Genomic DNA, 54,837 nt, shown 5'->3' with positions numbered 1-54,837 from the left:
CTGGAGTATCGCGGTGAGGAAGTCAGGATGGTGCTCGCAGGAGAGGGGACCGTGATCGCGGAAGTCGACGGAGAGAGTACCGAGATAGAAGTCTCCGGGACCCCGACCTCCTATGAGCTGCTCAACGTGGACGAGAGCCGAGCTGGGACGATCGAAGTCACGGTTCCCGCAGGCGTTGAAGCCTACTCATTCACGTTCGGGTGAGGGAGCCGAGTCGGGTGATGTGAAGCGGCGACGCCAGGGTCTCGTGTCGCGAAAGTACGCTTCGGGACCGTGTACGTCGGGGCAGTCGGCAACACAGCAGCCGCAGCGGGGATCTTCAGGGGTTCCCACATCGGCCTCATTCGAGCAGGTGCAATCTGGGCAGGCGCAGATCGTGCCGCGTGCGGGCATACCGTGGCGCAGTCTGTCTTCATCGGTCATATCGCTCGTGAAAGATACCGAGAATTGCACGCCGTTGATCTCAATAGTGGGCTCTTCGTCGTTTTGCATAACGGGCCAGACTATCGAATCTCATGATTTGCTGCCAGAGATGGTGCGGCGACCTGATTCGCTTCGGTGCCTGGCTTGGGCGTTGCGGGGAAGGGGCTTTGAGAAGCATTCCCGCGGCTTGCGGCGGTGATCGATCCTTTAACTGACATAATGTGCATTATCGGCGAAATAGGCGCACAGCGAGAAGCCAATACGTGTTGCGCGAGTGTGCGATCACCTGAACCCTTCTGCACAGTTGCTGCGATGGTTGTTCACGGAATCGAGCTCTCACCGGCTGGCCGGCACAGTGCCATCGAATTCGCGCGCGAAACAATTGTCTGACTCGTATCGACGGTGCGGTTCGTTTCGATCGCTCATTCGGCAGAGTGCGAACGTTGACGGTGTGCCAAGAATGTCCGTTCGATGCCAGGTTTCCGCCCTCTGTCCCCTGCGACGCACGGCTCACGAGGAGTTGACATAACGTATTCCCCGCCCTTTGGGCTTGTAGGGTGACTCGTTCCTGGGTTATCGATCGAGCGATTCGACGACGGTGACTACGCGCGGCCGGGACGCGAATGCGCCCTCGTGCGCTGCGCGTTCACGATCGTTGCGAAGCGACCACAATGGATTCGAGGTGCTTCGCTCGGGATCGGCTAGTCGCCCGCCCCGCCCGTATCGTCCGAAGCCTCGGAAGAAGCGGCGGCGTCCGCAGCCCTGTTCGCCTTGCGGCGGCCGAGCACGAAGAGCAGTATGCCAAGCACCAGTACGAGGACCGCAATGAGAATGAACACCCACGTCGCGATCTCGGTGCCGGTCACGGGAAGAAGATCCATGCCCCTAGCGTAGCCCCGTTTTCTGTATGTGGTGAAACGCACTGTGTTCGCGGTGGATCGCCGGCTTTCCGAGGCGCGAGTATCAAGGCAGGACCACAGGCGTCAGCGTTGCTGGCGTTAGAAGCCGCTGCGATCGAAAGGCATGTGCCGTGAACTCTGCGTCGGAAACAGTGTCCCGTCCCGTTGGTGCGCGTTGGGCCGCCGTCGTGACGGCCATGGTATTCCTCGTTGCGCTCAATCTGCGGCCCGCGCTCACATCCGTGGGGCCGCTGCTACCGGTTTTCGCACCGGAATTGGGGCTGAACGAGTCTGCGCAGGGAGTGCTGGGTGGACTTCCCGTACTCGCATTCGCGGCGATTTCCCCGTTCGTGTATCTCATGACGAGGCGCATCGGTATGGATCGCGCGGTCTTCGCGACCCTCATACTGTTAGCGACTGGGCTCTTGATCCGTTCGTACCTGGGGTTGTCCGGCATGTGGGCAGGGACCGTCATCATCGGTTGCGCAATCGGGATCGGCAATGTCCTGGTGCCGACGCTCGTCAAGCGCGACTACCGTACGAGAGTCTCCAAAGCGACAGGAGTGTACTCCGCGTGTATCACGGTGGCGGCGTCCGTGGCCTCTGCCGTCGCGGTACCGATGTCCGAATGGTTCGGGTGGCAAAACGCACTGGGCTTCTGGGCGATACCCGTCGTTGTCGTGGCTCTCCTCTGGCTGCCTCGCACTCGAGCCGGTGCAGGAGCGGATGATGACGGCCGGCTCGCCGTTCGGCCCCGGAGCGTGTGGAAGCAAGCCGTCGCCTGGTATGCGGCGATATTCATGGGGTTGCAGTCCACAACCTTCTACTTCATGATCACATGGCTGCCGACAGTCGAAATAGCATCCGGGGTGGGCAAGCAACAGGCGGGAATGCACCTCTTCGCCTACCAGATCGTCGGTATCGTCTCGGCATTGTCCGCACCGCTTCTCATGAGACGGCAAGAGAGCCAAGTCGAGGCAACGGTGATCACCAGTGTTCCCATGCTGCTCGGATTGCTGGGGCTCCTATTCGTCCCGCAAGCCGGCTTGATCTGGGCGATCGTCGCTGGCCTTGGCAGCGGAGGCTCGCTCGCCGTAGCGCTGTCCATCATCGGTCTGCGAGGACGCACGAATCTCGAAACCGCGAAGATGTCGGGCATGGTGCAGTGCTTCGGCTACCTTATGGCGGCACTCGGGCCGATGCTCGCGGGTTTACTCGCCGACAGAACCGGCGGATGGACCGCGGCCCTCATCGCCATGGTCGTGGTGTGTCTCCTGCAGCTCATCATCGCCGTACCGGCTGGGCGCGGACGCCGGGAAGCGTCGCACTCCTGAGATCGATACCGGCCCTACGCTCCGACCGGGAGCTTGCGGTTCCACCAGTCCATAACGTGTTCGAACCGCTCCAGCCGGTGACGCGGTTGACCCGACCGAGTCAGTTCGTGATCCTCGCCGGGGAAGACAAGCAGCTCAGCATCCACATCACCTCGCCGCAGGGCCATGTAGTAGCGCTGCGCCTGCTCGAGCGGGCACCGGAAGTCGAGCTCCGAGTGCACGACGAGCGTGGGCGTCCTCACCTGATCGACAACCGCCATCGGCGACTGCGTCAGTGTGTGCGCAGGGTCGTATCCCGTGTACTCCTCGCTGAAGAACGATCCGATGTCGCTCGTGCCGATGAAGGATGCCGGGTCGAGATATCCGCGCTCCACGATCGCAGCAGAGAAGCGATGATCGTGCGCGATCGTCCACGCGGTCAAATAGCCGCCGTACGATCCGCCCATGACGCCGAGACGGTCACCATCGAACTCCGGGTGGGCGTCCAGAGCACCGTCGACGAAGTCGAGAACATCAGTCAGATCGACCGTTCCCATGGCCTCCTTGATCGCAACCGCATGGTCCCGACCGTAGCCCGCCGATCCGCGAGGGTTGCACTGCAGCACTGCGTAGCCTGCGTCAACGGCAACTTGCGCCTCATCGAACACGTGCACGCCGTACTGCGCGAAGGGGCCTCCGTGGATGTTCAGCAGCACCGGATGCGGCCCAGGGCCTGCCGGAATCCACGCCCAGCCGTGCACCGTGCCGCCGTCTCGCGTCGGAAACTCGTGCTCTACGGGAACAACGATGCCGGCATCCTGCAGGTCGGCACCGAAATCGGTAAGCGGGCGCCAGGCGTTGTCGTCCACGGTGCCGAGTTCGGCGAATGACGTAGGGGTTTGCGCGACGGCGATCGTAAGATCCCCTGCACGAGCTGCAGCGAGGACCTCCTGATCGGAGTCGGTGAGCTGCTCTACCGACTCTCGTCCCACCGCAACCAGCTGAATTCGACCGCGGATGCGACGAAGGGCAAGCACTCCCCCTTCGGCTGCCACCAAGTGCGAACCGGGGTCGCCGAAGTCGAACGCGTTCGGCTCCGTCAATAGCGTGGGTTCGCCGTTCTCCAGCACGTAGACGGATGCGGACTGCGCCACGAAATCGCGCCCCCGCTCCCCCAGGTCACCGGCGAGCAGCCACAGTGCACCATCCGACTCGATGGCATCGGCGATCGAAAGGTTGGCAGCAGCCGAGACGATGTCCGTAGGGTCCTGCCCGGGTGCAGCAGGATCTACGAGGACGAGCGAGGATCGAAGGTCGGAGTCCCTTGTCTCATGTCTGGCGGTGATGGCGAGAATGCCCTGCTCCGACCAGTTCGCCAGCCCGAAGCTTATTTCACCTCGAGTCAGCTGCACGCTCGTATCGCGTTCAGACGGCTCGTCCTTCTTCCCGTCGGGTCGTGGCGCCGCTTCGGGGTCTGGAGCGGCGGCAAGCGAGGCGGCGATGTCGATCTCTTGCACGAAAATGTGCGCATCGGAGTCGTCGATGTAGCCGCGGCCGTTCGAAAGGTACTTGAGTGAGGTGATATGCCGCGGTGACTGCTGGTTGGGCGTGAGCCCTTCGACAGAGTCTCCTCTCCCCTGGCGCGGGGCGAGCACCTGCAGTGCGAGATGCGTACCGTCCGGCGAGAGTTTGAAGCCGGTGACTCCGTGCTTGATAAAGGTGAGCTGCACCGCTTCCCCACCATTCAGCGGGAGGGCGAACACCTGCTGCTTGTCATCGACAGACCGCAGGAACACGGCAGTATCACCGTCTTGCGTCAGCGCTGGCGAAGTGTCATGGATTCCGCGCGTCAGTCTCGTGCGCGCTCCGTCGGCCAGCGATACGCGCCAGAGCTGACCGACTTGCGCGTTCGCTTTGAGCGACGGATGGGAAGCAGCAACAAGCGCAAAACTTCCGTCATTCGCGACAGCGGGACGGGAGAGGGAGACGAGTTTTTCGATATCTTGCGCGCGCATCAGGCGTTGAACCCTGAGACGTCACCCGTGAGCCGCGTGTTGTCAGCAGGAACAGGGTCGACGGCGGCCCTGGCGACTTCCGCTGCGAACTCTGCGACGTTGAAGAGTTTGCCGGCGGACTCCCGTCGGGCTTCGATTGCTCCCGGTCGGGCACGTTCGAGCAGGGTCGCAGTGATGGTGCCCTCGATCATGTCACCGGAGACGACGACGAACTCGATTCCTCGCTCGCTCAGCTGCGGAACCATCTCGCGGAGCGCATCCTCGCCCGCTCGCTTCGAAAGCGCGACCTGTTCGTACTCCGGCATCGTCGGCGTGGTCTTGATGAAGTGCGCCTGGTGACTCGTCACGAACACGACGCGTCCTCCGGGCCGCAGCGTGCCGAGCGCTGCCGTCAGCAGCTCGACCTGGGCGTCTCTGTTCAAGCGCATGGCATAGTCCTCGCCCATGCTCGCTTCCATCCCGCCGGATGCGTTCATCACGAGGATGTCGATCCCGCCGAACGCAGACTCGGCTTCGGAAAACAGGTTCTGCACGCTCCCGGGGTCGGTTAGATCGGCCTGCACCGTGAGTGCTTCGACTCCGTGCTCACGCGCGGCGGCAGCGACTTTCTCTGCCCGTGGTGCCTTCTGCCGATAGTTGATGATGACGTTCGCGCCGGCAGCGGCAAACTCCAAAGCGGTGTCGGCCCCGATACCGCGACTGGAGCCAGTGACGAGAGCGGTTTTGCCGGCGAGAGAGCCGGCCTCCAAAACGTTGTTCACGAGCGAGTCCTTTCTGCTGCTATCGACCCTAACGGCTCGACAAGCTCAACGAGAATTCCCTGGATGCGTACGCAGGCTGTGTGCAGCACAATAGACTGGGAGAAGAAATCTAAGGAGAAGAATGGACTTCTGGTCGTGGGCGTGGGTTATCTGGCTCGTTGTTGCGCTGATTTTCTTCATTATCGAGATGCTCACCCTCGAGTTCACCTTCCTCATGCTCGGTCTCGGCTCGGTTGTCGGTCTTGTCGCCTCGCTCACCGGGTTGCCGTTCTGGGCGCAGATCATCATCGCGGGCGCCGCGGCAGTCCTCCTCCTGGTGCTTGTGAGACCCATGCTCCTCTCCCGACTGCATTCGACCGGTGACCCGGTGAAACTCAACGTCTCCGGACTCGTCGGCCTGCAGGGCGAAGTCACGAAGCCGTTCTCGCGCGGCCGCGGCCGCGTCCAGCTTTCCAACGGTGACGTCTGGACGGCCATCCTCTCCCCCTCCGTGCCGCAGCGTGACCCAGATGTAGGCGAGCGCATCGTCGTGACTTCGATTGAAGGCGCGACGGCGATCGTCATTCCGACTCAGCGATAACACCGCTGTACGACCCCAACCGAAAGGAACAAACAATGAACGATCCGGGATCCTTCTTCGGACTCGCGATTGGTGGAATCCTCCTACTGCTCTTCGTCATCTTCATTCTGGTGACGATCTTCCGATCGATTCGCATCGTGAAGCAGGGATACACGGGAATCGTCGAGCGATTCGGCCGATTCCACAAGGTCCTGGAGCCGGGCTTGAACTTCCTGGTTCCTTTCATCGACCGCGAGGCCTACTCGATCGACATGCGCGAGCAGGTTCGTTCGTTCCCGCCGCAGCCCGTCATTACGGAAGACAACCTCGTTGTCTCGATTGACACGGTCGTGTACTTCCAGGTGACCGAGCCCCGCTCGGCGACCTATGAGATCGCGAACTACCTTGCAGCCGTCGAGCAGCTCACGACGACGACGCTGCGTAACGTCGTCGGTGGCATGAACCTTGAAGAGGCACTGACCAGCCGCGACACGATCAACAGTCGACTCCGCGGTGAGCTCGACCAGGCGACCGGCAAGTGGGGTCTGCGCGTCAGCCGAGTCGAGCTGAAGGCGATCGATCCGCCCGTCTCGATCCAGGACTCGATGGAGAAGCAGATGCGCGCCGAGCGTGACCGTCGTGCTGCGATCCTGACGGCCGAGGGTTCGAAGCAGTCGCAGATTCTCGAGGCCGAAGGTCTTCGTCAGTCCGAGATCCTCCGTGCTGAGGGTGAAGCGAAGGCTCAGGTTCTTCGTGCAAAGGGTGATGCTGAAGCACAGATCCTCCTGGCAAAGGGTGAGTCCGAAGCCATCGAGCGCGTGTTCGAAGCGATTCACGCGGGTGACGCCGACAACAAGCTGCTCGCCTACCAGTACCTGCAGACGCTGCCCAAGCTCGCGGAAGGCGAGTCGAACAAGCTGTGGATCATCCCGAGCGAGCTCACCGATGCGCTGGGCGAGATCGGCAAGGGCTTCTTCGAGGGGAAGGCGCAAACGCCCTACCAGCGGACGCGCGTCGACCGTGAGAAGGACGAGGGCGACAAGTCGATTCTCGATGAGACCTTCTCCCCCGACACCGTCAAGGACGTCGACGTGCCGTCGATCGCCGAAACGCTCGCGTCCAGCGGCATCGACCCGAAGGACGCCGGTCAGGATCAGACGATCAGCAGCAGCACGTCCCTTGCCGACGAGACACCGGACGCCGGCTACGACGCTGCCGTGCAGACCGTTCGCGAGGAGCTGCCGTCGCGTGACCCGCAGGCAGCAAGCGAGCAGGTGACGGGAGAGGCGATTCCGACCGAGGAAGAACTGCAGGCCGGGCCCTACCCGGAGACTGACGCTGACGGAGAGCAGCGCTAGGTCGTTCGGACGCAGTGAGGGCCCCACGCAAAGCGTGGGGCCCTCAGCGGTACCGGATCGGGCCCGCTGCCGTAACGGCTGGGAAGGGAGACATCGTGACTCCGGGAGACTTCTTCACCCCCGACGCTCCGCGCGTGCTGGCGCACCGCGGGTTCGCGCTGGATGCACCCGAGAACACCATGCTGGCATTCGCCGCGGCCATCAACGAGGGCGCAGAGTACGTCGAAACGGACGTGCACGCGACGGCGGACGGTGTCGCGGTCGTCGCACACGACCCTACGCTCGAGCGGACCGCCGGACGTCCGGAACGGATCGATTCACTCCTCTGGCACGAACTCGAGAACATACCCCTCGGTGACGATCAGACCGTTCCGACGCTGCACGACGTGCTCGATGCCTTTCCCGATACTCGTTTCAATATCGACATGAAGAGCGATGCCGCAGTTGCGCCAACGGTCCGAGCAATATCGGCTCTTCGCGTGACGAATCGTGTCCTGCTGACGAGTTTCCGGGAAGCACGCCGGCGTCGTGCGCGACAGCTTCTGCCGGACGTCGCGACAAGTGCATCGCGAACCATCGTGCTCAGGGCGCTCGGGGCAGCGAAACTCGGTTCCAGAGCGGTGATGAGCCGTGCTCTTCGAGACGTGGATGCTTTGCAGATCCCCGAGCGCGTGCGCAGAACGAGAGTGCTCACGGGAGCCCTTCTGGAACTCGCCCACGAATGCGGTACGGAAGTGCACGTCTGGACAGTGAACGAGCGAGATGACATAGAACGACTGCTCAGAGTCGGTGTGGACGGCATCGTGACCGATCGAGTCGATGTCGCGCTGCATGCTGTCGCGGAGCGCTAGCGCAGGTCAGGCTCCCGGCTTCGGGCGCGCCCTGACACCGCGCAGGCCCCAGCGGGTGACGCGGCCGCCGGCAACGAACATGTCCTTCGCGCGCATCTTCGACTTGCCGATCGCGCGCTCGACATAGGCGATCGGCAACTCCGCGATATGCCCTCCCGCCTGCGCGATTCTGGTCACCAGTTCGATCTGGAACGCGTATGCCTCGGACTTCACCTTGTCGAAGGGGATGCGTGCGAGAATCCGGGATGAGTACACACGAACCGTGCTCGTGAGGTCCTGTACGCTCGTGCCCAGCATCCGACGAGTGTAGGTGTTGCCGAACCACGAGGTCAGCCGTCGGCGCACGGCCATGTTCTTGACGTCACCGCCGGGTACCCACCGGGAGCCGATCACGAGATCGAGGTCGCCCGTCCGTGCGGCTTCGACGAGTTCGGAAAGCGTTGCGAGATCGTATGCGCCGTCGGCATCGACGGTTACCACGTAGTTATAGCCGTGTTCGAGCGCATAGCGGAAGGATTCCATAATCGCACTGGCAAAGCCACGGGAGGTTCGGTGAACGACGGTTACACCCCGATCTTCCGCTCCGAGCTTGTCGGCGAGCTCAGCTGTTCCGTCCTGGGAATCATCATCGACCACGAGCACGTCGGAGTGCGGAAGGTGCTGGCGGACTCTCCCCACGGTCCGTGAGAGGTTGTCTACCTCGTTGAGCGTGGGAATCACTACCAGGATTTCAGGCACTTCGTTTTCCGATCTGCAGCTTTCGTACGGTCGATGTCAATACGAGGCCGAGGCCCAGCAAAGGGACGATCCAATCGATGATGCCACCAAAACGCATGGCAGGCGTAATTGTCGAGGAGGTCGGGAGGTCGTAGGACATGACTCCCGGCTCGTATTGCGGTAGTCGCTCGACCATCGTTCCGTCCGGCAGCATCATGGCACTCGTCCCGACGGTCGAGATGTTCACCGTTGATCTGCCCAATTCTTGCGCCCGTAGCTGAGCTATCGCGAGCTGTTGCACGTTCTCAGCACTTCCCTCCCCGAAGTCCGCATTGTTCGTCGGGGCGAGAACGATGCTCGCGTCGTGTTCCATGACCATTTCACGCATCAACCGGTCATCTTTTATGTCGAAGCAGATCGCCACGCCGGCGACGAAGTTGTCGAACGCGAACGCATTGGCACTGTCCGGGTCGATCGAATAGTCGCGAGGTATCAGGTGGTAGAACCCGAGCGATTCGAGGATGGGCTTGAAGAACTCACGCTCCGGCAGGTACTCGGCGAATGGTACGGGATGCCGTTTGTGATAGATCTGCGACTCACCGACCCCTGCTTCCCACACCAGCGCCGAGTTGTACATCTCGTCACTATCGCCCGTCACGGCACCGATCACGATGGGAGCATTCGTCCTTGATGAGATCTCGTCCATGATCCAACGCGACTCCGGATTCTCTTGCGGATTGACCTCCCCAGCGTTCTCGGGGAGCACGACGACGTCGTAATCGCCCTCGAGCAATTGCGAGGCATCGTGATGTTCGCGGATGATGTCGCCTGGTTCGTACTCTGCCAGCAAACCGGCTTCGCTCGCTCCCTGCACGGCTCCTACGCGAACCGTATCGTTCAGCTGCACCGGATAACCGGGTATCGCGACGAGAGCGACAATCGCTACGGCACCGACCGTGATGGAACGACGAGCTTCGCCACGTCGACGAACGATGAGCTGTACCAGCAGGGCCGCAACCGCCATGATCAGGAACGACAGCCCCGAGGCACCAACCCAAGAGACGGCGTCTCCCACGATCGTCCCGGCCTGTGTATAGGACAGTCGGCCCCAGGCGAATCCGCCCCACGGCCAACCGGAACTCAGCGTCTCTCGCGCCACCATGGTCGCCGCCACGGTGAGCGGTAAGACGACGAGCTGCCACTTCGGCGCGATCCACGCCTCGAGCTTGCTGTATGCGAGTGCGATGAGCACAGCACCTGCGCCACGCCAGAGCGCCATGAACAGACCGAGCGCGATGAGTGGTACGGGGCCGAGGTAGACGGTGATCCAGAAGATGTGGATGAACCAGAAGACGATACCGGTGACGAGGCCGATCAGGAACGCGCTGCGGAGGCGCTGACCGCGGAGAATCCACAGCTCGCCGACCGTTGCGACGAGCACGAGGGGCCACCACCCGAGCGGCTGGAACGCGGTCGTGAGCAGAGCTCCAGACATCGCGCCCACGGTAAGGGCCATCCACAGCGGCACGGGCTTGTCGCGTCGAAACGTGGGGCGTTGACGGGCGCGTGCGGCGGTCGCGCTCATGCGGCGGCCCCGAGGTCCGTTACGACTCCCCTATAGAGCGCGTCGGAAGCGTCGCGGGCCGTTCGAGCGAGCGACTGCGGCGCAACGAGCGAGAGTTGATCGAGAAGGTCAATCGTCTGCTTGACCCAACGGACGAAGTCACCCGCCGCGAGCTCAATGTCGTCTAGGACCGAGTCGAGCGGATACCCGCGCGCCCACCGATGGATGGCCTGGGCGATGCCTGTCTGCGGCTCGATGGAACCGGGAAGCCGGTGGTCCCGCTCAAGCTCGTCCAGGTGCGCCCAGAGGTCCTGTGTACGGTGCAGGGCATCCAGGAACTGACCCTTAGGAAGGTATCTTTCCGGCAGCATCCCATCATCGCGGCGTCCTTCAAATACCAGTGTCGACACGAGAGCCGCGAGGCCGGGTGCGTCGAGCCCAGCCCAGATGCCCTGACGTATCGATTCGGCGACCAGGAGATCACGTTCGCCGTAGATTCTTCGCAACCGGTCGCCGTCCCGGGTTATGCGGGTTTCGCCCTCGTGCTCTTCCACGTAGCCCAAACCGAGCAGAATCTCGCTGATGCGTTCAAAGCGCTCGGCGATCTGCCCGGTCCGCCGACGAATCTGGCGCTCGTTCTTTTCGATCTGTCTGCGCAGTTTCCAGTATCGTTCACCCCAGCGCGCGTGGCGTTCTCGCTCCGGGCAGTGGTGGCAGGGGTGAGCTTTCATCGCCCTCCGCACCTCGTGCAGTTCGCCTTGGATTCGCTGGTGCACATCGTGCGACAGCCCGCGCCTCGACCCTTGCTTCTCGAGATCGCTCAGCGCTCTGCGCAGCTCTGCGTATTCAGCGAAATCGCCGAAATCGCAGTGCATCGACTCTTCGTACGCAGCGAGAGATGCACGCTGTTCCTGTACCCCGGCAGCGAGCGACACGACCGATCTGTCGGCCTGGAACTGAGCGAAGGACGTCTCCAGAACCTCGCGTGTGCCCGCTACCCCGAGTCTGTCGATCAGATTCACGGCCATGTTGTAGGTGGGTTTGAACGCGGACTGCAGCGGGTAGGTTCTTCTCGATGCGAGTGATGCGATCTCCTCGGGAGTCGATTCGCCCGTCCAGGCAACGACCGCGTGCCCGTCCGTATCGATGCCGCGGCGACCGGCCCTTCCGGTCAGCTGCGTGTACTCCCCCGGCGTTATGCGCACTCGGGTCTGACCGTTGAACTTCTCCAACTGCTCGAGAACAACCGAACGGGCAGGCATATTGATGCCGAGCGCGAGGGTTTCCGTCGCGAATACGACCTTCACGAGTCGCCGCTGGAAGAGCACTTCAACGACTTCCTTGAATACGGGCAGTAGCCCAGCGTGATGCGCCGCAACGCCCCGCTCGAGCGATTCGCGCCACTCCCAGTACCCGAGCACCGCGAGGTCCTCGTCGGGCAGTGCCGCAGTGCGCTCATCCACGATGGCGCGAATGACAGCGCGTTCCTCAGCGGTGGTGAGGCGCACGTCGTGGTTGACGAGCTGCCGAACGGCGTCTTCGCAGCCGGCGCGAGAGAAGATGAACCAGATTGCCGGCAGCAGCCGCTCCTGCCCCAGCAGTTCGACCGTCTCCGGACGATGCACCCGCCTCGTCCGACGCGGACGCGCATCCCTTCGCCAACGCTTATTGTTGCGCCCGGAGCGTCGTCCGCGTGCCTCAGGATGGCCCTGCCCCGCGACAATATCGACGAGCTCACGACTCGGGCGGTTCTGCCGCTCCGCTTTCGAGGATTCGAAGAGTTCAACGAGCCTTCGGCCAACCAGCACGTGCGAGTCGAGCGGAACCGGACGTGTCTCAGACACGATGACACTCGTATTGCCGCGCACCGCATCCACCCAGTCGCCGAACTCTTCTGCGTTCGAGACCGTTGCCGACAGCAGCACCAGCCGTACGTGCTTCGGGAGGTGGATGATGACCTCTTCCCACACCGGCCCCCGAAATCGGTCGGCTAAGAAGTGCACTTCGTCGAGCACCACGAACTCGAGATCACCTAGGTCGCGGCCCTCGTACAGCATGTTGCGAAGGACTTCCGTCGTCATGACGACGAGCCGAGCCTCGCCGTTGATGGCGACGTCTCCCGTGAGCAGCCCGACGCTGTCGGCACCGTACCGCTGCTGCAGTTCCCGATACTTCTGATTCGAGAGCGCCTTCATGGGAGTCGTGTAGAACACTCGCCCCGAGGGAGCCTCCATCGTGTGGAACATGGCGAATTCGGCAACCGCGGTCTTACCCGCACCCGTGGGCGCCGCAACGAGGACGGATCGCTCGTCAGCGATCTCTTCGCATGCCTCACGCTGAAATGGATCCAGTGGAAAGCCGAGTGTGCGGGCGAAGGCGTCGACAGCGAGGGTCATGCGACTTCCTCCTCCTGCTTAGCGAGTCGTTTCGTACGCCGGCGGTCGTTCAGCCAGGCGATCAGTGCCGCCGCGAAGTACAGGATCAGGATGGGCACAGCGAGGATGAACATCGAGATGATTTCACCGGCCGGCGTCATCATTGCCGCGAAGATCGTGATGAGAATGACGGCCCAGCGCCAGCCTTTGAGGATGCTCTTCGCCGACAGCATGTTCGCGAAGTTCAGCATGACCAGGATGACGGGCATGAGGAACGCGCAGCCGCAGGCGAATACGAGGCGCAGGGAGAACATGAAGTACTCCTGCGCACTCAGCAGCTGGGTCATGCTCATGGGCGCGAAGCCGACGAAGATCGTGATGATCCTGGGAAGGATGATCCAACCCGTCGCGCATCCCATGAAGAACAACGGGATGCTCGCGATGATGAACCCCAGCAGATAGCGCCGTTCCCGTTTCTTCAAACCGGGAAGGAAGAACGCGAGCATCTGGTACAACCAGAACGGGCTGGACGCGACGACGCCGAGCAGCAGGCCGATCAGCATTTTCAAGTTGAACGCCTGCGTCACCATCGTGATGTTGATGTTGACTTCGTAGCCGCGCTCCTCCAGCACGTCGAGGGGACGCGCGAGGAGTTCCAGGACGAAGTCGCCGAGGAAGAACCCGCCGATAGAAAAGGCTGCGATGACGACCAGCGAGATCGTCACGCGATTGCGCAACTCTTTTAGATGCGCTGCGAAGCCCATCCGGGCTTCGGGGTTAGCGCGCTTGCGACGCGCCACGGCTACTGCTGGTCGTTCGACCGTGACTCAGTGGTGCTCGAGTTGACGTCCTCTGCTGCCTCAGAGGCATTCGGATCATCCTTCGACGACTTGACTTCCTTTTTGAGAATGTTGATCGACTGCCCCACGCCGCGTGCGAGCTGGGGTAAACGGGTAGCACCGAACACCAGCAGCACGATGATGAGAATGATCCACCAGTGCGATGCGACGTTTGCTGCGAATCCGCCCATGAGTTTTGTATCCCTTCGACTACCGTCAAGTCTAGCGCAGTGCTGCACGGGTGAGACTTCCGGGCAGCACCCCGCCCCTTGTTTGCTCTTCTGGTTTCAGTTTTGCATTTTCCATTGGGCCCTCCTTCACCTATCCGGCGTTCCCCGGCAACTGGACCTTCGTCGATGCTCCCTTTCTGGATGCCGACTTGTTGAAGATGACGATCAGCAACAGTGCGATGGCCACGATCAGGATCATGACGGTGCTTACCGCGGCGACCGCCGGAGACACCTGGTGCGTCAGCGCCGTGAAGATCCGGATTGGGAGGGTCACCACGTCTGGAGAGGAGAAGAAGAGTCCGATAAAGAATTCGTCGAACGACGCCAGAAACGACAGGATAAATGCAGCAATGAGTCCGGGTGCTGCGAGCGGCAGTGTGATCTTCGTCAGCACTCGGAACCGCGAGGCTCCCATCGTCCACGCAGCGCGTTCCAGGTTCTGGTCGACACTCCGAATTGTTGCGGACATGATGATCACGGCAGTGGAGATTGCGACGATTGCATGCCCGGCCACGATCATCATCATCTGGTCGACCGCGTAGTAGGTGTCGTAGAGCGCAACCGCGGTCACCAACTTCGGAATGATCAAGGGCAATAGCACCAGCGTGTAGAGCGCACGTTTGAAGCGGATCTTTGAACGCACCAGCACCATCGACAGCGCGAAGGCGAGAGCCACTGCGATGACTGCGGCTGCCGCAGCGACGCCGAGGCTTAACAGCAGACTGTCCATCCAGTACGGGTCTGCAGCGATGTCCGCATACCACTGCAGCGACGGATCAACGGGAGGGAATGTCGCATAGCTCGTCGAGCCCAGCGAGACGCCGGTGATGATGATCATGGGGATCGCGAGGAATACGATAACCAGAACGGAGTAGACGGCGATTGCGATACGACCGATTCGATTGCTCATGAATTGTCCTCAAATAGTTTCGTCATTCCCGTGATTCGGTCGTATAGGACATAGATGCCTGAGACCACGACACCCAGAATCACGACCACCGCGGCAGCAGTTCCGAAATCTAGCCCCATACGTACCTGACGTTCGATGATCTGGGCGACCATCGTATTGCCCTGTCCTCCCATCAGTGCCGGGGTGATATACGCGCCGACGCATTCGATGAACACGAGCAGCGCAGCGGCGATGGTCCCCGGCAGACTCAACGGCAGGTATACCTTGAAGAATGCCCTGACCTTCGATGCACCCATCGTCTCCGCAGCTCGCAACAGGTTGGTGTCGATCCCCCGCATCACCGCGAATTGGATCAGGATCGCAAGCGGCAGGAAGACATAGACGAGGCCTACCATTACGCCCAGTTCGTTGTACAACATCTGAAGAGGCTCGGGGATGATCCCAGCTGCGATCAGGAAGGAGTTCAGCGCGCCCTCGCGTCCCAGGATTACTATCCATGCGAATGTGCGGACGACGGTGTTCGTGAAGTACGGCAGGATCACAAACACCATCACGAGAGCCACACCTCTATTCGACAGTCTGCTGATGAACGCAGCGACCGGGTAGGAGAGCAGGATCGTAATAGTCGTCGAGATGAAACCGATTCTCACTGTTTCCCAAAAGATGCCGAGGTAGTAGCCGTCGGACAGGACCTGCGCGTAGTTGGTAAGGGTCCAACCGTCGACGGTTTGGAAGCTATTCAGTACGAGCGCTCCTACGGGGATGACGAAGAACGCAGCGAGATATCCCAGGCTCCCCCATAGCGAAAATCGTTGCGTCCAGCTCAGCCTGCGTTTCTTCGGGCGTACCGTAACGGCCGTCATATGCTCGACGGGAACCGTCTGAGTACTCACCATGCTCTTACCCCTCCCCGAGTAGCACTGCAGACTCCTCCGCCCATCGCAAACCGATGGTGGCGCCGATCTCCGGGAGGCTGTGCTGTTGTGTCTCGACGATGACCGAAGCACCGGTATCGAGACACTCTCCGTTCACTCGGAAACAATTCCCGTAGTAGCTGATGTGTTCGATGCGAGCTCTGACGTAGGCTCCCTCCTCACCGGCGGGCACGATCTCGGTTCGCTCCGGGCGGCACATGATTCTCACGTCATCGCCTTCACTGAAGGTACGATGGCTCGTCAGACCGGTTGCTGCTCCGGATGTGAGTTCCACCACGTAATCATCTGCGTTCTTCGATTTCACTCTGGCGCCGAATATGTTCGCGTCCCCGAGAAAGCGAGCGACGAACTCGCTGTTCGGTTCGTGGTAGATCTTCTGCGGGGGATCGATCTGTGCGATTCTGCCCGCATTCATGATGCATACCTGGTCGGACATGCTCATCGCCTCGTCACGATCGTGCGTGACGTACAGCACCGTTGCTTTGAGCTCCCGCTGTATTCGCTTGATCTCTCGTTGCATCTGTTCCCGCAGGTTCCGATCGAGAGCGCCGAGGGGTTCATCCATCAACAACAGGTCCGGTTCGTAGATTAGGGCTCTGCCGAGCGCGACCCGCTGTTGTTGGCCGCCGGAAAGCTCCTTTGGTCGACGTTCCGCGGCGTGGCCCAGACCTATGAGATCCAGCATGCTGTCGACCTTCTGCGAAAGGGCCCTACCTTTCACCTTCTTCTGCGTCTTCAACGGGAACGCAAGGTTCTCCCTGACCGATAGGTGCGGAAAGAGTGCATAGTTCTGAAAGGTGACGCCCAGGTCCCGTTGGCTGGGCGGGAGTTTCGTGACGTCCTTGCCGCTGACGCGGATGCTGCCGCTGTCCAGATCGGTCAGGCCAGCCACCGCCATCAACGCTGTCGTCTTCCCCGAGCCCGAGGGGCCGAGCAGAGTCAAGAACTCACCCTGCGCAAGCTGCAGCGAGACCTCTCTGACCCCGTCGTGCTCCGTGTACATCTTCCGGATGCTCTCGACTTCGAGAGCTGGTTGTGCGCTGCTCATATCTCACGCCCCTTTACTGCGTTGCCCAACGGCTCCAGGCTTCGTTAGCCTGCGCCTCGTTCTCTGCCCACCATTCCGAATTGAATGCGAAGCCCTCGTCTACCCAATCCGGGTTCGAGGGGAGCTTGATGGCCGTCTCCTCGTCGATGAAGTCGTAGGCGGTCTCGTTAGTTGGGCCGTATCCCGTTAGTTGTGCAAACTCGGCCTGACGTTCCGGATTGGCAGTGAAGTCAATGAATTGGTGCGCGGCCTCGACTTTCTCCGAGCCATTGGGGATCATCCAGGCGTTGGAACGGCGCATCGCCCCGTTCCACGAGATCGCCACCGGTGCCCCCTCGTCGATGAGTCCCTGAGCTCGGCCGTTCCAGATCGTTGTGAGGACGACCTCCCTCTGCGCAAGGGCCTGCGTCGACAGAGCGCCGCTTGCCCAGAAAGTCGAGATGTGGGGAGCGATTCCGTCTAGTGACTGCAGCGCACGATCGATGTCGATGGGGTACAGCTCCTTCGGGTCCGCGGCGACGCCGTCGGCGATGAGTGCGAACTCGTACTCGATCGGGGAGATGTCCGATTGCATTGAGCGGGGTCCCTGGAAGGTGTCGGCATCCCAGAAGTCCTGCCATGTCTGTGGTACAAGAGAGCCGTCGAACACGTCGGTGCGATACGCCATCACCGAGGCCCAGTAGTTCGAGTCGACGTGGAACTCGCCCCGACCGTCCTCGGGCAGATCGTTCATATCGCTGAACTGCCCCAGAAGCGAATAATCGATGGGAGCCAGGAGGCCCTCCGCTTGCATTGTGACGGCTCCAAGGGGCGCGTTCGACAGCACATCGTAGTTTCCTGGCGACTGCGCGAGCTGTCTCATCAGCGTGCCGGTGGACTCGTATGGGGTGGGCTGGACACGAATCCCCGTGGCCTCCGTGAATGGGTCGTAGAACGCCTGCTTGGCCGCGTCGCTATACTCGCCTCCGCTGTCGACGACAACGATGGAATCGGCATCGCCGTTACTGCCACGGTTGCGCGACGCCGCCGAACAGGAGGCCAGACTCGCCCCGAACAGCGGAATCGCAGCCGCTAGACCTAAACCCTTCAAGAAGGTTCTTCTTTCCATTCCACTCATGAGTAACTCCTTTAGTACTTGGTGAAAAATGTCGAAATTGAACTGTGTCTCATAGTTCTCTTGCGATCCGCGTCCCTTCCAGCATCGCGTCGTGGATGCCTCGCGGTGCCAGCGCATCACCGATGACGTGCACCTCGATGCCCCGCTGTTCGAGTTCTTCCGAGATTTCATCGCGAGGTCGGGCTCCCGCGCTGAAAGCCACCAGAGCCGCGCCGGCTAAAGATTGCTCCTGACCGGTGTACACGTGGGTCAGGTGCACGGTGACAGAGGCTCCTGCGTGGATTGCTTCCACGCGCAAATCGGTGAGAATTTCGACGCCAAGCCCGTGCAGCCCCTCATACGCCGGTTCGCGCGTGGATTTCTCCTCCGTCTCGGCGAGAAAGTGGTCAGGGGTAACGATCGTCACGCTGTGCCCGGCGGCTGCCAGTGCGTGAGCCCCAAGGCTTCCCTCGACATTGCCCATGAGATCGATGACAATGCATGAGGAGGCCGGCGGGATCGGCGGCGAGTGCTCGAGAATGGCTTCCACGGAGGTCACACGGGCGTCATCGACGCATTCCACATTTGGAAGATGGGGGCGGCTGCCTGTCGCAACGATGACGACATCCGGTTTCATCTCGATCGCGGCAGCGGCAGTGACCTCAATGCCCGTGCGGATATCGACGCCCCTGCGGCGTGCGTCGCGCACCAGCCAGTCAGTCGTTCTACCCCAACCGGGACGAAGGGGTGCATTCGCGCTCGTTGCCACGCGCCCGCCGAGCGTGCTCTTGGCTTCGGCCAGGATCACCTCGTGGCCCCGTTCCGCCGCAACCCTCGCGGCCTCCAGACCTCCGGGCCCGCCACCGACGACAAGCACTCGTCGCGATACCAGCGCGGGAGAAACCGTCGCCAGTTCCTGCTCACGACCGATGACAGGGTTGTGCGTGCAGCCGGTGTACAGTCCCATCGCCCCCCTTCCGACGCAGCCCTGCTGCATGGCAACGCACGGCTTCACCTCGCCGTCCGTCCTCCCCCACAGCTTGTTGGGCAGATGTGGATCGGCTATGAGGGCGCGTGTCATCCCGACGAGGTCGCAGACGCCGTCGGCAACCAATCGGTCACCGACCTCGGGCTCCTGGATTCGACCCGCCAGCAGAACGGGCTTGTCTGTTATCTTCTTCAGCTCGCTCGCGTAGTCCTTGTAGACCGCCTGCGGGGCATCGAAGGCAGGAATCACCTTCTGCCCGATACTCACGGGTTCTCCCGTGGCGCCGCTGACACTGAAGTAATCGAGGCACCCGAGCGCGTCCATGTAGGCAATGATCTCCTTCGTGCCATCGATTCGACGCCCGCCCGGCAGCAACTCGTCGCCGCTCACACGCAATCCGAGAACAAAGTCGTTGCCCACGGCCTCTCTGGCGGCCTCGACGACCTCGACGCCGAACCGCAAGCGATTCTCGAGAGACCCGCCGTACTCATCGCTGCGCTGATTGATCTGTGGCGACCAGAACTGGTCGATGAGATGACGGGCAAAGGCAGAGATTTCCGCTCCGTCGAATCCGGCCCGCTTCAAACGGAGTGCCGCTGCAGCGTAGCCCTTGACGATCTCCTTGATCTCGGGCTTTTTGAGCGGGCGAGGAATGTACCGATTGACGGTCTCCGGCACGGATGACGCGGAGACCATTGGCTGTTCGGTGACCGTGCTGTTGCCTCGACGGCCGCGGTGAGTCAGCTGCGTCATCACCTTTGCCCCGTGACGGTGCATCTCTGTGGCAAACGCTTCGAATGTGGGCAATGAGGAATCATCCCAGTTCTTGAGATTCCCCCAGTCTTGGTAGGGGGATGTGGGATGCACGGACATGCTCCCGAAGCATTGCAAGAGGCCGACCCCGCCTTGTGCCTTTTCGCTGTAGTAGCGGATGTAGTCTTCGGTGATGTAACCGTCGCGCGGATAGTGCGTATTGTGAGGCGTCGAAACAATACGATTCCTCAGTGTCATATTCCCTAGTCGAAAGGGGCTGAGCAGATTGGCATATGCATCCATGGCTTACCTCGTCTGTTCGAAGGCTCGTTCGCACGCATCGGCGAACTCGCGCATGGAGATGAATCTCATCGAGGGCTCGACATCCGATGGCGGCGGCGGCGTCGCTCCCCAGCCTGGTCTGTCGTGTCGACGATCAATCCACGCGGAGGTGATTCCCGCACGCTGCGCGGGGACGTGGTCGTGAAAGAGGCTCTGAGCGACGTGGAGAAGGTTCTCCTGTGCGATACCCTGCGTGGCTATCTCGTTCAATAGCGAATCGAAGTTGGCAGGTTCGGGCTTATACGACCCGATCCTCTCCGCAGTCAAGGTCGCGTCGAAGTCGACGCCCAGCTTCTTGTTCGCTTCACTGAACGATGCATCGTCGATATTGGACAGCACGATCAGCTTGTAATGCTGAGCAAGGTCTCTGAGTGCCGCGGCCGTGTCCTCGAACGCCGGCCAGTGCGGCACCGAGCTGCTCATCGCTTCGCGATCCCGGGAGGTGACCAAGACCCCGAGCTCGTCTCCGAGAGCAGTGAACGCCTCCTCAGTCGCTCTCGGATAGAGGAGCGTGGGGTTCTCGCGGAGCACACGGGCTTCATGCCCCGCATAGATCACCAAGAGCTCTTCCTCGTTCCTCTCGAGGTTCCTGGCGCGTGCCCATGGCACCAGCACACTGGCGATCCCGGCCTCCCAATCGATCAGTGTGCCGTAGACATCGAAGCTCAGAGCTTCATAGCCCGTGAGGTTCATACATTGACTCCTTCATCTGTAGTTTCGGTGTGAACTCTCCCCGTTGCGAACTCGCGTTGGACACGAGATCGCAGATCAGGATCGAGTAGCAGTTCAATTGCCGTCTGCGCTTGGGCTATTGCACCCCGTATGCACATCTCGCCCGCAGCCTCGCCAACAGCGGCTTCGCGGAACAACTCAGAGTGCAACGGGGTTCCTTCGTCGCAGATCTGTAGAAACGGGTGGATCGAGGGCAAGGCCTGACTGACGTTCCCCATGTCGGTGCTGCCGACGCGAGTGGGATCCGGTTCGGGAAACTCGATGCCGAGTCGCTCGGCGTTCCGACGGAACACGGCGGCCATCGTCCGGTTGTCCTGCATCGTTCGAGACATACCGATGCTCTTGACTTCTGATTGACAGGCGTGCGCCAGAGCGGCCGCCTCGACGATTTCCCTGAACCGTCGCCGCATGTGCTCGAGCTCTGTATCGCTTTCTGCCCGCAGCATGAACAGTGCCGATGTGAATGCCGGAACGATGTTGGGAGCCTCTCCCCCTTCGGTGATGATTCCATGGACTCGTGCCGAGTCCTTCATCTGCTGACGCCACAGACCGATCGATGCCAGGAGTTGCACCATCGCGTCGAGCGCGTTCCTGCCATCCCAGGGCGACGTGGCCGCGTGGGCTGCTTCTCCGTGGAAAGAAACCTCGAGGTCTTCGAGCGCGAGAGCAGGTACCGTCAGCTGATTGCGATCGTAAGGGTGCACGATTACGGCCGCGTCCACGCCCTCGAAATGACCGAGCCGGATCATGTCCTCCTTCCCAGCTCCCCGTTCCTCTCCCGGGGTGCCGAGGAATCTGACCTCGCCGCCGAACGTATCCTGTACCGCAGCTAACCCGATTGCCGCGCCCACGCCTGCGGCCGCCATGAGATTGTGACCGCACCCGTGACCGAGGCCTTCCAGTGCGTCGTACTCGGACAGCACTGCGACGGTCGTATCTCTGTCGCTGTAGCCGGTGCCTCGAATATCGCCGCGGACGGCCGTCGGTAGCGACGGATCCGGATCGGACATTGCGTATCCTGCGGCCGCGACGATGTGGCGCACTGCATCGGCTGCTGTGAATTCCTCAAAGGAAACCTCCGGATTCGCGTGGATGCGTGCCGAGAGTTCGAGCAGCTCTTGTCTGCGGGAGATGATCGCCTCGGCCGCGCGTGCTTTTGCAGATTCGATGGCTGCGGAGACGCGTGAGCTCATGCGATTAGTCCTTCACAATCAGGCCACGACGAAGACGGGAAACTGACTCCGGTCCCTCGTCTCCGACGATGAACGTCTCGCTGAGCGCATACCCGTTCGGTGCTTCCCAGGCGGCGAGCATCATATGTATGGTCATACCGGGTTCGAGAACGGTGGTGTCTTCCGCCGTGACGCTGATGGTCTCGTCGATCCAACCGACACCTGGCTGCGCGATGCCGAGAGAGTATCCGATTCTCGCGCGTTTGTCGTACCCGTACGGTTTCGTTGCAGCAGCCCAAGCACCCTCGACCGTACTGACAGTCTCCCCCGCTTTCAGGAATTCAAGCACCCTGCATAGTCCGGTATTGGCGACCTCCGCGTATCGCTTGTAGGAGTCGGGTGGTGTGCCGAGATAGACTGTTCGCGAAAGACCGGCGGCATAGCTCTTGTGGACTCCGCCTAGCTCGTACATCACAGGAGTTCCATCACGATAGACGTCGTCGAACCAGCTCAGGTGCGGTGCCGCGGTGCGTGGCCCACTGCCGGTGAACGGATAGAACACGTCGCTGCTGGGAATGTTCGGCAACCCTCGGGCCAGTGCGTACTGGACCTTTGCCGCAACCTCGGCTTCGTGCACGCCCGGCTCAATCGCGTCGATCGCGACGCTCATGGCGTGATCGGAGATCTTCCCGGCGCCCCGTATCGCATCCAGTTCGAGCGGTGTCTTTACGGTACGGACCCATTCGACTAGCAATCCGATATCGACGAAGCTGGCTCCAGGCAGCGCACGGTGCATAGCGTCCATGCCTGCGGGACTCAAACCGAAGCTGTCCTGCCCGACTGCGATCCTACCGTGGTGCCAACCGCGTTGACGGATCAGCTCGCCTATAAACGTCATCGGATGGTCGTTTCCTGACACATAGCTGTCGTCATAACCGAAGACCTGCTCAGGAGTCAGATGCGTCAGCCAACTCGCGCATGACACGTCCATATCCCTGAGCACAAGCAGCAGCTCGGCGCTGTCCGCATGCAACAGAACGGCCTGCGGAACGTAGTAGGAGTGCGCGTCGTATCCCGTGAGGTAGCAGATGCTGCGAGGATCTGTGACGACCAGCAGGTCGAAGTTCTTCTCCTGCGCACTGCATGCTACGCGCTCGACGCGTTCCGCGAACTCGTGCGCTGGAAATCGAGGGACTCTGGGCCAGGTTTCCGGCGAGTATGTCTTGCTGCGACCGCCGCCCGCGGTGCCGTCAAAGGAATTATCCATTATTCCTCAACGCCTACGAGAATACGATCGATAGCTTCTTCCAGTTGCTGTCGCCCGCCTTCGACCGCAGCGTTGCGAGCCGTGAAGCCGTCGACGTCCTGCCTGAGTGTTGCTTTGCGCTTTCCAAGAGTCTCGCTGTGTGCAGCGGGAGCTGCGCCGCCGAAGAGCGTCCTGCGAGCGACGAACTCGCTCGCAGTCAGCGCCTCTCTGATAGAGACCCCGGTGAGCTCGAGCGGTTGGCCGATATACAGAACGGCGGCTTCATCTACGAGGGCAGACGTGACATCGGAGGTCCCGAGACCGCGCTCCTCACCGAGGCGAACCACGATCGCTGCGATCTGGTGGGCTGTCCGCCAGGATAGGTCGCGCTTCTGCACGATTAGGCTGGCGAGATCCGTGCTCGTCGCCCAGCCGCACTCCGCTCGCGCGAGCGCATGCTCGGTCTGCGGAACGATCTCACTCAGCATCGCGGCCGCATCGTGCAAGAGTTGTGGAATCGCGGCGAAGCTCTCCCATAGGATGCGTTCGGTCTCGTATCTTGGATTCCATTGTTGCCCACTCGCTCCACGCTCCGCGATGTACGCCGTGGTGACGTTGCCGATCGCCTTAGCCGCCTGCGACTTCATCTGTTGCGGCAGACTCGGATTCCGTTTTTGCGGCATAATGCTGCTGGTGTCGCAGAATCGGTCGGGGAACTTGATGTACTCGTACTCGGTGGATAGCCACAGCTCGAGGTCGTCCGCCAGTCTGCCGAGATCAGTCCAGAGCAGTGCAACCAATGACACCGCTTCGAGCAGCTTGTCATGGCTGAGCGTGGCATCCATCGTGTTGTCGATGGGTTCACGGAAGCCGAGGAGCTCTGCAACACGGTGGCGGTCGATGTCGAAGTCGCTTCCGGTGAATATGGCAGCGCCCGCCGGAGACGAATTGATGCGCTCATACAGCTCCTCGAACCTCGCGTAATCGCGTTCGAGTACCGACGCCCACATGGAGAACCAATGCCCCAACGTCGTGGGCTGCCCGTGTTGCAGGAAGGTCTGGCCAGCGATCACTGTCGTCGGGAACTTCTCCGCCAAGGAGATCAGGACCTCGCGAAAATCCAAGAGTGCGGGGAGGCACTTCAGAACGTGATCGCGTGAAGTGAGAAGGCGTCCAATCTGCCCGAGATCACCAGAGCTTCTTCCGGTGTTGATCCAGCCGCCCACGTCTTCGCCCAGCGTGCGAATCAGGTGCTGCTCGCCGGAGTGCTTCCCACCATCAGCTTTGATCCGGGCCTGGCCTTCATCACCTTCCGTGTCGCGTAGGGCCCGCAGAATGGCCCGGCCGGCTTCGAAAGGGATGATCCCACGTTCCGTCAGCATTACCGTGTGAGCTTTATCGAACTCGTGAATGGAGGCGATCGTGTCGTAGAGCTTGTCGGTGCGGTGGAACTGCAGTGTTTCCAGCAGCTCCTCATGCAAACGAATGCCCGCTGTCCGATAGCCCCGGTATGTTTCGGAGGGCTGTTGCAAAGTCATGTTTTACTACCTGTTCTTGATTTCGCGATGTTCTTTTTGCGCCGCAGTCAGTGCTTGACCGTGACGGACTTGACGTAGGTATAGTTCTCCAGGGCGCTGGGGCCCTTCTCTCGACCCCAGCCGCTCTTCTTCACTCCGCCGCTCGGCAGCTCGATGCCCGTGCCGACTCCCCCGTTGATCGACACACCGCCAGAATGGACTCGCTTCGCGAATTCCATCGCTCCGCTGAGGTTCTGAGTCCAGATGTATGCAGATAGCCCGTACTCCGTCGCGTTGGAGATCTGAATCGCTTCGTCGAGTGTCTCGAACACGTCGACGCAGAGCACCGGCCCAAAGATCTCCTCGCTGAACAGTCTCGAATCACGCGGCAGCCCGGTGATGATCGTTGGTTCCACGAAGTATCCGTTCTGCGCCCGCCCGCGAAGCGGGGATTCACCTCCGAGGAGGAAGGAACCACCCTCCTCTTTCGCGAGTGCAATATACGCGTTGACCTTTTCCAGTTGTCGCGCTGAAATGAGCGGACCGAGATACGGATCCTCCTGCGCCGGGCCCACAGTGAGCGCCTGAGCCCATCCCACGAGTTCTTCCAGGAATTGATCCGCGATGTCGCGGTGCAACAGCAACCTCGTGCCCGCTCCGCAGTTCTGCCCAGTGTTGTAAAACGCCATCCGACCCACACCAGCGATAGCGTCACGACCGTAGTCGTTCATGACGACCGATGGAGATTTTCCGCCGAGTTCGAGCAGTGTGGGGACGACGTTCTCGGCCGCTTTCTGCGTCACCGAGATTCCTGCCGCGACAGAACCGGTGAACGTCACTTGATGGATCATTGGGTGAGATACGAGGGCTTCGCCGATGTCTGCTCCTCCTGTGACCACATTAATGACGCCTTCGGGAACTCCGGATTCCAGAGCGAGCCTTGCGATACAAGAGGCAGTCAGGGCTGCTTCGGGTGAGGGTTTGATGACCACTGAACAGCCGGCCGCTAACGCTGGGGCCACGCCCCGGCCGATTTGCTGCATCGGGAAGTTGAACGGGATGATCTGAGCTGAGACCCCTACCGGTTCTCTGAACACCAGCCCTGTGCCGTCACTTTGCACGCGTTGCGTCGTGCCCAGGCACTTGTCTGCGAGACCGGCGTAGTACTCGAAGTACCCGGCGCAGACTTCGACGTCGACTCGGGATACGCGCAACGGCTTCCCGATGTCGATCGATTCGAGAAGAGCCAGCCGCTCCTTTTCTGCATCGGCGAGGCGATGGGCCAGCTTCGCCAGTACCCGACCGCGCTCTCGCGGAATCATGTCACTCCATACACCGCTGCGATATGCATCTGCGGCCGCACTCACTGCCTGATCGATATGGCCGATCGTCCCCAGCGGGAGATCGGTCACGACGGCTCCGTACGAGGGGTCTTCCACATCGAAGCGTTCGCAGGAGGCCCAGGAACCGGGAGCGTATGCGTCTCCGATAACCATCCCGGGAATCTCCTGTGCCTGCAGGAAGGCTCTTGTGTCCGCCACAGATTTCTTAATGGTGGTTTCAGCCGACGATGAGTCCACGCGAACACCCCTTCGTGTTTTGGTTGGGTAACGAACCCGGTCTGCGCAAGTGCGAATGCGCTGTATAACTGTATAACACTACAGTAGACCGGTCTACCTACTTTGTAAACCAAGGCGCGCCGCGAAAAACCTCTTTACGACACGAGGCAGGCTTTTAACGTCTTCCGAGAACTGACGCGGATAGTGCCAAACCGCTGCGTACCAATCAGTCTCCGAGCGCCCGCAGCATTGAGAGTGCGATGTTCCGGGAACGATAGAGCCAAGCCGTGTTTCCTTCGAGGCCGGCTCGCTCCATACCACCCTCAAGTAACAGAGAGAAATGCTGGGCGAGCTCGCCAACTCGAGCGTCACCCGTGAAATCTGAAATGTGCTGAGTCAGGATTGCCTCGACCTCTTCCTTCTGCTGCCTCACCAGACTTCTTCCCTCTGAGCCAACAGGAAGTTCTGCGGCCGCGTTCAGGAGTCCGCAGCCACGGAACCCGTTTGCGTCGGCGAGCTCCGCGTGATCGATGTAGGCGTCGAAAACAGCGACCACACGATCCTGCGACGAGTTCGCGGCGGTCGCCCGAGCCTCATACAGCCGCTTCCACTCGTCGTGGCGCCTGACGATGTAGGCAAGCATCAACTCGTGTTTCGAGGCGAAGTTGTTGTACAGGCTTTTCTTCGCCACACCGGCCTCACCGGTTATAGCGTCTATGCCCGTCGCTGTCATGCCGTTCGAATAGAACAGTTTAGAAGCGGCCTCCAGCAATTGTTCGCGAGCGGAAGCTCGACGTCCGGCCAGGGCGCTCATTTTATCTGTCCTTTCTGCATGCAGACCATCCACCTCGTAGCAGAAGTCGTGTTGTGGCGACATTTCCCCGCAATTATGGTGCAAAGCGGCGACTTTTGCACCTTTCGGCGATCGGCTATTCGAAGATTGGGTCTCCCAACCCATCGCTGCTGCGCAGTGCTGCGCGTGCCAGTCTGCCGACGGCGGCCACTGCGGAAGGCGGCGCAATCACGCGCGCCTCGCCTCCCGTTGCCATAATCGCGCGCAGAACGGGTTCGGTGTCCCACACCTCGATTGCCAGGATTCGTCCGCCGTCGTCGGCCGGCTCGCTCGCCGAGGCATAGGCCGAGAGGGACAACGCAGCAGCGGGAGTCGCGTGCACCGTCATCCCCTCGGCAGTCTCCCTGTCGCGATCGTCATGGAAGTCGATGTCGTCGGGGCGCGCCGTCAGTTCGACATCGTCCATGCGATCGATGCGGAACGTTCGCATCGCTTCTCGATCGAGGTCGTATCCAGCCGTCAGCGTGATCTCGTCGTGGATCTCTAACCTGACGGGGATGATCCTGCGCTTCTCGAAATCAGAGTTGGGTTTGCGGTACCTGAACGTGATCGCCGTGCCCTCTTGCACTGCCCTTCGAACTGCTCGAACCGCTGCATCTCCCGTGACCGCTTGGGCAGCGACCGTGAGATGTTTGGCGACCGTTGCGCTGCGTACTCGCTCTGCGAGGCCCGCAATTCGATCGCCTTCGTCATCGGCGATCAGAGCAAGGCGTTCGAGGCCGGTCACGATCGCGGCAGCCTCTCGCGGTGAGAGCTTGACGGTAGCGTCGCCGAGGGCGGGCAAATATCTGATTTCGATGCGCCCTTCATGGTCGAACGCGTCGAAGTCGAAGTCGAACATCGTCGGGTCTCCCCAACTGTTGGGGACACCCGTCAGCGACAGGAGGCGGACAGCACGACGGATCCGCTCAGGGCTCGTGTCGAAGTGCTGTGCCGCTTCATCAACGCTCACGCTTCCTGTCGCCACGAGATAGTGCACAAGCGGTGTGAGCAGCGCAAACGTCTCCTCGGGGGATCGCTGCTCAGCCATGCGTGCCCTCCCCCAGTTCAGGTCGCCCAGCGTGACGGTCGTGGGCGCGCCCAACATCGATCGCAATGGGATGATCGTCGGCGATGCGCTGCAGTCGTTCACGCACGCCGGTCGCGAGGGATGCGGGCTCAAGTACTTCGACGTCCGTCGCGTAGCCGGTGAGTTCGTCCGCCAGCAGAGCCTCGTCAGAAAAATGGATAGTGAGACGCTCACCCCGTGCAGAGGTACCGTTCCGCCGGCGCAGCCGCATGTCGGCATCCGAGCCGGGAACGACGGAGACCGTTGCTCGCTGATGGTTCCAAAGGTCCTCGAGCTCGGCCAGGGCGCGTTGCGCAATGTCTTGCGGGGCCGCTATTCCGCTCTTGGAATCCGACGTCGTGACTTTCGAGACAACCCTCCGGAGCAGGAATGTTCGTGGTTGCTGCAGGTCGAGGTCGAAGCCGTGAAACAGCCAGCGTCCAGCGAAGAAGACCACGGCCCAGGCCTCGACGTGACGAGTTCGGGGCCGAGTTGCGCCGGGGCGATGATAGTCGAACCGTGCAACGAGACCCTCTTCGCACGCCGTTCGCAGGGGCGCGAGTGCGGGATCCATCGCTCGCGTTCCGGCCGCGATCGGATCGGCGAGAGACCCGGTGAACTGGGGATCGGCTCGCAATCGCATTTTGGCCCGGCGGGCGTCATCCCCGAGCGCTGACTCCTCCCACAACTGCAGCGCGAGGGCAAGGAGTACGCGTTCCCCGGAATCGAACGCCATCGCATCGAGGGAGAGGATGGATGTCGGATCGAGTCGATAACGCGTGAACTTGTTATCGTCGAACGCCTCGAGCGTTTCGATTTGGTAACCGGCGGCGCGAAGCTCCTGTTTGTCCCGTTCGAACATCCGCTGGTGCGAAGGGTTCTCCGGGTCGCCGTAGCCAGCGATGCGCGAAAAGATCTGGGTGCGAGTCAGCCCGTCACGGGTCTCCATGAGTGCGAGCAGCAGCGTGAATACGCGCTCCTGCTGTGCGTCGCTCTTGGCCATTTCGGCTCACTTAAAGCGTGCCGAGTATGTCGACGACGAAGACGAGGGTGTCTCCCTCCCCAATGCTCGGAGGGCGAGAGTTCGGGTCGGCGTAGCCTTGCTCTTGGGGAACCGAGATGATCACCTGGCTGCCGACGTTCTGGCCCATGAGGCCGTTGTAGAAGCCGTCGATCAGTGCGCCGGGCGTGAGCTCGAAGACGGCCGGGGTGCTGCCCGTGGCGTCGGGTGCCGAATTGGGGCTCGCAGAGTTCCAGGTCGAATCGAAGACTTCACCCGATTCCCAGACCACGCCCGTGTACTGGAGCACGACATTGTCACCGGGGAGAATCTCTTCTCCGTTGCCCTGGATCGACGTGCTCACAACGAGCGATTCGGGGGCGGCCGCACCGGTGAAGGAAAGACCGGGTTGACCGTCTTCACCCACCGTAACCGCGGGCAGTTCGGGGTTCCCCGGCTGCGGAACACCGGACGCGCGACCGGGCACAACTTCGGTGACGTCGTAGACGAGCACAACCGGGTCGTTGGGTCCGGCTTCGCTGCCGCGCAGCGCCTGTCCCTCGCCGAGGGCGTCCTCGAGCGTCGAAACCGCAAGAATACGGCTGCCTTCCGCCGCGCACTGTACTGCACTCTCCAGCAGGGTTCCTTCGTCGTCCCGAGCGGAAACTCGGAGCGGCTGGCCCGAATCGAACGACGAGAAGATGGGTTCGCCGCTCTGGCCGTCGAAGACGGTGAAGTGGCTGAAGACCAGATCACCGCGAGACGCGCGCTCGCCTTCACCGGACTCCAGGAACTTGATGCCCTGCTCGTCCGTCGCAAGAGGCGCTTGGAAGTCCACGGATGTCGGCGCACCGAAGTCGCCGGTTACCTCGATCTGGTCGGTGCCGGCCGTAGGTAGGTGCGATGGTTCACAGCCGTCCGTGAGCGGGTTCTGCGGTGAGCACGCGGTGAGAGCACCGGCAACGAAGGCGATTGCCGCAGCAGCGGCGATGGGGCGAAGGCGCAACAGTTACTCCTCGATCAGTATTCAGCAGCAGTCTAGTCGTTTCCGATGGCGTCGGCCTGACGCTTGGCGTCGCGCGCGGCGCGGCGGAGCCGCTTCTCGCTCGGATCCCGATCGCCGAGTGCGCCCGGTGTCCAGAGCTCGATATCGGCATCGTCGAATTCCGCTTTATTGGCTCGCCTGCGGAAATCGGGAACTTCAATTCCGTCGGCTACCCTTCGCGCGGTCATCAGGAAGCCGGTGTGGGCCACCATTCGGTGGTCGGGGCGCACCGCGAGCCCGTCGACGTGCCACCCGCGGACGAGCGTTTCGCTCGAGGACGGCTGCGTGAAGGAACCGAACGCACGCAAGGCTTCGACGGTGCGTGAGAGCTGAGTGACGGTCGCAATGTACGCGAGGATGAGCCCGCCCGGCCGCAACGCTTTGGCCGCTGCCGGAATGCACTCCCAGGGGGCAAGCATGTCGAGCAGAACTCTGTCCGCGGTGCCGGGCTCTACGTGATCGCCGAGTTCCGTAGCGAGGTCGCCGAGGATGAGATCCCAGTTGGGCGTTTCACCGTGGAATCCGCGGACATTCGCGGCGGCGATGTCGCGGAACTCCTCTCTTCTTTCGAAAGAGGCGAGTCGACCCGTACCGGCGAGTGAACGCAGTAGGAACAGCGACAGCGCACCAGAGCCTACACCGGCTTCGATGACGGTCAGGCCCGGGTGTATATCGGCGAATCCGATGATTTGAGCGGCATCCTTGGGGTAGATGATTGCTGCACCGCGCGGCATGGACATGACGTAGTCGTGCAGGAGCGGGCGGATGACGAGGTGGTCACGGCCGCCGATGTCGACAAGGCAGCCATCCGGCTTGCCCACGAAACTCGCGTGCGCGATAGCTCCGTGTTGCGTGTGGAAGTGGTGACCTTCCTGCAGGACGATCGTGTACATCCGCTTCTTGGGGCCGGTGATCTGAATCGCATCGCCGTACTGCAGCGTCGATTCGGGGCGAAGATTTGAGGAGGTCACCGTATGCATCCTAGTGGCGCGTAGACTGGCTACGCCCCACCTAAGGAGATAGAAAGGCATCTGCGTGACTGACGGACCCATTCGTGGTCGAATCCTGCTGGTCGCTTTCGAAGGGTGGACCGATGCGGGAGACGCGGCGTCTGAGGCACTGCGTCTTGTGATCCAGGAATCGGAACTCGAGACGATCGATTCCATTTCGACGGAAGAGTTTCTCGACTTCAATTTCACTCGACCGGTCATCAGGCGCCTTCCCGACGGAACGCGAGCGATTTCCTGGCCGGAGACGCTGCTCCTCGCGCCCACGAAACCTTCGAGGGAGGCCGGACTCGCCGATGACGCGGGCTTCGACATGGCTGAGAGCGTTGAGGGAAACCTCTACGCTCTGCTCGGCGTGGAACCGAGCAGGAACTGGCACCTGTTCACGGACACGGTCATGGAGTTAGTTGCCCGCTACGACATCGAAGTCATCGTTTTCCTCGGCTCCTTGTTGGCCGATACTCCGCACACACGAGCGATTCCCGTCACCGTCACCAGCGAAGCGGAGCACGTGCGCGAACGACTGGATATCGGCCGAAGCGAATACGAAGGGCCGACCGGCATCATTTCAATGCTGGAGATCGAAGCGGAGGCGATGGGCATCCCCACGGTCCAGATCTGGGCGAGCGTGCCGCACTACGTGCAGTCAGCTCCCGTTCCCAAAGCCATCGTCGCACTGCTCGACAAACTTGGCGAAGTGATCGACTACGCACCGCCTCTCGGTGACCTACCGGAACAGGTGCGGGAGTGGGAGTCGGGCGTCAGCGAGTTCGCGAGTCAGGACGATGAGATGCGCGCCTACATCGGGATGCTCGAAGAGCGACGCGACACGGTCGACTCCCCCAAGGCCTCGGGCGAAGCCCTGGCGAAAGAATTCGAACGCTTCCTCGAGCAGCGGCGAGACAGTCGCGATGCAAGCCCCGGGGCCGGCTTCGCGAAAGACATCGGAGAGTCGGCTGAAGAAGCTCCCGACGAACGAGACGACGATGGCGAGGACGACGCGCCGCCCCCTGTGTGATCTCCCTGTGTGGAATCCCCCGCATGATCCCGGCGCAAGCGCCCATCCTTCGTGAGCCACGTGTCTCGTCCACTGCGCGCTCGGGTGTGTCGAAGAACTTGCGAAGTGTCGTGTGCACAACGCAAGTTTCTCGCCACTTTCGGGGCTGTCGGCACGAGGAGAACGACGCGAGTTCGCGCACGGGCTACGTCAAGCGGATTCCCAGCAGTGCATCGATCGCGTCGATTGCAAGCGCATCGGGCCTGTGACCTGCGACGGCCTGATCCACTGCCTGCACCGCTGCGGGTGTGTTGAGGTCGTCGGCGAGCGTCAGGCGTAGCCAGTCGAGCAGTGTGTCGCCGTCGGTGTAGGTGTCCTCCGGGTTCACCGTCGACGCCCACTCTCGCCACCTGTCGAGGCGCTGTGTCGCCTCATCAAGTGTGTCGGGCATCCATTCCCAGCTGTCCCGCCAGTGGTGACTGAGCAGCGCGAGGCGAATCGCGAGCGGATCGGCGCCCTGCCGCCGCAGCTCGGACACCTTCACGAGATTGCCGAGCGACTTCGACATCTTCGCACCGTCGTAGGCCACCTCACCAACGCAGAGGCGAGCGTCGCTGAAGTTCTGGCCGAGTGCGTGCGCGTGTTGCGCCTGCATCTCCTGGTGGGGGAACTTCAGATCCACGCCCCCCAGGGTTGCTGTGAACGGGAGACCCAGTGTGTCTCTGGCGATGACCGTGCACTCGATGTGCCAGCCGGGCCGACCCTCGCCGAGCACCGTGTCCCAGCTGGGTTCGCCATCGCGCTTGCCGCGCCACAGGAGCGGGTCGAGCGGGTCCCGTTTGCCTTCACGATCCGGGTCACCACCGCGCTCAGCGCTCTGCTCGAGCATTGCGGCCCGATCCGTCTGGCTTCTTTCACCGAGTCGTTCGGCCGCCCGCACATCGAAATAGACGTCGTCTTCGAGACGGTACGCACTGCCGTTCTCGAGGAGAGATTGCACTGCGGCTGCCGCGGGTTCGATGCGATCGGTCACCGCGACCCATTCATCGGGCGGCAGGATGTTGAGCGCGGACATGTCCTCGCGGAAGAGTTCGTGCTGCGAATCGGCGAGCTCACGCCAGTCGACGCCATCACGTGCGGCCCGCTCGAGTAGCGGATCATCGATGTCGGTCGAGTTCATTGCCGTTGAGACGGCGAGCCCCGCGTCGCGCCAGACACGGGTCAGCGTGTCTCCCGCAAGGTAGGTGAAGGCGTGCCCGATGTGGGTTGCGTCGTACGGTGTTATGCCGCAGCTGTACAGGGCTGCCCGATCGCCGTGCGAGGGAAGCTCGCCGATCGACTGGTTTCCGTCATCGAAGATTCGAGGACGTGAACCGTGGCCCGGGATATCGGGAAGGGGAACTGACGGCCAAGTTTGCACAGTGAGAGTCCTAGTTTCCTGCGAGTGGTTCGACCCAGCCGAAGCTGAGCGCTGCGATGATTACGACGCCTAGCACGATCCGCCAGATGACGAACGGTAGGAAGGAGTGGCGCTTGATCCAAGCCATGAGCTGGCGGATCGTCAGGAGCGCGATGAAGAACGACACCACCGTTGCCACCACGGTCTGCCCCATCGTGAAGACTTCCGCGCCGGGATTCTGGATCGCCTGGGCGAGTTCGTAGAAGCCGGCTCCGAATACTGCTGGAACCGCGATGAGGAACGCGAACTCGCTCGATGCGGTTCGTGTGTAGCCAAGAGATCTCGCCATGGTCGTGGTGGCCCCTGATCTGGATACGCCCGGGATCAGCGCGAGCATCTGCGCGAGACCGATCCAGATGGCGTCGATGGGCCGAAGATTCTCCATGTGCCGCGCTTTCCTGCCGAAGCGATCGGCAAGCCACAGCAGGATGCCGAAGAAGATGAGCGTGAACGCCGTGAACCACAGGCTTCGTAGTGACCCGCGGATCATGTCTTGCAGGAGGTAACCGGCGACCGCGATGGGGATCGTCGCAAGAATGACGAACCAACCCATGCGCACATCCGGATCGCCCTTGGGCACGTTCGGGCCCCACTGCGTGAACCACTTGCGGATGATGCGCACGATCACGGGCCAGAAGTAGATCAGCACGGCGAGCTCGGTGCCGATCTGCGTGATTGCAGTGAAGGTAGCGCCGGGATCCCGGCCGTCCATCAGGACGAGGCCGGTAAGGCGAATGTGTGCGCTCGAGGAAACGGGGAGGAACTCCGTGAGCCCCTGGACGATTCCGAGCAGGATCGCGTGCAGCCAGTCCACTTCGACAGCCCTCAGTACCGCAGCAGCAGGTCGGTCAGAACTGCGGTTCCGAAGTCGATCGCCTCGAGCGATACTCGCTCGTCGACACCGTGGAACATCGCGGCGAAGTCGAGATCGGGAGGGAGCTTGAGGGGTGCGAAACCGTAGCCGCGGATGCCCAGTTCACTCAGGGCCTTGTTGTCCGTGCCGCCCGAGAGCATGTACGGCAGCACGTGGGCACCTGGATCGTGTTTCAGCAACGTGTCGACCATGGTGTTGACGAGTTCACCCTCGAAGGGCTGTTCCATGCCAATGTCGCCGACCATGACTTCCAGCTCGATGTCATCGCCGATGATCTCGCGAATGCGGTCGGTCGCCTCCTGCTCCCGCCCCGGCAGCGGTCGCATGTCGATGCGCGCACTCGCGGAACTCGGAATGACGTTGTGCTTGTAACCAGCGTCGAGCATCGTGGGGTTCGCGGTGGTGCGAAGGCTCGAGAGGAGGAAGCGGGCTGCCCCTCCCGTCGAAGCGGCGAGATCCTCGACGCGCGACTCGTCGAAGTCGATGCCGCGCAGCTTCGCGACCCCCTGGAAGAGGGCGCGGGTTGTGTCGGTGAGATGAATCTCGAAGTCGTTATCGCCGATCGCGGCGACAGCCCTGGCGATCTTGGAGACGGCGTTGTCCCGCATGACCTGCGAACCGTGCGCCGCTGTGCCGGAAGCGCTCAAACGAATCCACTGCATCGCCTTCTCAGCCGTCTGCAGCATGTACGCACGTTGGCCGGCGATCTCGACCGAGTAGCCGCCGACCTCGCTGATCGCTTCCGTCGCGCCTGCGAACACTTCGGGGTGCTGACGGGTCATGAAGTGCGAACCAAATACGCCACCCGCCTCTTCGTCTGCGAAAAACACGAGGATGAGTGTGCGGCGCGGCTGGCGGCCGCTTCGAAGAATGTCGGCGACCGACTGCAGAATCATGGCGTCCATGTTCTTCATGTCGACGGCACCACGCCCCCACAGGAGTCCGTCTCGGACCTCGCCGGCGAAGGGGTCGACGCTCCATTCATCGGCGTCGGCAGGTACGACGTCGAGATGGCCGTGCACAACGAACTTCGGCAGGCTCGTGTCGGATCCTTCGACTTCAGCGACGACTGTCGTTCGCCCGGGAGCCGCCTCATAGGTGCGCGGCGCGAGGCCCAAATCGGTGAGGAAGGCGGAGACGTACTCCGCTGCCACGGACTCCCCTACCGCTTTGCCTTCACCGTAGTTCTGAGTGTCGATGCGAATGAGGTCGCGGGCGAGGTTCACCGTCGGCGACAACTGGAGATCTGACATACCTCCAAGGGTACTCCCGGATGCTGCAGTCGATGCCCACCGGAGCGTGCGCGGCGCTCGCCGATGAGCTGCTTACTTCGAAATACACAGGGGCGTGAGCGAAACAGGAATCCGGTGGTCGGTTGCGTCGATTTTTCGTGTTAGAGTTGGTTCTCGGTTCGCTAAGAATCCACACCTTGCGCGGGTGGCGGAATTGGTAGACGCGCTAGCTTGAGGTGCTAGTGCCCACATATAGGGCGTGGGGGTTCAAGTCCCCCCTCGCGCACGACAAGCCCCGGTCGAGAGACCGGGGCTTTTTCGTGCGCGATGGGAGGGGGACTTGAACCCCCACGTGAGGTCGGCGCTTTAGAGCGAACGCAAAGCGTTCGCGCGCCGACCGGCCCAAAGCGCCGGCAACGGCGCTGCAGGGGCGCGCATCAGCGCGCGTCCGAACTGCGCGTCCTAGCGCGTGAGCACCGTCACAGGCGCACGAAGTGCGCACAGTATCCCCCTGCTAGGTGGCCGATACTTTCATGACGGGCAAGGGCATGTGTCCGGGAGAGACGTTTTCCGCACCTGAATGCGTCAGAGCGCCAACTCAGCCTCGCCTGCGCCGACCGGCCAAGCCGCCCAACGAGGCGGCGCAGGGGCGCGCATCAGCGGGCGGCCGAGTCCTGATGCCCGAGACGGGCATCAGCGCTGGCGTCGCGGCGGCGACCGGAAACGGTCGCCGCTCTAGAGCTCCAGCGCGCCCCGCGTCCTAGCGCCAACTCAACCTTGCCCGCGCCGACCGGCCCAAAGCGCCGGATCACGATCCTGTGGACCGTCATTCGGATGCGGCAACCTGTTAAGGATGGAGCTGTTCTTGGCGAGATTGGTGCCAACTGGGCGCCCATTCATGCTGTCAGCCTTGGACGGGAACGGCTCTTTCCGGGCGAGTGTCTGCGGGAGCCGTCTGATCCACATCCGTCCAGACCTCCGTCATCGTATGGATCAGACCGTCCTGCACCGTGACGAATGTCGCGCATTCGAAGTGGTTGAGCTCCTGTTCGGCGTCGAATCCTGTCACGTGTGCCCGGCAGGCGGCAGAGTCTTCGTTGCCGGTGATCTCCTCCACTCGGAGCCTGTCGAAACCCGGATACTCGGCGTTGAGCCGAACCCATGCCTCTCGATCGAGCACTTCGCCGGTGTGAACGTACGTGCACCGAAAGTCGGGGTGCAGGAAGGGAGCCAATGCATCCCACTTCCGTGCATCGACGTTGTCCATGAGTTCACCGAGCATCTTCGCAGCATTCATACGTGAAGTTTGGCAGACCCTGCCTCATCCTGTGTCAGCAGGGCGCAGGTCCCGACGGCGGTTCCGTATGGTGAGAGGCATGGAGAGGCCGGTCACCGTGCGGGATGCGCTCCCAGAGGATGCTGCCGACATGGCGCGAGTGCACGTCGAGTCTTGGCGGGCGACGTATCGCGGCATCATAAGCGATGAGGTGCTCGATGCCCCTGATTTCGTATCGCGGCGAGCGACGTTCTGGCGCACGGTGCTCGAAGATCCCCGTTTTGCTTCCTACAACGCGGCGGTCGCCGTGGTCGAGGGCAGGATCGTGGGTATAGCGCTCGTCGGGGGTGCCGCAGACGACGAAGCAGAATCTCGGCTGCAGTTGTTCGTCTTGTACGTCGATGTCGACTTCCACGGCACGGGCACTGGGTCCGATCTGCTGGCCGCTGTGCTGCCGGCTGCAGCCACCGCTGTGCTGTGGGTCGCGGATCCCAACCCCCGCGCGCAGGCCTTTTACCGGAAGCAGGGTTTCAGAGCAACCGGCGAAGCGAAAGACGATGATGGCGTCCGCGAGATTCGGATGGTGCGCGAATAGCTATCGTTACGCGTACGACGCGAAAATGCGGCGGTGCAGGCCGTCGATCGTGACCTTGCCGCCGAAGGGCACGATCAGCTGTGGCCTCGTGTGCCCGAAAGGCGGGCCGGCGCACATGACCGCTTCTGAATTGTAGGCGGACAATTCCGAGAAGATCGCCTCGTACTGCTCCGTTCGCAATGCTCGTCGCTCGTCGACAGGTTCGAGTTCTCCACCCATCTCCGTCACCGGGGGCCGGGCTATAACGGCACCGGCAATCACTTCGAGAAGACCGCGCTCCCCCAACGCCCGTACCCAGCGGCGCACCGTTTCGGTTGACGGGAGCTCTTCGCTGGTTTCGAGGAGCAGGATCGCCCCGCGTAGATCTTCGTTGTTCGGGATCCTGTCGGCGAGCCCCAGCCAGTCGATGATCTCAAGGCATCCGCCCCAGGTCGTGCCGGTGACGCTGCGCTGAGGTCCGAACCAACGCCACGGTTCGGTCGGCTCTCGATGCCCGAATTCGGTCAGCGCACGAGAATCCTGCCAGTCGATGCCGTGATCCTCGGACTCGCCGGGGTCGACGAGCTCGAGCTCTCCCCCGTCTCGCAAAGCTGCCATGAGCGTGCGAATGTGCGCATCGTCGGTTCCGGGCCCCGGCCCGAAATGCACCTGAGTCGACCCGCCGTAGAAACCTGCGACGCCATGGGTCCACATCCAGTTCAGGATGTTCGTGTTGTCGGAGTACCCGAGAAACGGTTTCGGATCAGAACGCAGCAATCGGGCATCCAGGTGACGGATCAGCCGGATCTGGTCGTCGCCCCCTAGCGTTGAGACGATAGCGCGAATCGAGCGGTCTGCGAGCGCACGGTTGAAGTCCGCTGCCCGCTCCTCCGGTGTCGCCCCCAGCTGTCTCGTCGTTGGAAACTCGACGGGAACGAGCCCCGTGGTTTCGGCGAACCGTGTCATCGCCTGCTCGTGTATCGCGGGTGCGGCCGCGGGCGCTGCGAAAGACGGCGAGAGTATCGCGACTCGGTCTCCTCCGCGCAGCTTGGCGGGTTGCAACAGTGCATGCATGAATACGAACCTACAGGGGCTCCTCCCTCAGCTGTCGCCGCGTCCGAAGTCCTCACGCTTTTCGTCCATCCGCAGCGTACTTGCCGTGCGGAGCGCATCCTTCCCGAAACGCTCCAGTAGCGCATCGACCGTGCGCTCCGTCGTCGACCAGTCTGCGTCCGAAAAATCAGCATCCTCGAACAGACTCGCCTGATGCCCTGGTTCTTCGAGTGATGAAGCGGTAACGCCCAGCAGCCGGACGGGAGGCTGTGGGCCCATTGCCTCCAGCAGCGCCCACGACGTCTCCGCGATCGTGCGGGTGGTGTCGGTGCCGGTCGGTAGCGTTTTCGACCTGGTGAGGGTCGTGAAGTCGTCGTAGCGCACCTTGATCGTGATCGTCCTGGCCAGCAACTCTGCGCGTCGAACTCGTCTGCCGACTCCTTCGGCCAAGCGCAAGAGCTCACTGCGTAATTGCTCCGGCCCCGTTACGGACTGGAAGAACGTGTGATCGTGTCCTATCGATTTTTCGCGTTCTCGATGCACGACATCGCTCCGGTCGTCTCGCCCCCAGGCCAGCTGATGCAATTTCAGGCCGCTCGCCTGCCCCACCAACTGCTGCAATCGATCGAGTGGCATCTCCGCAATGTCTTGAATCGTGCGTAGTCCGTATCGACTCAGTTTGCGCTCCATGGCCGGGCCCACACCCCACAGAGCGCCGACCGGTTGGGGGTGGAGGAAACTGACGGCTTCATCGTGCGGGATGACGAGCAGCCCGTCAGGCTTCGACCGCATAGACGCGAGCTTCGCGAGAAATCGGTTGGATGCGGCGCCGATGGACGCTACGAGACCTGTCTCTTCACGGACACGCTTTCGGATGCCGACCGCAATGTCGTAGGGACGCCCCAGTAATCGCCTTGCCCCCGCGACGAAGACGAACGCTTCGTCCGTGCCGAGCTGCTCGACGTCGGGGGAAACGTCGCCGAGGATCCCCATGACCTGCTTTGAGAGGCGCTTGTAGAGCGCGAAATCGCCGTCGATGATGATCGCATTCGGGCACAGCTGCTTGGCTCGGGTCATCGGCATCGCTGAATGCACACCGTAACGGCGCGCCTCGTACGTAGCCGCAGTCACGACGGAACGAGAAGAATCGTGACCGATGACGACGGGCTTACCCAGGAGGTCGGGTCGATCGAGCAGTGAGGCGGAGGCGAAGAAGGCGTCGAGGTCGACGTGGAGAACGTTCGCCTGCGAGTCGTCGACGTCTCGTGACGAGACGAGGCGATTCGAACCGTCCTGTTTGCTCACGCTCCCAGTCTCCCAGCAACCGGTGACAGGATAGGAACATGCGGCATCCATGGACCCGGTACGTCTCGATCGGCGACTCATTCGCGGAGGGCGTCGGAGACGACGAACCATCGCTCCCGAACGGTGTTCGAGGATGGTCGGATCGAGTGGCGGAAGAGCTCGCGAGAACCGTCGACGACTTCGCGTACGCGAACCTCGCGATCCGAGGCAAGGTGCTCGAGCAGATACGCGAGGAACAAGCGGAGGCTGCGCTCGCACTGCAACCGGATCTGATCACCGTCTCCGCGGGCGGCAACAACATTCTGCGCCCCAATGCCAGCCCGGATCGTGTCGCGAAGAAGCTCGAGAGTCTCGTGCAGACACTCGGCAGAGACGGCGCGACCGTCGTCTTCTTCAATGGCCCTGACATCGGCATGACCCCCGTGATGCGTCAGATCCGGGGACGGGTCGGCATCTACAACTCCAATCTGCTCGGCGTCGCCAGCCGCAACGAAGCAGTCGTCGTCGATCTCTGGAATGCAAAGCACCTCCAGCTGCCGCAGATGTGGGCGCCGGATCGCCTCCACTTCTCCCCCATCGGACACCACGAGATCGCGCGCCTCGTGCTGGACTCGCTTGGTGTCGAGCACGCGCTCGAGCACATGGACCCCGAGCCGCTGCCGAAGAAGTCATGGCGGAGGGCCCGGACAGAAGACATCATCTGGGCCCGCGAGCACCTGGGTCCCTGGGTCGTCCGTCGAATCACCGGTCGATCATCCGGGGACAATATGCAGCCGAAGCGACCGAACCCTACTCGGATCCGAAGAGATCCAGAACCCAGTTGACCGCAAGCGAAGGTGTTCCGAGTCGCCAGAGTGCGTCGGGCGGTGGAATCAGTCCGTCGATAGCCACATCGACGCTCATCGCAGTGTCGAAACTCACGACCGTCGCGTTGCCGGGCGTGGCGGACAGCGATCCGGCCTGAACGGGGTCCAGCAGCACGGACACCGGAATATCGAGACCGGGCCACGTGATCGCGGTGAGCTCTTCCGTCGTCGACGCGGTGATCGTCCTGTCGGACCAGTCCGGTGCATACTCGCCCACGACCGTCCCGCGTGGCAGCACGACCCGCTCCTCGAAGCGATTGAAACTCTGGTCGAGCCAGGACGTAGTCGCCCTGGGGACGCTGCCCGACTGGGACACCCCGAGGACGACACCGACGACCGCCATCTCCGTGCCGTGCACTTCGCGCTCGGCAACGACCAGCAGATTATGACCAGAAGCGAAGAGCGTTCCCGTCTTTCCGCCGACCACTCCATCGTCGCCGAGCAACGGGTTCGTGTTGCGCATCGTGTCGCCTAAAACGCTCACCGACTCGACGGCCATGAGCTCTCTCATGACGGGGTGTTCGTACGCGAGCCGGCCCATCCGAGCCATGTCGGCCGCAGTCGCTCGTGAATCGGCGCTGAGCCCGGTCGAGTCGGCGATCTCGATCTCGTCCAGGTCGTTCTCCTCGAGCCAACGTTCCGCTGCTGTCACGAATTCCTCTTCACCGCCGAAGGCCCAGCGCACGAGTGAGAGCGTTGCGTTTCCGCTCGATACCGCGATCGAGCGCTCCAACAGCGTTCGTTGTGAGAGTTCCTCTCCTTCGCGGAGATCCGTGACAACGCCCAGAACCGCCGCGACATCCCAGTAGTATTCGAGGTCCTGGGCGGTCATGGTGATGGTTTCACCGTTCTCGCCTTCCTCCAGGGGAAATTCTTCAAGCACCACCAAAGCCGTGATCAGCTTGGTGATGCTCGCCATCGGCAGTAGTTCGTCGTCTCCCGCAGAGTCGACGGCTGCGTCCATGCCGACGACCGCGACGCTCGTTGCTCGTACGCCATCCGGCGTGCGCATCGGGTCGCCTTCATCGCTCACTGCCGTGAGGTCGCTGTGGGGAGCACCTGCGACGGACGGAGCCGGTGCAAGTAGGCTGAGTGCCGCGTAGCAGACCCCGAGAACGAGCACGAAGACGATTAGGCTTGCGACGCCCTTCCCTACACCGCGACGGCGAGGCTGCTCGCTTGGCTGCTCATCGCCGTCTTCGCCCGTTACTTCGGCAACCCAGTCGCCTGTCACGTCGCTCACGGTGAACCTCCTGCCTGGCCTCGCATCGAGTTTCGCACAGACCATGTGGCGACCGCCGATGCCGCGGCGACGTTGAGGGAATCGACGCCGTGCATCATGGGGATAACCACGGCCGCGTCGCACACCCGGAGCGCCGCCCTGCCGAGCCCGTGGCCTTCGCTGCCCAAGACGAGGGCGACGGGCGATGTGGGCCGGTACGCGTCCAGGTCTTGGGCTCCGTCGACAAGCGCGAGGCCCGTGATCTCGAAACCTTCTTCGTGCAGGGTGTCGCGTGCATCCGCCAGTGACGCGATACGCGTCCAGGGAACCTGCAGCACGGTCCCCATACTGACGCGAACGCTGCGTCGATAGAGCGGATCTGCGCTGGCCTCGGTCACGAGCACGGCGTCTGCTCCCAGCCCGGCAACCGATCGGAAGATCGCGCCAACGTTGGTGTGGTCGACAACGCCGTCGATGATGACCACGAGACGATGACCGCGGATCAGCGAGGCGACATCCGGCAGCCGCGGCCGATGCATCGCGGCCAACGCTCCCCTGTGCAAGTGGAAACCCGTGATGCTCTCCAGTAACGACTCGTCGCCGACGTATACGGGAATGTCGTATCCCGCGACGAGCGGTTCAACCTGCGGCAGCCACCGTTCGGAGACCAGTATGCTGCGCGGCTCGATATTCGCCGAGAGCGCGCGCTCGAGTACCGTCTGCGACTCCGCGATGAACATGCCTCGTTCCGGCTCCAGCTTCTTGCGGAGTGCCACGTCGGTCAACCGCGTGTAGTCATCGAACTCTGCGTCGTCGAGCGACGTCACGCGAAGAATCCGACTCATGCCCGCCACTCCCTGCTTGTCTGCTCCAGAAAGCCATGGAGCCTCTTGGCGGAATCGGACCATGAGAACGACCTCGCCCTTGCTCGCCCGGCCCGGGATTTCTCCTCCCATAGCTCGTGCGCTTCGAGTGCTCGGATGCGCGCCGCGAATTCCCCGGGGTCGTCTGGGTTCGCATAGAGACCAGCATCGCCCGCTACCTCATGGAAGATGTCGATGTCGCTGACGACGACCGGTACGCCGAGCGCGAGCGACTCCAGCAGCGGGATGCCGAATCCCTCTTCCCTCGAGGCGGAGACAAGAGCCGTTGAAGAGCGCAGGCAGTCGGCGTACTCTTCGTCGGTAACGCCGTTCAAGAACACGAGCCTGGCATCCGGTGCTATCGCTGCCAAGCGTTTGCGCTCGTGCTCACTCACGCGCGCGAGCACGACCAGTTCGTAGTCCGGCAGCAATGCGACGGTTCGCACGAGCGTATCCACGTTCTTGTAGGGCATGAACGAACCCATGTAGACGATCCGTTTACGCTCCGGCCGTGAATCGGAAACCGGCTCACCCAGTGGGTCGGCAGCGTTGTGGACAACGCCAACGGGTCGTACGTCCAAGCGATTCGTCCGCATGACCGACGCTGTCGCCTCCGACACGGTGACGATGCCGTCGGAACCTCGCAGCAGCATTCGCTGGGGCCAGAATGCTCGGTGGTAGAGCCGCCAGAGGCCCCTGACGAACGCCGGCAGATCGCGCGGAGGCGTTGGATGCCGATAGTAGATGAGGTCATGAATCGTAACGACGACGGGCCAGCGCCTGCCTCTCGTGCCGATCGTCTGCATAGGAGAGAATAGAACGTCGGCTTCGAAACGGCGGAGTCGCCAGCTCGTGAACGGCTCGAGCACGCCGACCTGACTGGGGCCCACGATGTGCGGCAGGTCCGGTAACTGCTGCAACTGATCTGTGCTGCTGATAAGAAGCGTCACGTCTGCAAGCTCTGCCAGATGACGAGCGAGCTCTATCGTGAAGCGCGAGATGCCGTCCCGCGCGCCATCCTTGACGTAGCGGCAATCAAAGAGCACGTGCACGGATCCACCTCCTGATAGCGCTGGCGGCCTCCGCCGGTCGTTCGTAGTGCACGAGATGCCCGACGTCGTGCAGTACCGTCAACTGCGCGTCGGGAAACACCGTACGTAGTCGGTGCTGTTTGGCAATGGGGGTGATGTCGTCACGATCGGCGGCGATCAGTAAGACTGGCTGCTCGATGTCAGGTGCGAATTGGGACACGTCGAATCCGATGGAAACGCCGAAGGTATCGAGCAGGCTGGCACGATCGGCGAACTCGGAAAAATAGCGATCGTGCTGATCGTGGATCCAGCGCCGCGCTTCGCGACTTCTCGTTTTGGCCATCGCGATGCTCATCGTGCGCACGATGGGAGGCGCGCTCAGCAACGACTCGCCCGCGGCTTCCGGCAGCGCTGCGGCGATTCGGTAGTAGGCAAGAGCGGCAAGGGACATGACCTTCTTCGGGCCCTGCAGCGCGGGAGCCCCTATCGGGTTCACGAGGATGATGCCCGGCGTCTGCAGTCCGCTGCGCGCTGCCGCCGCGACGACGATCGACCCGAACGAATGCCCCAGCACGGGAGCATCCGGCGCGTGTTCCGCAACGAAGCTGCGCAACCAGTGTGCGAATCCCCCGATGTCCGACCCATCGGCCAGAGGTGCGGATGCGCCGAAACCCGGTAGGTCCGGTATCAGGATGCGGTATCCGGGAAGATGAGCGGCGATGGTCTCGAGACCATGGTGGTCACCACGGAAGCCATGCACGAACACGAGCGGTCGTCCTGATTCCTGACCGTACTCGAACCACACGGTCGCGACGTCGGCAACGCTGTCGGATCTACGGCGAACCGGGGTGCTGTCGAGCAGCTGCTGAAATGGAGAAGTGACGGCCACGCAGACAAGCCTATGCGCGCGGCGGAGGTTGGAGCGTTACGTTGGTACCTATGAACGAATCAGAGGTATCGGCGCCCGAGGCGCCTTGGGCTGCGCGACTCGCCGTGTTCGATCTTGAGACAACGGGTGTCCGGCCCGATAGCGACCGTATCGTCACGGCGTTCGTCGGTGAAATCGATCTTTCGGGCGACCTCGTGCAGGGGCGCCACTGGTTGGTGAACCCCGGTGTGCCGATACCTGAAGCCGCGAGCAAAGTCCACGGCGTTACCGACGACGTGGCGCAGGCAGAAGGCGTAGATGCCGCAACCGGCGTTGCGGAGATCGCAGGATTGATCGGCAGGCTCTTCGAAGGAGGCGTACCTGTCGCGGCGTTCAATGCGGCGTACGACTTCACGCTGCTGGATAGGGAATGCCGAAGATACGGAGTCCCGGCCCCGACGCCGACACTCGTCATCGATCCCCTCATTCTCGACAAGCACGTCGATCGGTATCGACGAGGGCGCAGAACTCTGGAAGCGACGAGTTCACAGTACGGTGTGGCGCTGGACGGTTGGCATGAGGCGGCAGCGGATGCCGCGACGGCCGGCCGACTGGCACAAGCGATCGGGCGCGCATACGAAGAAGTGCGCATTCCCGCACATGACCTCCACGCGAAGCAGGAGGAGTGGGCAAGGCAACAGGCCGAGAGCTTTGCCGAGTACATGCGGAAGTCGAAGAACCCTGATTTCGTCGCAGAAAGCGGCTGGCCCGTCCGCGAGTAAGAGGTTAAGCCAATAGGGCGATGAAGCGAGGATGCGCGGTGCGGTTTTCGGGCAAGGTGCCGGAGGAAGGGCGCAGTGGAGCTGCGTTCGACGAAGGCAACGCCGCAGGAGAGCCGCAGCGCACACCGCAGCCACCGTCCCTATTGGCGCGACCTCTGAGCGAACGGGCCAGCGTAAGGGTTGAGGCGATTAGCCGCCGAAGCCCTTGTAACGGTTCTTGAACTTCTCGACGCGACCGGCAGAGTCGAGGATGCGCTGCTTACCGGTGTAGAACGGGTGCGAAGCCGACGAGATTTCAACGTCGATGACCGGGTAGGTCGTGCCGTCGAGGTCGATCGTCTTGTCGCTGCCGGCGGTCGAACGGGTCAGGAACGTCTCGCCACTTGCAAGGTCGCGGAACACGATCTCGCGGTACTCGGGGTGGATGTCAGTCTTCATTGGTCCTCGCGTGCGGGTCTGTATGGTGAAAATGAAAGTCTCGGGTGTCAACGCACCAACGCTCCACTCTAGCAGGTGACAGCGGATCTCGCGCTACCTGCGTCCCGGAGTCGCTACGGCTTTGCGCGAGCCGTGAAACGCTCGCCGGTCTTCGCGATCTGCAGTGGGCGTCCGAACGTCTTGGTGAGTTGCTCGTCGGTCAAGATCTCATCGAGCGGGCCGGCTGCGACCCCCCTGCCCTCTGCGAGCAGTAGCGCGTGCGTGAAGCCGGGCGGAATCTCTTCGACGTGATGCGTGACCATGACGATGGCCGGTGCCAACTGGCTCTGCGCGTACTCGGTGAGCGAGACCACCAGATCTTCGCGGGCACCCAGGTCGAGGCTGCCGGCCGGTTCATCGAGCAGCATCAGTTCGGGGTCGGTCATGACGGCTCTGGCGACTTGCACCCGCTTACGTTCACCATCCGAGAGCGTTCCGAACGTGCGCTTCGCGAGCGGGCCGAGGTCCCAGGCATCCATGACTTCGGCGGCGCGTTCGATGTCGACCGACTCGTATTCTTCTCGCCATCGACCCGTCACCGCGTACGCTGCCGTGACGATTGCATCCCCGACGGTTTCGTAGGGTGGGATGCGCCGCGCAAGTGAGGTTGCCGCAAGACCGATTCGAGTCCTGAGCTCGAATACGTTCACGCGGCCGAGCCGTTCGCCGAGCACGTCGATCGTGCCGGTCGTCGGGTGCATGCCTGCGGCAGCCAATTGCAACAGTGTCGATTTGCCTGCCCCGTTCGGTCCGAGGATCACCCAGCGTTCGGTTTCCTCGACGCTCCACGTCAACTGATCGAGAATCGCCCGGCCGTTGCGCACGACGGAGACGTTATGAAATTCGAGAACCTTCGGCATGAATCCCAGACTATCCGTGTGTTTCGTCGATCACGCTCTGATAGACCGCGCGTGTCTGGACTGCGATGCGCTCCCATGTGAAGGCTTGCTCCGCTCTGACGCGGCCGGCAGCTCCCATTCGGTGTGCGCGATCCGGGTCTCCCGTCAACTCGGCGAGAGCGTCAGCGAGATCGGTTATGAAACGAGCTGGGTCGGTAGGGGTCCCCGTGCCGTCGTCCAACTGCTCGATGGGCACGATGAGGCCGGTCTCTCCGTGCGCGACCACTTCGGGAATCCCCCCGGTACCCGAGCCCACGACTGCGGCGCCGCACGCCATCGCCTCGAGATTGACGATGCCGAGCGGTTCGTAGACGCTGGGGCAGACGAATACGGTCGCGTGGCTCAGCAGCGTGCAGAGGTCACGGCGCGGCAACATGTCCTCGATCCAGACAACGCCGTCGCGCCTGGCGCGCAGGGCATCGACCAGATCGCGCACCTCCTGCATGATCTCGTCGGTGTCCGGTGCACCGGCGCACAGAATCAGTTGCACGTTCTGAGGGAGTTCCGCGGCTGCTTTGAGGAGGTACGGCAGCCCCTTCTGCCGCGTGATGCGGCCGACGAAGATCACGGAGGGATGATCGGGGTTCAGCCCGAGCGCCCGTGCCCTGTCCGGGTCGTCGACTCTCGCCCAGTCGCTCAGGTCGATGCCGTTGTGGATCGTGACTACCCGTGCCGGATCGAGATCCGGGTAGACCCTGAGAATGTCTCTGCGCATCCCTTCGGATACCGCGATCACCCGGTCGGCCTGTTCGTATGCGAGCCGCTCGATATCGCTGGAGACTCGGTAGCCTCCTCCCAGCTGTTCGGCTTTCCATGGGCGAAGGGGTTCGAGCGAGTGCGCGGTGATGACGTGCCCTATGCCGTGCAGCTGGGATGCGCGCCTGCCTGCTTCGTTCGCATACCAGGTGTGCGAGTGCACGAGGTCGGCGCCCGAGACGGACTCCGCGATAAGAAGGTCGACGGCAAGCGTCTGCAGTGCGGGATTCGCCGCCGAGTATTCCGGCGGTACGGGATACGACAGGACATCCCGCTCATCACGAGGTTCGCCGAAGGCGTGTACGCGCACGTTGATGAAGTCGCGGAGCGCGCGGACGAGTTCGGTGACATGGACACCGGCGCCGCCGTAGATGGCAGGCGGATACTCCTTGGTGACGATGTCGACCTTCATGCTTTCGAGCCTATCCACTTCAGTAGCGCTGAGACCATCTTCACTTCTAGGGTGGGTACATGGACAAGAAAGTCTTCGGTATCGTTCTCGCCGGTGGCGAAGGAAAGCGCCTCATGCCGTTGACGGCGGACCGAGCGAAACCCGCAGTCCCTTTCGGTGGTTCATATCGATTGATCGATTTCGCGTTGTCCAACCTGATCAATTCCTCGCTGCGGCAGATCGTCGTGCTCACGCAGTATAAATCGCATTCGCTCGACCGCCACGTTTCGCAGGTGTGGCGGATGTCGAACATGCTGGGCTCATACGTGGCCTCCGTTCCGGCACAGCAGCGACGTGGCAAGCACTGGTTTCAAGGATCCGCCGACGCGATCTTCCAGAGCCTGAACTTGATAACCGACGAAAAGCCCGACATCGTCGTCGTTGTCGGTGCCGACCACGTGTACCGTATGGATTTCCAGGCCATGATCGACGCGCACATCGCTTCCGGTGCGCGAGCGACCGTTGCGGGCATCCGCCAGCCCATCGAACTCGCCGACCAGTTCGGCATCATCGAAGCGGACACGGAAGAGACGAGCCGCATCAGAGCCTTCCACGAGAAACCGAAGGATCCGACTCCCCTGCCGGGCGCGCCCGACGAGGTGCTCGCATCAATGGGCAACTACGTGTTCGACGCCGATGCACTCGTGGAAGCGGTCTCGACCGACAGCGAGATCGAAGAGTCGAAGCACGACATGGGCGGGGACATCATTCCGTGGTTCGTTGAGCGAGGCGAGGCGCATTTCTACGATCTGAACGACAACGACGTGCCCGGCGCCACTGATCGGGACCGCTTCTACTGGCGGGATGTCGGGACACTCGATTCGTACTTCGAAGCGAACATGGATCTCATCTCGCCGCTGCCGATCTTCAATCTCTACAACCGCGACTGGCCGATCTTCCAACAGCAGGTGAACATGCCTCCAGCGAAGTTCACGCGTGACGTGAACGGGCGTCAGTCGAGCGTTATCGACTCGATCGTCGATGCCGGTGCCGTCATCGCAGGCGCCTCCATCGTGCACTCCGTGATCAGCGGATGGGTTCGCGTTGAGTCCGGTGCGAGTGTGCAGGATTCCATCCTGTTCGACCACGTACGGGTCGAAGAGGGCGCCGTGATTCGCCGGGCCATCGTCGACAAGGATGTGCGCATCGGCCGCGACGTACGCATCGGCGTGAACCCCGACGAGGATCGAGAGCGCGGGCTTTACGTTTCCGCATCCGGCATCGTGGTCGTACCGAAAGGTCGAGAGCTCGACGCGTAGCGCGTCGCCCAAGGGGGCAGTGCGTACGTGGCGTACGCTTTGGACTGCCCACGACGCGATGAAGGGCTCGATTTCTCTATGCCTGAGAGCGATGGGAAACTTGGCAGATGGCTGAACCATGGCTCGTTGTCTCGGACGTCGACTCCACCCTGATTCGTGACGAGGTGATCGAGCTCATCGCGGATTCGGTCGGCCCCGATGCTCGGGCCCACGTCGAGGAGGTCACTGAACGGGCGATGCGCGGCGAACTTGATTTTGCCGACTCCCTGCGCGAGCGACTGCTGATGCTGCAGGGTGTTCCCGAGTCGGTGCTGGTGGATGTCGTCGAGCGTGTGCGCGTCACCGACGGGGTGCAAGAGTTCGTCGACGCAGTTCAGGGCGCGGGAGGAGCAGTTGCTGCGGTTTCAGGAGGATTCCACGAGATCCTGGATCCGTTGGCCGCGCGACTCGGCATTCGAATAACGCGCGCGAACCGGCTCGAGGTCGAGAACGGAGCGTTGACGGGGCGTTCCGTCGGGCCTGTCATCGACGCTGCCGCCAAACGCGACACGCTACTGTCTCTGAGCGCGAATCTGGGCATCCCGCCCGAGCGCACTATGGCCATCGGCGATGGAGCGAACGACCTGCTGATGGTGGAGGCCGCAGGCCTGGGCGTCGCGTTCTGCGCCAAGACGGTGCTCCGGGAGGCAGCCGATGTGATCATCGATCGCCCGGACTTCCGAAACCTCCTCCCCCACCTCACCTAGTCGGGGCACACTTCTCGGTCTATGCATGGAATGAACGGGTTATATCGGCGTGTCGCCATCCATAGACCGAGAAGTGTATCCAACCGGATCAAGTGTTTCGGTCCGCGCCCAACAGGTTAGAGATTTCGTAAACTCTCCACATAGGCGTTTTTGAAAGCGGCATTCTGCAGCTTTCAATCGCCATTCTCGATGCATGTTGTCTCGAGAGTTTCCCAGAAGATACGGGGGCGTGGTCCGGCGCTCGCATTTGATCAAACAGGGCTACAGCCCGAGAACAATACAAGCGGCGGCGGAAAGTGGGCGCATAAAACGCATTCGATATGGCTGGTACGGGCTGCCTGACTGTCATGCCGGAGTTGAAGCTGCGATCCGCTCCGGGGCGGTTGTCAGCTGCGTGTCAGCTCTGTCTCATCATGGAGTATGGACGCCGGTCTGGTTTGACAGGCAGGGCGATCACGTCCACGCTCGTCGGACTGAATATCGACAACGTCAGGTTCCTCACGTCCTGCCCAACGTGCTTATCTGCGCCTCACCGGAGCGGGATGCTCGCTCATGTCAGCATGCGGTCGACTCCGTCGAGGATGCCCTCGTCACCGCGATTCGTTGCCAGTCCGATGACTGGTTGGTTGTGCTCTTCGAATCGGTATTGCAATTAGGATTCATGGGACGAACGTCCATCGAGAGACTCGCTGGCTCAGGCGACACGAAGGCGAGTCGCGCACTGGCTCGCTGTGGCAGCAAATCCGAATCTGGAGCCGAATCCATCACGAAGTTGGGGTTCAGGCGACGAAGAATCCGATTCCGACAGCAGGTGCGAATCGGCCGAGATCGTGTGGACTTTCTCATCGGAGAGCGACTAATCGTGGAAGTGGATGGCGAGGAGTTCCACAGCGGTGCCCAAAGATTCGAAGAAGACCGTGCGAGGGACAGACGCCTGGTTGCAGCCGGATACATAGTGGTTCGACTTACGTACTGGCAGGTGATGCGGCACCTGGAAGCGGCGCTTGACGACATTTGCCGCATTGTCGCTCGCGGTGATCACACGCGATAGCAGCGGTCCGCACCGGTATCCAGACCCGTCAACCACTCGTGCTGAGACGGAACACTTCTCGGTCTATGCATGGAATGAACGGGCTATACCGGCGTGTCGCCATCCATAGACCGAGAAGTGTTCGCGTCGAGGGGGGTCAGTGGCCCATACCGAGGCCACCATCGACGGGGATGATCGCTCCCGAGATGTAAGCGGCCTCGTCGGATGCCACCCAGCGGACAACGTCCGCCACTTCCTGGGATGACGCGAAACGCCCCGCCGGAATCTGCTGCTTATACTGCTGCTGCTGCTCCTCCGGCAGCGCAGCGGTCATGTCGGTTTCGATGAAACCGGGTGCTACGACATTCGCGGTGATACCGCGGCCGCCGAGTTCCCGCGTGATCGAACGCGCCATGCCAACCAGCCCGGCCTTGGAGGCTGCGTAATTGACCTGGCCCGCGCCGCCGATCTGCCCGACAACGGAGGAGATCAAGACGACACGGCCGAACTTCGCACGCAGCATGCCCTTATTTGCACGCTTAACGACGCGGAAGGCCCCGGTCAGGTTCGTTTCGAGAACGTCGGAGAAGTCCTCCTCCGACATGCGCATCAGCAGGGTGTCCCGAGTAATGCCCGCGTTGGCCACGACGACTTCGACCGGGCCGAGCTTCTCCTCGATCTCCGAGAACGCCGCATCGACGGAAGCGTTGTCGGTCACATCGGCACGTACCGTCAGGGTCCCTTCCGGGCCCTCCCCGCTGCGTGCCGTGACCGCGACGCGATGGCCGGACTTGGCAAAACTTTCGGCAATCGCACGGCCGATGCCGCGGTTGCCGCCGGTAACGAGCACGGTTCTTGGTGTCAGGTCGGTCATGGTTTCGATCGTATCCCGTGACACACAGGAGTAGACTCGGTCACGGCCATGAAACACGAAACACCTTCGCTGACAGAGCTTCCGACATCCCACTCGGACGAGCTCAAGAAGCGCATGACCGTTTACTCGATCATCATGGGGCTGCGTGTGCTCAGCATCTTGATCTTCCTGGTCGTTCCCGGCTGGTGGAAAGTCGCTCCTGCGATCTTCGCAGTCTTCAGTTCGTACTTCGCGGTCATCATCGCCAACGCGGTCGGCATGTTCAGCAAGCCGGCCGGGCAGGTGCAGAAACCGACGAGGGAGCTCGAATGACGATGCTCGGCTTCGGTATGACGCCCGTGTATGCGGAGTGCTCCAAATCCGGCTGCCGCGAGGAGGCGAAGTGGGCCGTGAACTGGCGCAATCCGCGCATCCACGCGGAAGATCGGGTGAAGACCTGGGCGGCGTGCGATGAACACCGTGATGAGCTTCATGATTTCGTCCAAGCACGCGATTTTCCCGTCAGCATCACGCCGTTCGGCATCGAAGTCGAGAAGCTGTAGCGAGTGGGATCGAATTGAAACATAGGGTGACCGTGCGCACGACCGCGTGCGTGGCTACAAGGATGTGCGCGGGTCGGCTGCGGCTCGGCCCGGCAGATCCGAGAGGAGCGTAGGTGCTAAGACTGCTCCGGACGCCTCGCTGGATCGGCTGGCTCGCCTTCCTCACGATCTACGTCGTCGTGTGCTGCGCGCTGGGCATGTGGCAGTGGGATCGACGCGATCAGGCGCAGACGGCGATTGCCAGGCTCGACGCGAACTGGTCGGCTTCATCGACCCCGTTGCAGGAGGCGCTTCCCGACCCCGAGGATTTCGATCAGGACCAGCAGTGGCAGCGTGTCGAACTAGAAGGACAGTACCTCACGGATGATGCGGTTATGATTCGAGGGCGGATGGTTGCGGGTCAAGTCGGCTTCCAGCAGCTCGTACCGTTCTTGACGACAGCGGGTTCGGTGTTCTATGTCGATCGTGGCTGGGTGCCCGTCAGCGCAGATTCGAACGAGCTGCCCGCCGCGTACCCCGAGATTCCCGCGAGCGACGTCTCCGTGCTCGTCAGACTGCGCGAAGACGAGGGACAGCTCCGTGATCAGGATGCGCCGCAGGGCCAGGTGTACAGCGCTGATCTCGAACGTTTCGCCGAGCAGTACGACAGTACGGTGTACACGGGTGCCTATGGGTTGCTCGAAAGCGAGGACGGCGTCGTGCCGACGGACATCACGGTGCAGGAGCGTCCGCTGCTGGACGAGGGCCCGCACCTGTCCTACGCGCTCCAGTGGGGCGTTTTCGCGCTGATCGGCGTCGGCGGATTCATCTACGCGCTGCGGCAGGAGTCACTGCACGACTCCGACGCGCCGAGGCCGAAACGCAAGAAGCGACGTGACGAAGAAGAGGAAGACGCGCTGCTCGACGCGGGATGAGCCGGAGTCGCCTCTAGCCCTTGCCCCTGCGTTTCTTCCGAGGGCCGTCTCCGTCGGCTTTGGAATCGGCTTCGTCGGATTCGGGTTGCTGGATGATCGAGAGCGCCTGCGTGCGCAGCGAAGGCGCTCGCCACCCCCAGAACTCGCTTGCGAATCGAACTGCCATGACGACCAGCGTGATGATGAGCGTCGCCCACCATTCGGCCCATCCCAGCTCGAAGAGCGTTGCGGTGAGGGCTGCCCCCAGCAGCGCCGGAGTCAGATACAGTGTCGTGTCGCGCTTGAATACGAGGGGGATGTCGCCGGCGATGACATCCCGCATAATTCCTCCCCCGACACCCGTCAGCAGCCCAACGGTCGCACCGGCGACAGGGTTCAGCCCGAGCAGCCCGGCCTTCAGCGTGCCGTTGACGACGAAGATACCGAGACCGATCGCGTCGAACACGAGCATCGCCCTGTGCAGCCGCTTGATCAGTCGGTAGAGGAAGAACACGAGCAGCCCCGTTGCGCACGCGACGATCAGCATCCACCAGTTCTCGAGTGCGGCAACCGGTGTCGCCCCGATCAGTACGTCCCGCAGCATGCCTCCGCCGGTTCCGGTGACGACCGCGAGACCGATCATGCCGATGATGTCCATGCGGCGTTCCGCAGCGAGCAGCGCTCCCGATGTAGCGAATGCGACGAGCCCTGCGGTCTCGAAGGCGAGTGCGACGGTGGAAAACACTTCTGGGTTCACAGAGCTCCGCCCTTCTACGACCTCAGTCGAGCGCTACCAGTTCCAGGTACTCAGGAGCGTAGTGGTCCTCGGTGCCTTCCGGCATGATGAGCACTCGTTCGGGGTTCAGGGCCTCGACCGCGCCTTCGTCGTGGGAGACCAGTACGACGGCCCCTTCGTACGAGGCGAGTGCGTGCAGGATCTGCTCGCGGCTCGCGGGGTCGAGGTTGTTCGTCGGTTCGTCGAGCAACAGTACGTTCGCGCTCGAGACCACGAGTTTCGCGAGCGAGAGCCTGGTCTTCTCTCCTCCCGAAAGCACTCTGGCGGGCTTCGACGTGTCGTCTCCCGTGAACAGGAACGAGCCCAGCACACGACGCGCTTCCGTTGACGTGAGCGAGTCGGAAGCGGACATCATGTTCTCCAGCACGGTGCGTTCGATGTCGAGCGTTTCGTGCTCCTGCGCGTAGTAGCCGAGCTGCAGACCGTATCCGCGCTCCACCCCTCCCGTGTCGGGCGCTGCGAGCCCGGAGAGGATGCGCAAGAGCGTCGTTTTGCCGGCTCCGTTCAGGCCCAGCACGACGACTTTCGATCCTCGATCGATTGCGAGATCAACGGCG

General features: G+C 62.1%; 53 protein-coding genes, 1 tRNA gene and 1 pseudogene (1 of these 55 cut by a window edge). 16 read left to right on the top strand and 39 right to left on the bottom strand.

Annotation, left to right across the window (positions count from 1 at the left end; genetic code table 11):
* A pseudogene (locus Q0O95_RS00515) lies at positions 1-204 on the top strand (cytochrome c biogenesis protein DipZ); the annotation flags it as partial.
* 920 nt (positions 205-1,124) lie between these two features.
* On the opposite strand, the gene Q0O95_RS00510 reads toward Q0O95_RS00515, so the two are convergent.
* Complete coding sequence (locus Q0O95_RS00510) at positions 1,125-1,304, bottom strand: LPXTG cell wall anchor domain-containing protein (RefSeq protein ID WP_293694282.1); 180 nt, start codon at positions 1,302-1,304, stop codon at positions 1,125-1,127.
* Between the two features lie 149 nt (positions 1,305-1,453).
* Here Q0O95_RS00510 and Q0O95_RS00505 point away from each other — a divergent pair, with 149 nt between their 5' ends.
* Entirely contained in the window at positions 1,454-2,656 is a 1,203-nt protein-coding gene (locus Q0O95_RS00505) for an MFS transporter (RefSeq protein ID WP_293694280.1), read from the top strand.
* 14 nt (positions 2,657-2,670) lie between these two features.
* Here the strand turns inward: Q0O95_RS00505 and Q0O95_RS00500 are convergent, their stop codons facing one another.
* Together Q0O95_RS00500 and Q0O95_RS00495 are read right to left on the bottom strand one after the other, a co-directional pair.
* The gene (locus Q0O95_RS00500; protein WP_293694278.1) at positions 2,671-4,650 is read right to left on the bottom strand and encodes a prolyl oligopeptidase family serine peptidase; all 1,980 of its coding nucleotides are present in this window, start codon (positions 4,648-4,650) and stop codon (positions 2,671-2,673) included.
* The gene (locus Q0O95_RS00495; RefSeq protein WP_293694277.1) at positions 4,650-5,411 is read right to left on the bottom strand and encodes an SDR family oxidoreductase; all 762 of its coding nucleotides are present in this window, start codon (positions 5,409-5,411) and stop codon (positions 4,650-4,652) included. Before Q0O95_RS00495 ends, Q0O95_RS00500 begins: the two co-directional genes overlap by 1 nt.
* A 121-nt stretch (positions 5,412-5,532) precedes the next feature.
* On the opposite strand from Q0O95_RS00495, the gene Q0O95_RS00490 reads away from it, so the two are divergent.
* The 3 genes from Q0O95_RS00490 to Q0O95_RS00480 all read left to right on the top strand — a co-directional run bounded on the left by Q0O95_RS00490 (position 5,533) and on the right by Q0O95_RS00480 (position 8,179).
* Complete coding sequence (locus Q0O95_RS00490) at positions 5,533-5,991, top strand: NfeD family protein (protein ID WP_293694275.1); 459 nt, start codon at positions 5,533-5,535, stop codon at positions 5,989-5,991.
* 35 nt (positions 5,992-6,026) lie between these two features.
* Positions 6,027-7,328 carry an SPFH domain-containing protein gene (locus tag Q0O95_RS00485; protein WP_293694273.1) on the top strand — a complete coding sequence of 434 codons (1,302 nt, stop codon included), beginning with the start codon at positions 6,027-6,029 and terminating at the stop codon, positions 7,326-7,328.
* A gap of 95 nt (positions 7,329-7,423) precedes the next feature.
* Complete coding sequence (locus Q0O95_RS00480; RefSeq protein WP_293694271.1) at positions 7,424-8,179, top strand: glycerophosphodiester phosphodiesterase family protein; 756 nt, start codon at positions 7,424-7,426, stop codon at positions 8,177-8,179.
* Positions 8,180-8,185: 6 nt separating this feature from the next.
* Here Q0O95_RS00480 and Q0O95_RS00475 read toward each other — a convergent pair whose 3' ends face one another.
* The 20 genes from Q0O95_RS00475 to Q0O95_RS00380 all read right to left on the bottom strand — a co-directional run bounded on the left by Q0O95_RS00475 (position 8,186) and on the right by Q0O95_RS00380 (position 31,128).
* Positions 8,186-8,917: a glycosyltransferase gene (locus tag Q0O95_RS00475; protein ID WP_293694269.1), complete on the bottom strand. Its 732-nt coding sequence runs from the start codon at positions 8,915-8,917 to the stop codon at positions 8,186-8,188.
* Positions 8,910-10,391, bottom strand: coding sequence for an apolipoprotein N-acyltransferase (gene lnt / locus Q0O95_RS00470; RefSeq protein ID WP_293694267.1), 1,482 nt, complete (start codon positions 10,389-10,391; stop codon positions 8,910-8,912). Before lnt ends, Q0O95_RS00475 begins: the two co-directional genes overlap by 8 nt.
* A gap of 86 nt (positions 10,392-10,477) precedes the next feature.
* Complete coding sequence (locus Q0O95_RS00465; RefSeq protein ID WP_293694265.1) at positions 10,478-12,856, bottom strand: DEAD/DEAH box helicase; 2,379 nt, start codon at positions 12,854-12,856, stop codon at positions 10,478-10,480.
* Positions 12,853-13,635, bottom strand: coding sequence for a twin-arginine translocase subunit TatC (gene tatC, locus Q0O95_RS00460; protein WP_293694263.1), 783 nt, complete (start codon positions 13,633-13,635; stop codon positions 12,853-12,855). The genes Q0O95_RS00465 and tatC overlap by 4 nt, the downstream gene beginning before the upstream one ends.
* Before the next feature lie 2 nt (positions 13,636-13,637).
* Entirely contained in the window at positions 13,638-13,865 is a 228-nt protein-coding gene (locus tag Q0O95_RS00455) for a twin-arginine translocase TatA/TatE family subunit (RefSeq protein WP_293694261.1), read from the bottom strand.
* A gap of 130 nt (positions 13,866-13,995) precedes the next feature.
* Positions 13,996-14,814: an ABC transporter permease gene (locus Q0O95_RS00450; protein ID WP_293694259.1), complete on the bottom strand. Its 819-nt coding sequence runs from the start codon at positions 14,812-14,814 to the stop codon at positions 13,996-13,998.
* A complete protein-coding gene (locus Q0O95_RS00445; RefSeq protein ID WP_293694257.1) occupies positions 14,811-15,710 on the bottom strand; it encodes an ABC transporter permease in 900 nt (299 codons plus the stop codon). The genes Q0O95_RS00450 and Q0O95_RS00445 overlap by 4 nt, the downstream gene beginning before the upstream one ends.
* Positions 15,711-15,714: 4 nt before the next feature.
* Positions 15,715-16,797 (bottom strand): ABC transporter ATP-binding protein, encoded by a 1,083-nt coding sequence (locus Q0O95_RS00440; RefSeq protein WP_293694255.1) that lies wholly within the window; start codon positions 16,795-16,797, stop codon positions 15,715-15,717.
* Between the two features lie 13 nt (positions 16,798-16,810).
* Positions 16,811-17,914, bottom strand: coding sequence for an ABC transporter substrate-binding protein (locus tag Q0O95_RS00435; protein WP_293694253.1), 1,104 nt, complete (start codon positions 17,912-17,914; stop codon positions 16,811-16,813).
* A gap of 49 nt (positions 17,915-17,963) precedes the next feature.
* Positions 17,964-19,937, bottom strand: coding sequence for an FAD-dependent oxidoreductase (locus tag Q0O95_RS00430; protein WP_293694251.1), 1,974 nt, complete (start codon positions 19,935-19,937; stop codon positions 17,964-17,966).
* Positions 19,938-19,940: 3 nt separating this feature from the next.
* Complete coding sequence (locus Q0O95_RS00425; RefSeq protein WP_293694249.1) at positions 19,941-20,669, bottom strand: haloacid dehalogenase type II; 729 nt, start codon at positions 20,667-20,669, stop codon at positions 19,941-19,943.
* Complete coding sequence (locus Q0O95_RS00420; protein WP_293694247.1) at positions 20,666-21,901, bottom strand: M20 family metallopeptidase; 1,236 nt, start codon at positions 21,899-21,901, stop codon at positions 20,666-20,668. The genes Q0O95_RS00425 and Q0O95_RS00420 overlap by 4 nt, the downstream gene beginning before the upstream one ends.
* A 4-nt stretch (positions 21,902-21,905) precedes the next feature.
* A complete protein-coding gene (locus Q0O95_RS00415; RefSeq protein ID WP_293694245.1) occupies positions 21,906-23,147 on the bottom strand; it encodes a Xaa-Pro peptidase family protein in 1,242 nt (413 codons plus the stop codon).
* Complete coding sequence (gene argH / locus Q0O95_RS00410) at positions 23,147-24,664, bottom strand: argininosuccinate lyase (RefSeq protein WP_293694243.1); 1,518 nt, start codon at positions 24,662-24,664, stop codon at positions 23,147-23,149. Before argH ends, Q0O95_RS00415 begins: the two co-directional genes overlap by 1 nt.
* Positions 24,665-24,711: 47 nt before the next feature.
* A complete protein-coding gene (locus Q0O95_RS00405; protein WP_293694241.1) occupies positions 24,712-26,184 on the bottom strand; it encodes an aldehyde dehydrogenase family protein in 1,473 nt (490 codons plus the stop codon).
* 244 nt (positions 26,185-26,428) lie between these two features.
* Positions 26,429-27,079, bottom strand: coding sequence for a TetR/AcrR family transcriptional regulator (locus tag Q0O95_RS00400; RefSeq protein ID WP_366516417.1), 651 nt, complete (start codon positions 27,077-27,079; stop codon positions 26,429-26,431).
* 52 nt (positions 27,080-27,131) lie between these two features.
* Positions 27,132-28,085, bottom strand: coding sequence for a WYL domain-containing protein (locus Q0O95_RS00395; RefSeq protein WP_293694239.1), 954 nt, complete (start codon positions 28,083-28,085; stop codon positions 27,132-27,134).
* The gene (locus Q0O95_RS00390; RefSeq protein WP_293694238.1) at positions 28,078-29,106 is read right to left on the bottom strand and encodes a WYL domain-containing protein; all 1,029 of its coding nucleotides are present in this window, start codon (positions 29,104-29,106) and stop codon (positions 28,078-28,080) included. The genes Q0O95_RS00395 and Q0O95_RS00390 overlap by 8 nt, the downstream gene beginning before the upstream one ends.
* Positions 29,107-29,116: 10 nt before the next feature.
* The gene (locus Q0O95_RS00385) at positions 29,117-30,109 is read right to left on the bottom strand and encodes an FKBP-type peptidyl-prolyl cis-trans isomerase (RefSeq protein WP_293694236.1); all 993 of its coding nucleotides are present in this window, start codon (positions 30,107-30,109) and stop codon (positions 29,117-29,119) included.
* A 32-nt stretch (positions 30,110-30,141) separates the two neighbouring features.
* Positions 30,142-31,128: a tRNA (adenine-N1)-methyltransferase gene (locus tag Q0O95_RS00380; RefSeq protein WP_293694235.1), complete on the bottom strand. Its 987-nt coding sequence runs from the start codon at positions 31,126-31,128 to the stop codon at positions 30,142-30,144.
* A gap of 55 nt (positions 31,129-31,183) precedes the next feature.
* On the opposite strand from Q0O95_RS00380, the gene Q0O95_RS00375 reads away from it, so the two are divergent.
* Positions 31,184-32,173, top strand: coding sequence for a proteasome assembly chaperone family protein (locus Q0O95_RS00375; RefSeq protein ID WP_293694233.1), 990 nt, complete (start codon positions 31,184-31,186; stop codon positions 32,171-32,173).
* A gap of 184 nt (positions 32,174-32,357) precedes the next feature.
* Here the strand turns inward: Q0O95_RS00375 and mshC are convergent, their stop codons facing one another.
* The 3 genes from mshC to Q0O95_RS00360 are packed head-to-tail and all read right to left on the bottom strand — an operon-like array spanning position 32,358 to position 35,738.
* A complete protein-coding gene (gene mshC / locus Q0O95_RS00370) occupies positions 32,358-33,572 on the bottom strand; it encodes a cysteine--1-D-myo-inosityl 2-amino-2-deoxy-alpha-D-glucopyranoside ligase (protein WP_293694231.1) in 1,215 nt (404 codons plus the stop codon).
* Positions 33,573-33,582: 10 nt separating this feature from the next.
* On the bottom strand, positions 33,583-34,425 hold the full coding sequence (gene uppP / locus Q0O95_RS00365; protein ID WP_293694230.1) for an undecaprenyl-diphosphatase UppP: 843 nt from the start codon (positions 34,423-34,425) through the stop codon (positions 33,583-33,585).
* An 11-nt stretch (positions 34,426-34,436) separates the two neighbouring features.
* Positions 34,437-35,738: a M20/M25/M40 family metallo-hydrolase gene (locus Q0O95_RS00360; protein ID WP_293694228.1), complete on the bottom strand. Its 1,302-nt coding sequence runs from the start codon at positions 35,736-35,738 to the stop codon at positions 34,437-34,439.
* Between the two features lie 178 nt (positions 35,739-35,916).
* Here Q0O95_RS00360 and Q0O95_RS00355 point away from each other — a divergent pair.
* Positions 35,917-36,003 (top strand) — tRNA-Leu (locus Q0O95_RS00355).
* Between the two features lie 618 nt (positions 36,004-36,621).
* On the opposite strand, the gene Q0O95_RS00350 is transcribed toward Q0O95_RS00355, so the two are convergent.
* Entirely contained in the window at positions 36,622-37,014 is a 393-nt protein-coding gene (locus tag Q0O95_RS00350; RefSeq protein WP_293694226.1) for a nuclear transport factor 2 family protein, read from the bottom strand.
* Between the two features lie 79 nt (positions 37,015-37,093).
* On the opposite strand from Q0O95_RS00350, the gene Q0O95_RS00345 reads away from it, so the two are divergent.
* Positions 37,094-37,588, top strand: coding sequence for a GNAT family N-acetyltransferase (locus tag Q0O95_RS00345; RefSeq protein ID WP_293694225.1), 495 nt, complete (start codon positions 37,094-37,096; stop codon positions 37,586-37,588).
* A gap of 6 nt (positions 37,589-37,594) precedes the next feature.
* Here the strand turns inward: Q0O95_RS00345 and Q0O95_RS00340 are convergent, their stop codons facing one another.
* The gene (locus tag Q0O95_RS00340) at positions 37,595-38,641 is read right to left on the bottom strand and encodes a S66 peptidase family protein (protein ID WP_293694223.1); all 1,047 of its coding nucleotides are present in this window, start codon (positions 38,639-38,641) and stop codon (positions 37,595-37,597) included.
* 27 nt (positions 38,642-38,668) lie between these two features.
* Positions 38,669-39,925 carry a DNA polymerase IV gene (dinB, locus tag Q0O95_RS00335; RefSeq protein ID WP_293694221.1) on the bottom strand — a complete coding sequence of 419 codons (1,257 nt, stop codon included), beginning with the start codon at positions 39,923-39,925 and terminating at the stop codon, positions 38,669-38,671.
* A 38-nt stretch (positions 39,926-39,963) separates the two neighbouring features.
* Between dinB and Q0O95_RS00330 the strand changes: the two genes are divergently transcribed.
* Positions 39,964-40,749 carry an SGNH/GDSL hydrolase family protein gene (locus Q0O95_RS00330; RefSeq protein ID WP_293694219.1) on the top strand — a complete coding sequence of 262 codons (786 nt, stop codon included), beginning with the start codon at positions 39,964-39,966 and terminating at the stop codon, positions 40,747-40,749.
* Here Q0O95_RS00330 and Q0O95_RS00325 read toward each other — a convergent pair.
* From Q0O95_RS00325 to Q0O95_RS00310, 4 genes are read right to left on the bottom strand one after another with little or no spacing between them, the layout of a single operon-like run.
* Positions 40,715-42,034, bottom strand: a complete 1,320-nt coding sequence (locus tag Q0O95_RS00325; RefSeq protein WP_293694217.1) for a D-alanyl-D-alanine carboxypeptidase family protein — start codon at positions 42,032-42,034, stop codon at positions 40,715-40,717. The two genes, Q0O95_RS00330 and Q0O95_RS00325, sit on opposite strands and share 35 nt — an antisense overlap.
* Entirely contained in the window at positions 42,031-42,858 is an 828-nt protein-coding gene (locus Q0O95_RS00320; protein ID WP_293694216.1) for an RNA methyltransferase, read from the bottom strand. Before Q0O95_RS00320 ends, Q0O95_RS00325 begins: the two co-directional genes overlap by 4 nt.
* Positions 42,855-43,928, bottom strand: a complete 1,074-nt coding sequence (locus tag Q0O95_RS00315; RefSeq protein ID WP_293694214.1) for a glycosyltransferase family 1 protein — start codon at positions 43,926-43,928, stop codon at positions 42,855-42,857. Before Q0O95_RS00315 ends, Q0O95_RS00320 begins: the two co-directional genes overlap by 4 nt.
* The gene (locus tag Q0O95_RS00310) at positions 43,912-44,796 is read right to left on the bottom strand and encodes an alpha/beta hydrolase (RefSeq protein WP_293694212.1); all 885 of its coding nucleotides are present in this window, start codon (positions 44,794-44,796) and stop codon (positions 43,912-43,914) included. The genes Q0O95_RS00315 and Q0O95_RS00310 overlap by 17 nt, the downstream gene beginning before the upstream one ends.
* 50 nt (positions 44,797-44,846) lie before the next feature.
* On the opposite strand from Q0O95_RS00310, the gene Q0O95_RS00305 reads away from it, so the two are divergent.
* On the top strand, positions 44,847-45,557 hold the full coding sequence (locus Q0O95_RS00305) for an exonuclease domain-containing protein (protein WP_293694211.1): 711 nt from the start codon (positions 44,847-44,849) through the stop codon (positions 45,555-45,557).
* Between the two features lie 189 nt (positions 45,558-45,746).
* Here the strand turns inward: Q0O95_RS00305 and Q0O95_RS00300 are convergent, their stop codons facing one another.
* The 3 genes from Q0O95_RS00300 to glgA form a co-directional block, all read right to left on the bottom strand.
* On the bottom strand, positions 45,747-45,995 hold the full coding sequence (locus Q0O95_RS00300) for a type B 50S ribosomal protein L31 (RefSeq protein ID WP_293694209.1): 249 nt from the start codon (positions 45,993-45,995) through the stop codon (positions 45,747-45,749).
* 113 nt (positions 45,996-46,108) lie between these two features.
* A complete protein-coding gene (locus Q0O95_RS00295; protein WP_293694208.1) occupies positions 46,109-46,894 on the bottom strand; it encodes an ABC transporter ATP-binding protein in 786 nt (261 codons plus the stop codon).
* 10 nt (positions 46,895-46,904) lie between these two features.
* Positions 46,905-48,101 (bottom strand): glycogen synthase, encoded by a 1,197-nt coding sequence (gene glgA / locus Q0O95_RS00290; RefSeq protein ID WP_293694207.1) that lies wholly within the window; start codon positions 48,099-48,101, stop codon positions 46,905-46,907.
* Between the two features lie 59 nt (positions 48,102-48,160).
* On the opposite strand from glgA, the gene glgC reads away from it, so the two are divergent.
* The 3 genes from glgC to Q0O95_RS14050 all read left to right on the top strand — a co-directional run bounded on the left by glgC (position 48,161) and on the right by Q0O95_RS14050 (position 51,196).
* Complete coding sequence (gene glgC, locus Q0O95_RS00285; protein WP_293694205.1) at positions 48,161-49,399, top strand: glucose-1-phosphate adenylyltransferase; 1,239 nt, start codon at positions 48,161-48,163, stop codon at positions 49,397-49,399.
* A 107-nt stretch (positions 49,400-49,506) separates the two neighbouring features.
* Complete coding sequence (gene serB / locus Q0O95_RS00280; protein ID WP_293694203.1) at positions 49,507-50,145, top strand: phosphoserine phosphatase SerB; 639 nt, start codon at positions 49,507-49,509, stop codon at positions 50,143-50,145.
* A gap of 193 nt (positions 50,146-50,338) precedes the next feature.
* Positions 50,339-51,196 carry a DUF559 domain-containing protein gene (locus tag Q0O95_RS14050; protein WP_366516416.1) on the top strand — a complete coding sequence of 286 codons (858 nt, stop codon included), beginning with the start codon at positions 50,339-50,341 and terminating at the stop codon, positions 51,194-51,196.
* Between the two features lie 136 nt (positions 51,197-51,332).
* Here Q0O95_RS14050 and fabG read toward each other — a convergent pair whose 3' ends face one another.
* Positions 51,333-52,049, bottom strand: a complete 717-nt coding sequence (gene fabG, locus Q0O95_RS00275) for a 3-oxoacyl-ACP reductase FabG (protein ID WP_293694201.1) — start codon at positions 52,047-52,049, stop codon at positions 51,333-51,335.
* 48 nt (positions 52,050-52,097) lie between these two features.
* On the opposite strand from fabG, the gene Q0O95_RS00270 reads away from it, so the two are divergent.
* The 3 genes from Q0O95_RS00270 to Q0O95_RS00260 all read left to right on the top strand — a co-directional run bounded on the left by Q0O95_RS00270 (position 52,098) and on the right by Q0O95_RS00260 (position 53,505).
* Positions 52,098-52,361 (top strand): DUF3099 domain-containing protein, encoded by a 264-nt coding sequence (locus Q0O95_RS00270; protein ID WP_293694200.1) that lies wholly within the window; start codon positions 52,098-52,100, stop codon positions 52,359-52,361.
* Between the two features lie 2 nt (positions 52,362-52,363).
* Positions 52,364-52,591, top strand: a complete 228-nt coding sequence (locus Q0O95_RS00265; protein ID WP_293694286.1) for a hypothetical protein — start codon at positions 52,364-52,366, stop codon at positions 52,589-52,591.
* A gap of 113 nt (positions 52,592-52,704) precedes the next feature.
* Positions 52,705-53,505 (top strand): SURF1 family protein, encoded by an 801-nt coding sequence (locus Q0O95_RS00260; protein WP_293694198.1) that lies wholly within the window; start codon positions 52,705-52,707, stop codon positions 53,503-53,505.
* Positions 53,506-53,518: 13 nt separating this feature from the next.
* Here the strand turns inward: Q0O95_RS00260 and Q0O95_RS00255 are convergent, their stop codons facing one another.
* Both Q0O95_RS00255 and Q0O95_RS00250 read right to left on the bottom strand, forming a co-directional pair.
* Positions 53,519-54,241 carry a trimeric intracellular cation channel family protein gene (locus Q0O95_RS00255; RefSeq protein WP_293694196.1) on the bottom strand — a complete coding sequence of 241 codons (723 nt, stop codon included), beginning with the start codon at positions 54,239-54,241 and terminating at the stop codon, positions 53,519-53,521.
* Between the two features lie 22 nt (positions 54,242-54,263).
* Positions 54,264-54,837, bottom strand: the end of a protein-coding gene (locus Q0O95_RS00250; protein WP_293694194.1) for an ABC-F family ATP-binding cassette domain-containing protein. It continues 1,037 nt past the right edge of the window; 574 of the gene's 1,611 nt are visible here — the last part of the coding sequence; its start codon lies off the right edge, out of view; it ends in the stop codon at positions 54,264-54,266.

The sequence above is a fragment of the uncultured Agrococcus sp. genome, assembly GCF_945915485.1.
GTDB lineage: Bacteria > Actinomycetota > Actinomycetes > Actinomycetales > Microbacteriaceae > Agrococcus.
Note: the sequence above shows the minus strand (reverse complement) of the source record. Positions and strands in the feature narration are given on the sequence as shown.

Excerpts from the sequence above, each read along its gene's own strand:
- Q0O95_RS00510 (WP_293694282.1), bottom strand. The coding sequence starts at position 1,304 with ATGGATCTTCTTCCCGTGACCGGCACCGAGATCGCGACGTGGGTGTTC.
- Q0O95_RS00500 (WP_293694278.1), bottom strand. The coding sequence starts at position 4,650 with ATGCGCGCGCAAGATATCGAAAAACTCGTCTCCCTCTCCCGTCCCGCT.
- Q0O95_RS00490 (WP_293694275.1), top strand. The coding sequence starts at position 5,533 with ATGGACTTCTGGTCGTGGGCGTGGGTTATCTGGCTCGTTGTTGCGCTG.
- Q0O95_RS00485 (WP_293694273.1), top strand. The coding sequence starts at position 6,027 with ATGAACGATCCGGGATCCTTCTTCGGACTCGCGATTGGTGGAATCCTC.
- lnt (WP_293694267.1), bottom strand. The coding sequence starts at position 10,391 with ATGTCTGGAGCTCTGCTCACGACCGCGTTCCAGCCGCTCGGGTGGTGG.
- Q0O95_RS00465 (WP_293694265.1), bottom strand. The coding sequence starts at position 12,856 with ATGACCCTCGCTGTCGACGCCTTCGCCCGCACACTCGGCTTTCCACTG.
- Q0O95_RS00455 (WP_293694261.1), bottom strand. The coding sequence starts at position 13,865 with ATGGGCGGATTCGCAGCAAACGTCGCATCGCACTGGTGGATCATTCTC.
- Q0O95_RS00450 (WP_293694259.1), bottom strand. The coding sequence starts at position 14,814 with ATGAGCAATCGAATCGGTCGTATCGCAATCGCCGTCTACTCCGTTCTG.
- Q0O95_RS00445 (WP_293694257.1), bottom strand. The coding sequence starts at position 15,710 with ATGGTGAGTACTCAGACGGTTCCCGTCGAGCATATGACGGCCGTTACG.
- Q0O95_RS00440 (WP_293694255.1), bottom strand. The coding sequence starts at position 16,797 with ATGAGCAGCGCACAACCAGCTCTCGAAGTCGAGAGCATCCGGAAGATG.
- Q0O95_RS00435 (WP_293694253.1), bottom strand. The coding sequence starts at position 17,914 with ATGAGTGGAATGGAAAGAAGAACCTTCTTGAAGGGTTTAGGTCTAGCG.
- Q0O95_RS00430 (WP_293694251.1), bottom strand. The coding sequence starts at position 19,937 with ATGGATGCATATGCCAATCTGCTCAGCCCCTTTCGACTAGGGAATATG.
- Q0O95_RS00425 (WP_293694249.1), bottom strand. The coding sequence starts at position 20,669 with ATGAACCTCACGGGCTATGAAGCTCTGAGCTTCGATGTCTACGGCACA.
- Q0O95_RS00420 (WP_293694247.1), bottom strand. The coding sequence starts at position 21,901 with ATGAGCTCACGCGTCTCCGCAGCCATCGAATCTGCAAAAGCACGCGCG.
- Q0O95_RS00415 (WP_293694245.1), bottom strand. The coding sequence starts at position 23,147 with ATGGATAATTCCTTTGACGGCACCGCGGGCGGCGGTCGCAGCAAGACA.
- argH (WP_293694243.1), bottom strand. The coding sequence starts at position 24,664 with ATGACTTTGCAACAGCCCTCCGAAACATACCGGGGCTATCGGACAGCG.
- Q0O95_RS00400 (WP_366516417.1), bottom strand. The coding sequence starts at position 27,079 with ATGTCGCCACAACACGACTTCTGCTACGAGGTGGATGGTCTGCATGCA.
- Q0O95_RS00395 (WP_293694239.1), bottom strand. The coding sequence starts at position 28,085 with ATGGCTGAGCAGCGATCCCCCGAGGAGACGTTTGCGCTGCTCACACCG.
- Q0O95_RS00390 (WP_293694238.1), bottom strand. The coding sequence starts at position 29,106 with ATGGCCAAGAGCGACGCACAGCAGGAGCGCGTATTCACGCTGCTGCTC.
- Q0O95_RS00380 (WP_293694235.1), bottom strand. The coding sequence starts at position 31,128 with ATGCATACGGTGACCTCCTCAAATCTTCGCCCCGAATCGACGCTGCAG.
- Q0O95_RS00360 (WP_293694228.1), bottom strand. The coding sequence starts at position 35,738 with ATGTCAGATCTCCAGTTGTCGCCGACGGTGAACCTCGCCCGCGACCTC.
- Q0O95_RS00350 (WP_293694226.1), bottom strand. The coding sequence starts at position 37,014 with ATGAATGCTGCGAAGATGCTCGGTGAACTCATGGACAACGTCGATGCA.
- Q0O95_RS00345 (WP_293694225.1), top strand. The coding sequence starts at position 37,094 with ATGGAGAGGCCGGTCACCGTGCGGGATGCGCTCCCAGAGGATGCTGCC.
- Q0O95_RS00340 (WP_293694223.1), bottom strand. The coding sequence starts at position 38,641 with ATGCATGCACTGTTGCAACCCGCCAAGCTGCGCGGAGGAGACCGAGTC.
- Q0O95_RS00330 (WP_293694219.1), top strand. The coding sequence starts at position 39,964 with ATGCGGCATCCATGGACCCGGTACGTCTCGATCGGCGACTCATTCGCG.
- Q0O95_RS00320 (WP_293694216.1), bottom strand. The coding sequence starts at position 42,858 with ATGAGTCGGATTCTTCGCGTGACGTCGCTCGACGACGCAGAGTTCGAT.
- Q0O95_RS00305 (WP_293694211.1), top strand. The coding sequence starts at position 44,847 with ATGAACGAATCAGAGGTATCGGCGCCCGAGGCGCCTTGGGCTGCGCGA.
- Q0O95_RS00300 (WP_293694209.1), bottom strand. The coding sequence starts at position 45,995 with ATGAAGACTGACATCCACCCCGAGTACCGCGAGATCGTGTTCCGCGAC.
- Q0O95_RS00295 (WP_293694208.1), bottom strand. The coding sequence starts at position 46,894 with ATGCCGAAGGTTCTCGAATTTCATAACGTCTCCGTCGTGCGCAACGGC.
- glgA (WP_293694207.1), bottom strand. The coding sequence starts at position 48,101 with ATGAAGGTCGACATCGTCACCAAGGAGTATCCGCCTGCCATCTACGGC.
- glgC (WP_293694205.1), top strand. The coding sequence starts at position 48,161 with ATGGACAAGAAAGTCTTCGGTATCGTTCTCGCCGGTGGCGAAGGAAAG.
- serB (WP_293694203.1), top strand. The coding sequence starts at position 49,507 with ATGGCTGAACCATGGCTCGTTGTCTCGGACGTCGACTCCACCCTGATT.
- Q0O95_RS14050 (WP_366516416.1), top strand. The coding sequence starts at position 50,339 with ATGTTGTCTCGAGAGTTTCCCAGAAGATACGGGGGCGTGGTCCGGCGC.
- fabG (WP_293694201.1), bottom strand. The coding sequence starts at position 52,049 with ATGACCGACCTGACACCAAGAACCGTGCTCGTTACCGGCGGCAACCGC.
- Q0O95_RS00270 (WP_293694200.1), top strand. The coding sequence starts at position 52,098 with ATGAAACACGAAACACCTTCGCTGACAGAGCTTCCGACATCCCACTCG.
- Q0O95_RS00265 (WP_293694286.1), top strand. The coding sequence starts at position 52,364 with ATGCTCGGCTTCGGTATGACGCCCGTGTATGCGGAGTGCTCCAAATCC.